The 56,739-nt window shown below is 38.0% G+C and carries 65 protein-coding genes, 3 tRNA genes, 1 pseudogene, 1 riboswitch and 1 other annotated feature (1 of these 71 only partly in view); of the genes and pseudogenes, 27 read left to right on the top strand and 42 right to left on the bottom strand.

All coding sequences use genetic code 11. The features are described 5' to 3' along the window. Window positions 1-837, top strand: partial view of a serine hydrolase domain-containing protein gene (locus ACX9YW_RS16675; RefSeq protein WP_460348479.1) — the 3' portion only. 255 nt of this gene lie to the left of the window's left edge; the window shows 837 of its 1,092 coding nt (coding positions 256-1,092); its start codon lies off the left edge, out of view; it ends in the stop codon at window positions 835-837. Between the two features lie 155 nt (window positions 838-992). On the opposite strand, the gene ACX9YW_RS16670 is transcribed toward ACX9YW_RS16675, so the two are convergent. Then, window positions 993-1,715 carry a hypothetical protein gene (locus tag ACX9YW_RS16670; protein WP_460348477.1) on the bottom strand — a complete coding sequence of 241 codons (723 nt, stop codon included), beginning with the start codon at window positions 1,713-1,715 and terminating at the stop codon, window positions 993-995. 138 nt (window positions 1,716-1,853) lie between these two features. Here ACX9YW_RS16670 and ACX9YW_RS16665 point away from each other — a divergent pair, with 138 nt between their 5' ends. From ACX9YW_RS16665 to ACX9YW_RS16650, 4 genes are all read left to right on the top strand, one after another. Beyond that, window positions 1,854-2,243 carry a DUF1259 domain-containing protein gene (locus tag ACX9YW_RS16665; RefSeq protein WP_460348475.1) on the top strand — a complete coding sequence of 130 codons (390 nt, stop codon included), beginning with the start codon at window positions 1,854-1,856 and terminating at the stop codon, window positions 2,241-2,243. Window positions 2,244-2,504: 261 nt separating this feature from the next. Beyond that, entirely contained in the window at window positions 2,505-4,823 is a 2,319-nt protein-coding gene (locus tag ACX9YW_RS16660; protein WP_460348473.1) for a xanthine dehydrogenase family protein molybdopterin-binding subunit, read from the top strand. Further along, window positions 4,824-5,660, top strand: a complete 837-nt coding sequence (locus ACX9YW_RS16655; RefSeq protein WP_460348471.1) for an FAD binding domain-containing protein — start codon at window positions 4,824-4,826, stop codon at window positions 5,658-5,660. It abuts the gene before it with no gap. Beyond that, complete coding sequence (locus tag ACX9YW_RS16650; protein ID WP_460348469.1) at window positions 5,660-6,148, top strand: (2Fe-2S)-binding protein; 489 nt, start codon at window positions 5,660-5,662, stop codon at window positions 6,146-6,148. Before ACX9YW_RS16655 ends, ACX9YW_RS16650 begins: the two co-directional genes overlap by 1 nt. 4 nt (window positions 6,149-6,152) lie before the next feature. Here ACX9YW_RS16650 and ACX9YW_RS16645 read toward each other — a convergent pair whose 3' ends face one another. The 3 genes from ACX9YW_RS16645 to ACX9YW_RS16635 form a co-directional block, all read right to left on the bottom strand. Continuing rightward, window positions 6,153-6,302, bottom strand: a complete 150-nt coding sequence (locus ACX9YW_RS16645; RefSeq protein WP_460348467.1) for a hypothetical protein — start codon at window positions 6,300-6,302, stop codon at window positions 6,153-6,155. Continuing rightward, on the bottom strand, window positions 6,295-6,732 hold the full coding sequence (locus tag ACX9YW_RS16640; protein ID WP_460348465.1) for a hypothetical protein: 438 nt from the start codon (window positions 6,730-6,732) through the stop codon (window positions 6,295-6,297). Before ACX9YW_RS16640 ends, ACX9YW_RS16645 begins: the two co-directional genes overlap by 8 nt. A 141-nt stretch (window positions 6,733-6,873) precedes the next feature. Next, window positions 6,874-7,200 (bottom strand): hypothetical protein, encoded by a 327-nt coding sequence (locus ACX9YW_RS16635; RefSeq protein WP_460348463.1) that lies wholly within the window; start codon window positions 7,198-7,200, stop codon window positions 6,874-6,876. A 170-nt stretch (window positions 7,201-7,370) separates the two neighbouring features. Here ACX9YW_RS16635 and ymaG point away from each other — a divergent pair, with 170 nt between their 5' ends. Then, window positions 7,371-7,706, top strand: a complete 336-nt coding sequence (ymaG, locus tag ACX9YW_RS16630; protein WP_460348461.1) for an inner spore coat protein YmaG — start codon at window positions 7,371-7,373, stop codon at window positions 7,704-7,706. Window positions 7,707-7,842: 136 nt separating this feature from the next. On the opposite strand, the gene ACX9YW_RS16625 is transcribed toward ymaG, so the two are convergent. From ACX9YW_RS16625 to ACX9YW_RS16575, 11 genes and pseudogenes are all read right to left on the bottom strand, one after another. Further along, window positions 7,843-8,550 (bottom strand): DNA alkylation repair protein, encoded by a 708-nt coding sequence (locus ACX9YW_RS16625; protein ID WP_460348460.1) that lies wholly within the window; start codon window positions 8,548-8,550, stop codon window positions 7,843-7,845. A gap of 169 nt (window positions 8,551-8,719) precedes the next feature. Next, window positions 8,720-9,895, bottom strand: a complete 1,176-nt coding sequence (locus ACX9YW_RS16620) for a GntP family permease (protein ID WP_460348566.1) — start codon at window positions 9,893-9,895, stop codon at window positions 8,720-8,722. Window positions 9,896-10,171: 276 nt separating this feature from the next. Continuing rightward, window positions 10,172-11,185 (bottom strand): 4-hydroxy-2-oxovalerate aldolase, encoded by a 1,014-nt coding sequence (dmpG, locus tag ACX9YW_RS16615; RefSeq protein WP_460348458.1) that lies wholly within the window; start codon window positions 11,183-11,185, stop codon window positions 10,172-10,174. 22 nt (window positions 11,186-11,207) lie between these two features. Then, window positions 11,208-12,095, bottom strand: coding sequence for an acetaldehyde dehydrogenase (acetylating) (locus ACX9YW_RS16610; RefSeq protein WP_460348456.1), 888 nt, complete (start codon window positions 12,093-12,095; stop codon window positions 11,208-11,210). A 39-nt stretch (window positions 12,096-12,134) separates the two neighbouring features. Continuing rightward, complete coding sequence (locus ACX9YW_RS16605; RefSeq protein WP_460348454.1) at window positions 12,135-12,899, bottom strand: IclR family transcriptional regulator; 765 nt, start codon at window positions 12,897-12,899, stop codon at window positions 12,135-12,137. Window positions 12,900-13,124: 225 nt separating this feature from the next. Next, entirely contained in the window at window positions 13,125-13,394 is a 270-nt protein-coding gene (locus ACX9YW_RS16600) for an iron-sulfur cluster biosynthesis family protein (RefSeq protein ID WP_460348453.1), read from the bottom strand. Between the two features lie 57 nt (window positions 13,395-13,451). Beyond that, entirely contained in the window at window positions 13,452-14,639 is a 1,188-nt protein-coding gene (gene norA, locus ACX9YW_RS16595) for a multidrug efflux MFS transporter NorA (RefSeq protein WP_460348451.1), read from the bottom strand. Between the two features lie 241 nt (window positions 14,640-14,880). Then, a complete protein-coding gene (gene ribH / locus ACX9YW_RS16590) occupies window positions 14,881-15,348 on the bottom strand; it encodes a 6,7-dimethyl-8-ribityllumazine synthase (RefSeq protein WP_460348448.1) in 468 nt (155 codons plus the stop codon). Between the two features lie 56 nt (window positions 15,349-15,404). Further along, a pseudogene (gene ribB / locus ACX9YW_RS16585) lies at window positions 15,405-16,010 on the bottom strand (3,4-dihydroxy-2-butanone-4-phosphate synthase); the annotation flags it as partial. Between the two features lie 58 nt (window positions 16,011-16,068). Beyond that, window positions 16,069-16,719: a riboflavin synthase gene (gene ribE, locus ACX9YW_RS16580; RefSeq protein WP_460348446.1), complete on the bottom strand. Its 651-nt coding sequence runs from the start codon at window positions 16,717-16,719 to the stop codon at window positions 16,069-16,071. Window positions 16,720-16,937: 218 nt separating this feature from the next. Then, window positions 16,938-17,081: riboswitch (FMN riboswitch) on the bottom strand. Between the two features lie 81 nt (window positions 17,082-17,162). Next, window positions 17,163-18,101: an HD-GYP domain-containing protein gene (locus ACX9YW_RS16575; protein ID WP_460348444.1), complete on the bottom strand. Its 939-nt coding sequence runs from the start codon at window positions 18,099-18,101 to the stop codon at window positions 17,163-17,165. A gap of 332 nt (window positions 18,102-18,433) precedes the next feature. On the opposite strand from ACX9YW_RS16575, the gene ACX9YW_RS16570 reads away from it, so the two are divergent. The 4 genes from ACX9YW_RS16570 to splB all read left to right on the top strand — a co-directional run bounded on the left by ACX9YW_RS16570 (window position 18,434) and on the right by splB (window position 21,462). Further along, window positions 18,434-19,015, top strand: a complete 582-nt coding sequence (locus ACX9YW_RS16570; RefSeq protein ID WP_460348564.1) for a YdcF family protein — start codon at window positions 18,434-18,436, stop codon at window positions 19,013-19,015. A gap of 98 nt (window positions 19,016-19,113) precedes the next feature. Continuing rightward, entirely contained in the window at window positions 19,114-20,067 is a 954-nt protein-coding gene (gene uvsE / locus ACX9YW_RS16565) for a UV DNA damage repair endonuclease UvsE (protein WP_460348442.1), read from the top strand. A 106-nt stretch (window positions 20,068-20,173) separates the two neighbouring features. Then, entirely contained in the window at window positions 20,174-20,437 is a 264-nt protein-coding gene (locus ACX9YW_RS16560) for a transcriptional regulator SplA domain-containing protein (protein ID WP_460348440.1), read from the top strand. Continuing rightward, the gene (gene splB / locus ACX9YW_RS16555) at window positions 20,434-21,462 is read left to right on the top strand and encodes a spore photoproduct lyase (RefSeq protein WP_460348438.1); all 1,029 of its coding nucleotides are present in this window, start codon (window positions 20,434-20,436) and stop codon (window positions 21,460-21,462) included. Before ACX9YW_RS16560 ends, splB begins: the two co-directional genes overlap by 4 nt. 159 nt (window positions 21,463-21,621) lie before the next feature. Here the strand turns inward: splB and ACX9YW_RS16550 are convergent, their stop codons facing one another. Then, a complete protein-coding gene (locus ACX9YW_RS16550) occupies window positions 21,622-22,311 on the bottom strand; it encodes a hypothetical protein (RefSeq protein ID WP_460348436.1) in 690 nt (229 codons plus the stop codon). A gap of 259 nt (window positions 22,312-22,570) precedes the next feature. Here ACX9YW_RS16550 and ACX9YW_RS16545 point away from each other — a divergent pair, with 259 nt between their 5' ends. The 4 genes from ACX9YW_RS16545 (at window position 22,571) to ACX9YW_RS16530 (ending at window position 24,477) form a co-directional block, all read left to right on the top strand. Further along, window positions 22,571-23,056: a DinB family protein gene (locus ACX9YW_RS16545; protein WP_460348434.1), complete on the top strand. Its 486-nt coding sequence runs from the start codon at window positions 22,571-22,573 to the stop codon at window positions 23,054-23,056. Window positions 23,057-23,315: 259 nt separating this feature from the next. Then, a complete protein-coding gene (locus tag ACX9YW_RS16540; protein ID WP_460348432.1) occupies window positions 23,316-23,744 on the top strand; it encodes a DUF2383 domain-containing protein in 429 nt (142 codons plus the stop codon). A gap of 123 nt (window positions 23,745-23,867) precedes the next feature. Then, window positions 23,868-24,224: a carboxymuconolactone decarboxylase family protein gene (locus tag ACX9YW_RS16535; RefSeq protein ID WP_460348430.1), complete on the top strand. Its 357-nt coding sequence runs from the start codon at window positions 23,868-23,870 to the stop codon at window positions 24,222-24,224. A gap of 13 nt (window positions 24,225-24,237) precedes the next feature. Then, window positions 24,238-24,477: a YusG family protein gene (locus ACX9YW_RS16530; protein ID WP_460348428.1), complete on the top strand. Its 240-nt coding sequence runs from the start codon at window positions 24,238-24,240 to the stop codon at window positions 24,475-24,477. 100 nt (window positions 24,478-24,577) lie between these two features. On the opposite strand, the gene ACX9YW_RS16525 is transcribed toward ACX9YW_RS16530, so the two are convergent. After that, complete coding sequence (locus ACX9YW_RS16525) at window positions 24,578-26,278, bottom strand: TRAP transporter substrate-binding protein (protein ID WP_460348426.1); 1,701 nt, start codon at window positions 26,276-26,278, stop codon at window positions 24,578-24,580. Between the two features lie 271 nt (window positions 26,279-26,549). Further along, window positions 26,550-27,986: a proline--tRNA ligase gene (proS, locus tag ACX9YW_RS16520; protein ID WP_460348424.1), complete on the bottom strand. Its 1,437-nt coding sequence runs from the start codon at window positions 27,984-27,986 to the stop codon at window positions 26,550-26,552. A gap of 56 nt (window positions 27,987-28,042) precedes the next feature. Next, window positions 28,043-28,260, bottom strand: a binding site (T-box leader). A gap of 291 nt (window positions 28,261-28,551) precedes the next feature. Here proS and ACX9YW_RS16515 point away from each other — a divergent pair. Beyond that, a complete protein-coding gene (locus ACX9YW_RS16515; RefSeq protein WP_460348422.1) occupies window positions 28,552-28,956 on the top strand; it encodes a hypothetical protein in 405 nt (134 codons plus the stop codon). 117 nt (window positions 28,957-29,073) lie between these two features. On the opposite strand, the gene ACX9YW_RS16510 is transcribed toward ACX9YW_RS16515, so the two are convergent. Then, window positions 29,074-30,054 (bottom strand): D-cysteine desulfhydrase family protein, encoded by a 981-nt coding sequence (locus ACX9YW_RS16510; RefSeq protein ID WP_460348420.1) that lies wholly within the window; start codon window positions 30,052-30,054, stop codon window positions 29,074-29,076. A 245-nt stretch (window positions 30,055-30,299) separates the two neighbouring features. Between ACX9YW_RS16510 and ACX9YW_RS16505 the strand changes: the two genes are divergently transcribed. Then, window positions 30,300-30,497 carry a hypothetical protein gene (locus tag ACX9YW_RS16505; RefSeq protein WP_460348418.1) on the top strand — a complete coding sequence of 66 codons (198 nt, stop codon included), beginning with the start codon at window positions 30,300-30,302 and terminating at the stop codon, window positions 30,495-30,497. A 173-nt stretch (window positions 30,498-30,670) separates the two neighbouring features. Next, window positions 30,671-31,057 (top strand): rhodanese-like domain-containing protein, encoded by a 387-nt coding sequence (locus ACX9YW_RS16500; protein WP_460348416.1) that lies wholly within the window; start codon window positions 30,671-30,673, stop codon window positions 31,055-31,057. On the opposite strand, the gene ACX9YW_RS16495 is transcribed toward ACX9YW_RS16500, so the two are convergent. Then, window positions 31,054-31,914 (bottom strand): CPBP family intramembrane glutamic endopeptidase, encoded by an 861-nt coding sequence (locus tag ACX9YW_RS16495; protein WP_460348414.1) that lies wholly within the window; start codon window positions 31,912-31,914, stop codon window positions 31,054-31,056. The genes ACX9YW_RS16500 and ACX9YW_RS16495 overlap by 4 nt on opposite strands. Before the next feature lie 252 nt (window positions 31,915-32,166). Further along, window positions 32,167-32,661: a CarD family transcriptional regulator gene (locus ACX9YW_RS16490; protein ID WP_460348412.1), complete on the bottom strand. Its 495-nt coding sequence runs from the start codon at window positions 32,659-32,661 to the stop codon at window positions 32,167-32,169. A 139-nt stretch (window positions 32,662-32,800) separates the two neighbouring features. Here ACX9YW_RS16490 and ACX9YW_RS16485 point away from each other — a divergent pair, with 139 nt between their 5' ends. Then, a complete protein-coding gene (locus ACX9YW_RS16485) occupies window positions 32,801-33,238 on the top strand; it encodes a MarR family winged helix-turn-helix transcriptional regulator (RefSeq protein ID WP_460348410.1) in 438 nt (145 codons plus the stop codon). 117 nt (window positions 33,239-33,355) lie between these two features. On the opposite strand, the gene ACX9YW_RS16480 is transcribed toward ACX9YW_RS16485, so the two are convergent. Together ACX9YW_RS16480 and ACX9YW_RS16475 are read right to left on the bottom strand one after the other, a co-directional pair. Further along, window positions 33,356-34,324: a ring-cleaving dioxygenase gene (locus ACX9YW_RS16480; RefSeq protein ID WP_460348408.1), complete on the bottom strand. Its 969-nt coding sequence runs from the start codon at window positions 34,322-34,324 to the stop codon at window positions 33,356-33,358. 193 nt (window positions 34,325-34,517) lie between these two features. Continuing rightward, window positions 34,518-35,441 carry a DsbA family protein gene (locus tag ACX9YW_RS16475; RefSeq protein WP_460348406.1) on the bottom strand — a complete coding sequence of 308 codons (924 nt, stop codon included), beginning with the start codon at window positions 35,439-35,441 and terminating at the stop codon, window positions 34,518-34,520. Window positions 35,442-35,599: 158 nt separating this feature from the next. Between ACX9YW_RS16475 and ACX9YW_RS16470 the strand changes: the two genes are divergently transcribed. After that, window positions 35,600-36,160, top strand: a complete 561-nt coding sequence (locus ACX9YW_RS16470) for a TetR family transcriptional regulator (protein WP_460348404.1) — start codon at window positions 35,600-35,602, stop codon at window positions 36,158-36,160. A gap of 108 nt (window positions 36,161-36,268) precedes the next feature. Here the strand turns inward: ACX9YW_RS16470 and ACX9YW_RS16465 are convergent, their stop codons facing one another. Further along, window positions 36,269-37,234, bottom strand: a complete 966-nt coding sequence (locus tag ACX9YW_RS16465; protein ID WP_460348402.1) for a phosphotransferase enzyme family protein — start codon at window positions 37,232-37,234, stop codon at window positions 36,269-36,271. A gap of 132 nt (window positions 37,235-37,366) precedes the next feature. On the opposite strand from ACX9YW_RS16465, the gene ACX9YW_RS16460 reads away from it, so the two are divergent. The 6 genes from ACX9YW_RS16460 to ACX9YW_RS16435 all read left to right on the top strand — a co-directional run bounded on the left by ACX9YW_RS16460 (window position 37,367) and on the right by ACX9YW_RS16435 (window position 42,049). After that, a complete protein-coding gene (locus ACX9YW_RS16460) occupies window positions 37,367-38,350 on the top strand; it encodes an NAD(P)-dependent alcohol dehydrogenase (RefSeq protein ID WP_460348400.1) in 984 nt (327 codons plus the stop codon). 275 nt (window positions 38,351-38,625) lie between these two features. Beyond that, window positions 38,626-39,315 (top strand): glycosyltransferase family 2 protein, encoded by a 690-nt coding sequence (locus tag ACX9YW_RS16455; protein ID WP_460348397.1) that lies wholly within the window; start codon window positions 38,626-38,628, stop codon window positions 39,313-39,315. Further along, on the top strand, window positions 39,285-39,707 hold the full coding sequence (locus ACX9YW_RS16450) for a DUF2304 domain-containing protein (RefSeq protein ID WP_460348395.1): 423 nt from the start codon (window positions 39,285-39,287) through the stop codon (window positions 39,705-39,707). Before ACX9YW_RS16455 ends, ACX9YW_RS16450 begins: the two co-directional genes overlap by 31 nt. Then, the gene (locus tag ACX9YW_RS16445; protein WP_460348393.1) at window positions 39,694-40,062 is read left to right on the top strand and encodes an EamA family transporter; all 369 of its coding nucleotides are present in this window, start codon (window positions 39,694-39,696) and stop codon (window positions 40,060-40,062) included. The genes ACX9YW_RS16450 and ACX9YW_RS16445 overlap by 14 nt, the downstream gene beginning before the upstream one ends. Window positions 40,063-40,076: 14 nt before the next feature. After that, window positions 40,077-41,402, top strand: coding sequence for an ArnT family glycosyltransferase (locus ACX9YW_RS16440; RefSeq protein WP_460348391.1), 1,326 nt, complete (start codon window positions 40,077-40,079; stop codon window positions 41,400-41,402). Between the two features lie 122 nt (window positions 41,403-41,524). Further along, window positions 41,525-42,049: a CBO0543 family protein gene (locus tag ACX9YW_RS16435; RefSeq protein WP_460348389.1), complete on the top strand. Its 525-nt coding sequence runs from the start codon at window positions 41,525-41,527 to the stop codon at window positions 42,047-42,049. 141 nt (window positions 42,050-42,190) lie between these two features. On the opposite strand, the gene ACX9YW_RS16430 is transcribed toward ACX9YW_RS16435, so the two are convergent. From ACX9YW_RS16430 to ACX9YW_RS16390, 9 genes are all read right to left on the bottom strand, one after another. Then, window positions 42,191-43,453, bottom strand: coding sequence for a mechanosensitive ion channel family protein (locus ACX9YW_RS16430; RefSeq protein ID WP_460348387.1), 1,263 nt, complete (start codon window positions 43,451-43,453; stop codon window positions 42,191-42,193). 231 nt (window positions 43,454-43,684) lie between these two features. Then, complete coding sequence (locus ACX9YW_RS16425) at window positions 43,685-44,347, bottom strand: urease accessory protein UreH domain-containing protein (protein ID WP_460348384.1); 663 nt, start codon at window positions 44,345-44,347, stop codon at window positions 43,685-43,687. 123 nt (window positions 44,348-44,470) lie between these two features. Continuing rightward, a complete protein-coding gene (locus ACX9YW_RS16420) occupies window positions 44,471-45,295 on the bottom strand; it encodes an urease accessory protein UreD (RefSeq protein WP_460348382.1) in 825 nt (274 codons plus the stop codon). A 2-nt stretch (window positions 45,296-45,297) separates the two neighbouring features. Continuing rightward, a complete protein-coding gene (ureG, locus tag ACX9YW_RS16415; RefSeq protein ID WP_460348380.1) occupies window positions 45,298-45,909 on the bottom strand; it encodes an urease accessory protein UreG in 612 nt (203 codons plus the stop codon). Between the two features lie 23 nt (window positions 45,910-45,932). Beyond that, window positions 45,933-46,619: an urease accessory protein UreF gene (locus ACX9YW_RS16410; protein ID WP_460348378.1), complete on the bottom strand. Its 687-nt coding sequence runs from the start codon at window positions 46,617-46,619 to the stop codon at window positions 45,933-45,935. Continuing rightward, entirely contained in the window at window positions 46,612-47,067 is a 456-nt protein-coding gene (ureE, locus tag ACX9YW_RS16405; protein WP_460348376.1) for an urease accessory protein UreE, read from the bottom strand. Before ureE ends, ACX9YW_RS16410 begins: the two co-directional genes overlap by 8 nt. 11 nt (window positions 47,068-47,078) lie before the next feature. Next, window positions 47,079-48,791 (bottom strand): urease subunit alpha, encoded by a 1,713-nt coding sequence (ureC, locus tag ACX9YW_RS16400; protein ID WP_460348374.1) that lies wholly within the window; start codon window positions 48,789-48,791, stop codon window positions 47,079-47,081. Beyond that, a complete protein-coding gene (gene ureB / locus ACX9YW_RS16395) occupies window positions 48,781-49,113 on the bottom strand; it encodes an urease subunit beta (RefSeq protein WP_460348372.1) in 333 nt (110 codons plus the stop codon). The genes ureC and ureB overlap by 11 nt, the downstream gene beginning before the upstream one ends. Before the next feature lie 65 nt (window positions 49,114-49,178). Continuing rightward, entirely contained in the window at window positions 49,179-49,481 is a 303-nt protein-coding gene (locus tag ACX9YW_RS16390; RefSeq protein ID WP_460348370.1) for an urease subunit gamma, read from the bottom strand. A 155-nt stretch (window positions 49,482-49,636) separates the two neighbouring features. On the opposite strand from ACX9YW_RS16390, the gene ACX9YW_RS16385 reads away from it, so the two are divergent. Further along, on the top strand, window positions 49,637-50,593 hold the full coding sequence (locus ACX9YW_RS16385) for an urea transporter (RefSeq protein WP_460348368.1): 957 nt from the start codon (window positions 49,637-49,639) through the stop codon (window positions 50,591-50,593). Window positions 50,594-50,627: 34 nt separating this feature from the next. Further along, window positions 50,628-50,837, top strand: coding sequence for a DUF5342 family protein (locus tag ACX9YW_RS16380; protein ID WP_460348366.1), 210 nt, complete (start codon window positions 50,628-50,630; stop codon window positions 50,835-50,837). Between the two features lie 79 nt (window positions 50,838-50,916). On the opposite strand, the gene phoU is transcribed toward ACX9YW_RS16380, so the two are convergent. The 9 genes from phoU to ACX9YW_RS16335 all read right to left on the bottom strand — a co-directional run bounded on the left by phoU (window position 50,917) and on the right by ACX9YW_RS16335 (window position 56,677). Continuing rightward, window positions 50,917-51,573 carry a phosphate signaling complex protein PhoU gene (gene phoU / locus ACX9YW_RS16375; protein WP_460348364.1) on the bottom strand — a complete coding sequence of 219 codons (657 nt, stop codon included), beginning with the start codon at window positions 51,571-51,573 and terminating at the stop codon, window positions 50,917-50,919. A 15-nt stretch (window positions 51,574-51,588) separates the two neighbouring features. Further along, window positions 51,589-52,359 (bottom strand): phosphate ABC transporter ATP-binding protein PstB, encoded by a 771-nt coding sequence (gene pstB / locus ACX9YW_RS16370; RefSeq protein WP_460348562.1) that lies wholly within the window; start codon window positions 52,357-52,359, stop codon window positions 51,589-51,591. 69 nt (window positions 52,360-52,428) lie between these two features. Continuing rightward, entirely contained in the window at window positions 52,429-53,253 is an 825-nt protein-coding gene (gene pstA / locus ACX9YW_RS16365) for a phosphate ABC transporter permease PstA (RefSeq protein ID WP_460348362.1), read from the bottom strand. A 1-nt stretch (window position 53,254) separates the two neighbouring features. Beyond that, on the bottom strand, window positions 53,255-54,157 hold the full coding sequence (gene pstC / locus ACX9YW_RS16360; protein WP_460348360.1) for a phosphate ABC transporter permease subunit PstC: 903 nt from the start codon (window positions 54,155-54,157) through the stop codon (window positions 53,255-53,257). An 80-nt stretch (window positions 54,158-54,237) separates the two neighbouring features. Then, window positions 54,238-55,071 (bottom strand): phosphate ABC transporter substrate-binding protein, encoded by an 834-nt coding sequence (locus ACX9YW_RS16355; RefSeq protein ID WP_460348358.1) that lies wholly within the window; start codon window positions 55,069-55,071, stop codon window positions 54,238-54,240. Between the two features lie 313 nt (window positions 55,072-55,384). After that, window positions 55,385-56,017 carry an FMN-dependent NADH-azoreductase gene (locus ACX9YW_RS16350; RefSeq protein ID WP_460348355.1) on the bottom strand — a complete coding sequence of 211 codons (633 nt, stop codon included), beginning with the start codon at window positions 56,015-56,017 and terminating at the stop codon, window positions 55,385-55,387. Window positions 56,018-56,374: 357 nt separating this feature from the next. Continuing rightward, window positions 56,375-56,455 (bottom strand) — tRNA-Leu (locus ACX9YW_RS16345). A gap of 25 nt (window positions 56,456-56,480) precedes the next feature. Next, window positions 56,481-56,566 (bottom strand) — tRNA-Leu (locus ACX9YW_RS16340). A gap of 37 nt (window positions 56,567-56,603) precedes the next feature. Further along, window positions 56,604-56,677 (bottom strand) — tRNA-Cys (locus tag ACX9YW_RS16335). Window positions 56,678-56,739: the final 62 nt, after the last annotated feature.

Here is a 56,739-nt window from a genome sequence, read left to right as displayed (position 1 = left end):
TTAGATGAAGATTTACTAAAAAACCTCCATATTTTCAAAGAGAAGGATTATTCAAACGAGATTAAAATCAAACATTTATTAAATAACACTTCAGGGTTAAATGATTTCGTCGAAGATAAGCCGTTAAAGGGAAAAGCAATGCCTGATCTCCTCGTTGATGAGCCAAATCGGACATGGACTCCTAGGACAGTGATTGAGTGGGCAAAGGAGAATATGAAAAACCATTTCCCTCCAGGAGAAGGATTTCATTATTCTGATACGGGATACCATTTATTAGGGTTTATTATTGAGAAAATGACAGGGCTACCTTTACATGAAGTTCTTAGAAAAAATATCTTTGAACCACTGGATATGAAACACTCGCATTTCTCACGGACTAAACCAATAGAACACAGCCCATATGAAGTGGCAAAGTTATATATGCGTGATACAGATATTACAAATAACCAGAGTTTGAGTATCTTGTACGCGGGTGGTGGTGTTGTATCAACTACTGCTGACTTATTAAAATTTATGAAAGCATTAGTCAATGGTCGAGTACTACAGAAAGAAACAATTGAGACGATGAAGGGAGACTGGGGTAAGTTCTTTTTAGGAATTGATTATGGCTATGGTTTAATGAACATCAAAACGGTTCCGGTCTTAATGCCTGCCAAATTTAACTCTTGGGGAAATGCTGGATCCACTGGTTCGTTTATGTTTTACCATCCTGCTACCGATGCTTATATCATCGGAACTCTAAATCAATTCGGGTATGGTCAAAAGGGAATTCGATTAATGCTACAAATTGCTGATAAGCTCTTAAAGGCTACAAAAAAAGCTGCGGTTGTTTCGTAAAGCATAGATCTAGCTCGATTCATTTTGGATCTATGGTGTCAAATCGGGAGACAACACTCGATCTTTGCACCCACAATTTCCTATTAACCAAAAACGGTCACCAAGACATGACCTTGGTGACCGCTTTTTAGTTATCTGTCAATTTATTCCATTTATTATACCTGCTCTGTTTCGACCGATAATATCTTTAATTCTTCACCGTCAAATTTAAAAGTAAACACACTTCGATTTTTTTGGATTATCTCTTCAGTTGTAGAAAGGTTTTCCCTAACAGATAATTCATAAGTATCTTCCATTAGTTTAAACTTCGGGTTAATGAGATTTAGTTCAATATCATTACTATCTAAATTTTCAGGGGTCCCTGAATAAGAAATATCCTTATCTGTGTCTGGGTGAATTAATTTTTCCAAATTATTTATATCCTTTTCCAAACTTAAAAAGATATATTCCTCCACTAAGTCCATCGCCTGTTCTTCAATCAGATCAAAAGGTACTTCAGACTTAGCCGTGATTTTAAATTGCATCTCTCCACTTGTGTAGGTTGGCTTTTGATCGTTATAAGCATCTTTGTAATGTACCTTAATAGTATCACCGATATTAAAATTCACACTTGCCAACTTATATTCGGTAAAAGACTCATTTTCGATTAGATCCGTTACCTTATCTTTATAAACAAAGTCTTTATTATTTACTTTAAAAATAACTTTTGCTTCATTCGTCTCTTTATTTACAACCACCTGTTGTTCTGTCACAACCCCGCTAACTTCTGCAACATGAGTGAAAACATAAATGCTATAGGCTAGCCCTAAAATCGCTAAAAATGAAAAGACGATTTTCATTTTTTTGCTCACTTTTATATCTTGTATATCGTATCTCATCTTTGGCCCTCCTAATATGAATTTCCTAGTTTGTGAAGGTATTATTCTTATATAATACCACATTTACAAAAATAAAAAAATAAGGCACATACTGCCTAAAATAGCCATATTTTGTATTAAAAAAAGAGGATGCTTATTATGCAAAACTTTCAATCCATTTGTTATCAATTTGCTGAAATTCTAAACGGTAAACCAAAAGTAAAGTCTGGAGTTTGTTCGGTTGAACTAGATCGTCATCTAAATGTTACCATTCAAGGGAGACCGATTCGCGGTGAGCTTGGTTCGGAAATCATGTTCGAAGCAATGGATTCCTATGGTAATACACTTAATCGGGGCGAGAGTGTTATTCTTGCTGAAGAGATTCTACCATTTACAAAAATTTTAGTTAGACATGGTATTCATATTGGTGCCATTCATAATCACTGGTTGTTTGCAGAACCAAACATTCTATATATTCACTTCCAATCGGTGGAACCTCCATTAGTTTTTGCCCAAAAAATTGCAGAAGCTCTAAGAGTTCTAAAATAATTAGGGAACCCTCCACACGGGTTTCCTTTTTTTCATTAACCTATCCGGGCGTTTATACATACATTTAAGAAGCGGTCGCATCACCTGTTATTACATAATACAGATGTAAAAATAAAAGTTGAGCATCCTCCTCTTATCCTAAACTACCTGCATTTTTTTCGTCATAGACTCATAAAATTAAACGATTAATCAATTAACTAAGGATACCATTATCATGTTTCCTATATTTTCACTAACCTTAGAAAGGAGGATTAAGTACCTATGCATATTATCGGGAAAGGAATTCCCCGAAAAGATTCCCATGAAAAAGTCACCGGTCGTGCCAAATATACAGCTGATTTTCAGTTCACCGAAATGCTGCATGCACGATTAGTCACAAGCCCTTATGCACACGCCCTCATAAAAAGTGTCGATAAAATCGCAGCGCAAAAAATCCCAGGTGTTCGGGCAGTTATTACCGGTGAAAAATATCCTCTTACAGGGGAGGAGCTACGAGATCGTCCACCTATCGCAACGGAACGCGTTCGGTTTCAAGGAGAGGTCGTCGCGATTGTGGTAGCAGATACTCCATATATAGCAGAGCAAGGCACACAAGCTGTTATGGTTCAATATGAATTACTTCCTGTTGTTAATTCACCTTCCGAAGCCCTAAGGTCGGATGCCCCCCTTCTTCACCCTAATCTAGACAAGTATAAGAAAATCCAACAAGTTTATCCCGAACCCGGAACCAATATTGCGACTCGAACAAAAATTCGAAAAGGTGATTGGAAAAAAGGTTGGACTGAAAGTGAAGTCATGGTAGAAGAACATTTTGCCTTTCGACCATCCGACCATGCAGCAATGGAAACTAGAAGTTCATTTGCGCAAATCCATCCAAATGGTATGATCGAAATCACGTCTTCCTCACAAGCGCCATTTATGATAAAAAAATTGATTGGTCAGTATTTTGGCATTACCAATGGTCAAATTAGAGTAAATACGCCATTAGTCGGTGGAGCATATGGAGGCAAAGCATCGACTCAGCTGGAGATTTTGGCGTATATCGCCACCAAGGAAGTAAACGGTCGGTTAGTTAAAATCGTCAATACACGTGAAGAAGATATGCTGACTTCGCCGGTACATATTGGGTTAGAGGCGAAGGTAAAGCTCGGAAGTACAAAAGACGGAATTCTAAAGGTTGCTGAACTTACTTACCTTTGGGATGGCGGTGCATACTCAGATAAATCAATTGATTTAAGTCGTGCGGGAGCTGTCGATTGTACAGGTCCTTATCATATTGAGAATATTTGGTGTGATTCCTTATGCATGTACACTAACCATCCGTACGCTGCTCCCTTTAGAGGGTTTAGCCATTCAGAGGTTCATTTTGCCTTTGAACGAGCCATGGATGTTCTCGCGAAAAAATTAAATATTGACCCACTTGAATTAAGGAATAAGAATGCCATTTTGCCAGGTCACACCACCCCTACCCAAGTACTGTTAAATTCTAGTACCGTTGGGAATCTGCCAAAATGCATTAGCAAATTAAAAGAATTAATAAATTGGCAAGAAGGGCCGATTAAGGATCTTGGAAATCATCGTGTACGTGCAAAAGGAATTAGTTGCATTTGGAAGACTTCCACGATTGATCCCAATGCAAGTTCTGCAGTAGTATTAATTTTTAATCCCGATGGAAGTATTAACCTTATTTCAGGTGTAATCGAAATCGGAACAGCCACAAAAACAATACTTGCACAAATTTTAGCAGAAAAATTAAAGATGGATGTTAATGATATCCATGTACAGTTCGAAGTCGATACATTAAATACGCCGGAACATTGGAAAACAGTTGCTAGTCGAGGAACTTATATGGCTGGAAGAGCGGTATTAGCAGCTGCAGAGGATATTATAAGTCAATTAAAAAATATAGCATCATTCATTTTAAGGGCACGGGAAGATGATTTAGAAGTCGGTTATGGAAAAGTGTATGTACGAGATGAGCCTAAAATGAGTATTCCTATTAAAGAGATTGCTTATGGATATACCTTTCCTAATGGCAATACAATCGGGGGTCAGATTATTGGGAGAGGTCACTTTGTGATAAGAGGAATGACTTATCTAGACAAAGAAACCGGGGCAGGTAGACCAGGCCCTGAGTGGACTGTAGGAGCTGAGGGTGTAGAAATCGAACTAGATTTAAAAACCTTTAGGTATAAGATTTTGAAAGCAATAGCGGTCATTGATATTGGAAAGGTGTTAAACGAAAAAACAGCTGTAGGTCAAGTAAAGGGTGCGATGAGTATGGGACTATCATTCGCTGCCAGAGAATCGTTTTGGTTTGACTCTCACGGGAGGGTTCTAAACCCACAATTACGAACATACCGACCAATTCGTTTTGGTGAACATCCCAAGTACGAAGTTGCTTTTATTGAAACACCAGAATTGGACGCTCCTTATGGAGGAAGAGGAGTTGGGGAGCATGGTTTAATCGGGATGCCTGCTGCCCTAGCCAATAGCCTTTCGACCGCATTATCCGTCAACATCAACTATTTGCCCCTCATTCCTGAATTATTATGGAAAATCAAGCGGGGTGAAAAATAGATGCTTGCTGCCAATATCGAATACTATAAACCGATGACCATTGAAGAGGCTGTGGAACAATTTTCTAGATTAATTAAAGAAAATAAATATCCTATGTATTATGGCGGAGGGACGGAAATATTAACACTTGGCCGCCTCAACCTTATCCAACCAGGAGCAGTTATCGATATCAAAGCGATTAAAGAAACTCTTGCACACGAATTTCATCATGAGAATTTTATTTTTGGAGCGAACCTTCCCCTTACTTATATTGAAGAAAAAAATACCTTCCCTTTACTAACTCAAACATCCATAGGGATTGCTGATCATACAGCAAGAAATAAAATCACGCTCGGCGGCAATCTGCTTGGGAAAATATTCTATCGGGAAGCAATCCTACCATTCCTGATTTGCGATAGTAAAGCAGTCATTGCCGGATATAATGGCCAAAAAACATTTCCCATCCTGCAAATTTTTAATGAAACAATCCAATTAGAAGAAGGGCAGTTCTTGGTTCAGCTATTCATAGAAAAAAAATATCTTACTTTACCATTTGTCGTCCTCAAAATTCGTCAACAATGGGAGACCGGTTACCCTCTATTAACTGTAGCCAGTATGAAAGTAGAGAATCAGTTGCGATTTGCCTTTAGTGGGCTTTGCCCCTTCCCCTTCCGATCCCAGGAGGTAGAGGCCGAATTGAATAAGACATTTTTACCAATAGAGAAACGAATCGAAAACGCCATAGAGCATCTCCCATCTCCTGTACTAGATGATTTGGAAGGTTCAAAAGAGTACCGATTATTTGTGCTAAGGAATACATTGATAGAGATAATCAACGAATTGGAGGGGAAAGAATAATGGTCAATCCTCCTACAAAAAAAATAAATGTTACGCTAGATGTCAATGGTGAAAAGCGACAGGTCGATATTCGTCCAATCGACACTCTTCTATACGTTCTTCGTAATCAACTAGCACTAACAGGAGCAAAACCCGGATGTCTAAATGGGGATTGCGGCGCTTGTTCAGTGATGGTCAATGATACCGTCTATAAATCATGCATTTTCCTCGCCATTGAGACAGAGGGAAAAAAGATTACAACAATTGAAGGGCTGAAGGATTCCCCCATTCAAGAGGCATTTATTAAACATTTTGCTTTTCAGTGCGGTTATTGTACGCCAGGATTTATCATGAATATTTCTTCACTTCTTCTTAAACATCCACGTCCTACCTATGAAGTGATAAAAGAATGGTTAGCTTCTAATATTTGTAGATGCACTAGCTATCAAGAAATAGAAGAAGCGGTAAATTCGGTATTAGAAGGTCATTTTGACGGCACATCTGAATAATCTGTTAACCCATCTGAGTTGTATCACTTTCTTTTCGTTCGGTAAAGAAGAAAATAAAAACGCCAATGGCTAACGCCATAAGAAAAATCTGTGAGTCAGAAGGTTTAATTGTCGGTAAATCGGTTAAGAACATGAACACCATTCCCTTATTCATACTTAAAAACCATCGGAGCAAAATCGAAGTGCTTTGATACTATTTTTCTATAAAAATGATAATTTCTTTTGAGAGACGGCAATGTCGGCTGGTAGAGCGGCGCCCCAAAAATCGGTCCGCTCACATTAATGGAAAACCTACTTGGACCAAGAACAGAACTAATTACACGAATTTTATCGACAATTAACAAAATAGCGATGATAATATCTATTACATCAATCAACCCTGTTGCAACCCTATTTTTCCCTTCTAAACGAGCTCTACCGAATAGAGGACCGCTTAAGGAAAGGCTAAATTCTGGAGGCGTTATAAAAACACCAATGATTGTAATTTGCCCCGTTAACAATAATCCAGCTGTAACGATATTTAGATCTCTTTGCAGGGAAGCAATCAATCGAAGCTCCTCTTGAGTTTGGCAATCATTTTGCATGTAGTATCACTCCCCTAAGCCCATATTATTCCGGGAAAAGAAGGAGTGTGAATAAATACCATTTTATCTGTTAAAATTTATTCCAAAGAGACCGGACAATTTTGCCCGGTCTCCCTTTATTATTCTGGCTATTTGTATTCGTTAGCAACAAAATGGCATTGAAGGCATTGGCCAACAACATGACATTGGCATCGGTGGTGGACAACATGGCATCGGCATCGGTGGTGGACAACATGGATTAAACATCGGGAAACAACATGGTTCCATTATTGGGAAACAGCATTCATTAAAAGCTGGCATCGGTAAAGGCGGACAACCTAAATAACTCTGTGGGGCAACATACTGTGGTGCAACATACTGCGGTGTAACATACTGCGGTGTAACCACAGGAGCACTCGGAAAAACTTGCGGTGCAACAACCGCTGGAGCTGGGGCAACATACGGACTAACTAAGGGCTTTTTTTCCATCTTTTCTACACTCCTCTTAAAAGTAATGACTTCGAGAGCAGTTTATGTGTCTACCCAGCAAAAGGCATAGACGTTCACCTAATTAAATATTTATTTTTTCCTAGGACAACTGCCCAAGAATAGTTCATTTACCCACATATACTGCTCTTGAAAAACAGAGGAGGGATAAAATGAACCTAGAGATACAAAATCAACATTTACTAGGCAATCAGATGGTGGATCCGAATGATACCAGAATCATTGGCAGATTTGGATTTGGACGACCGTTTGGATTTGGTGGATTTGGATTTGGTCGACCATTCGGCTTCGGGAGATTTGGCTGGGGGCGTCCATGGGGATGGGGCGGATTTGGATTTCCATTTTTAGGAGGGTTGGCAGGAGGATTACTACTTGGTAGCGCTCTCGCGGGTCCTTGGGGATACGGAGGCTACGGATATGGATATCCTTATTATGGATACGGCTTCGGTTATCCTTATGGATATGGATTTGGTTATCCGTATATTTAGTCTGCACTTTTGCCAATAAAAAGAAGGTCACTCCTTGCCTGGTGACCAATTATCATTAAAATAGTGGATTGAAAGGTCAATAAAACCCTAAGTCGGGATCATTGACCTTTTTTAATAGGAAGATACCTTTAATTCATCAACACCTTACATATTTCCGTTTAAATCCGAGCTTCCCTCGATTGATTTCCTTTTCGATATTTTCGGTGGCAAGAAGAATGCTACTTTTTTTCTTTTCGCGTTTAATCTCGACAGGACCGACTTTTTTGGCGGTTTCCACTGCCATCTCGTGGCATGGTAAAAAGGAAATCGCAACAGTGTAGATAAAATTATTCATCGCCGACTTGGCGCGGTCTGCGGAATCGTGAATCGTATTTTCCACTTCCTCCAACATACTAGCAATCTTACTTGGACTAAATTCACTGTCCTTTCGATTCCCCAAAAGCCAGCAGTAACAACTCCAGCCAGCAGACATTTTAAGTTCTTCCCCACTTGCGATCCATTTATCGGCAACCTCTTGGGCAATATCGGTTTCAGACAAAGTTACCGCAACAACATAATCCGACAACATGTAAAAATACGCTTCATCTATCCATCGTTCAAAATCCGCCGCAGTCATCGCATTTGGATCGGCAATGATTCCAGCGAAATACATCGCATCGTAATTACCCGTGGCATATAGCTGTTCGGCTAAAGGTTGGTTTTTCTTAATAATCTTTGAAAGAGGCTTCATGGCACCTGTGGCCACACCAAAAAGGGGTTCATGTGCACCATTACCTATGTAGGTCTTTTTCAATCGTTCCTTTCCCAGTGCCTCCAATTCCTGCATAACCGTTTCAAAATCCATCAATTTCACTTCTTTCTTTTAATATCGATTCTACCTACATTATAACCGAATGTTGATTTGGCGGGAAAAAGTGTAGTGCCCCTAGGCGGAAAGTAAAAAACGGCCCTAAAGTTAACTTTATGGCCGTTTTTTTTGTCGTTAACATGTCTCGATTGATAGTCCTAGAACTTTAAATAATACCAGTTAATAAGTACACAGCAATGATAAAGAAGGCTGCGATCGTTTTAATAATCGTAATGGCAAAAATGTCACGATAAGATTGTTTATGGGTTAAACCGGTAATTGCAAGTAGGGTAATTACAGCTCCGTTATGCGGAAGTGTATCCATCCCACCTGAAGCCATGGAAATGACACGGTGCATAACCTCGAGCGGAATACCGAATTGATTCGCTAATTCGATATATTTCTCCGCCATAATCCCTAATGAAATCGCAATACCGGCAGATGCGGACCCCGAAATGGCCGATAGAACATTTGTCGTTACGGCTCCGTTTAATAATGGATTCACAAACACCTTGGAAATTCCATCTCTGGCAATTGTGAAACCAGGTAAATTGGAAATAACGGCACCGAAACCATATTCAGTCGCGGAGTTCATGATCGCTAATAGCGCACCTGCAATTCCGACATTCATGCCTGTTTTAAAATTGAGAATAACAGGTTTACGATTATAGATAATCGTTGTAATAATACCGACAATAAGGGCAATTTCTACTGACCAAATACCAACGACTTTTGCTGTTTCAATACTTGGAAAATCTAAGCCAATAGCTGAAAAATCGAAACCATTAGGGTACCATTTCGGAATTAATGTCGTAAATACTTTATTCAACACACCGACAAGGACAACTGGTACGAAGGCAAAAATTCGGCGCCCGACACTTTCGGTTTGGTTGAAGTCAATTTCAACTTGTTGTTCTTTAATCGTTCCAAAGCTATCGTAACCTTCTCCGGCTTTTTCTGCTTTTTTACGACGTGATTCTAGATACCACATACCTAAAATAAAGATGAAGATTGCTCCGATTATCCCAAGAGTTGGAGCTGCATAAAGATTCGTTTTAAAGAAGGTTGTCGGGATAACGTTTTGCACTTGGGGAGAACCCGGTAGCGCATCCATTGTAAATGTAAAGGAGCCTAACGCAATCGTCCCCGGAATTAACCGCTTCGGAATATTGGATTGTCTGAATAGGTTTGCTGCAAATGGATAGACAGCAAAAGCTACTACTACTAAACTTACACCACTATAAGTAAGGATGGCACATAGTAAGACAATAACTAACATCGCCCGTTTGCGTCCTACTAATTGTATGAGAGTGGTCGCAATCGAACGAGCTAAACCTGACATTTCTACTACTTTCCCAAAAATAGCTCCTAAAAGGAAAATAGGAAAATATAGTTTAATATATTCGACCATTTTTCCCATAAAAACGTTCGAGAAAAATGGAAAGACCCAATCTGGATTTGTTAAAAATACCGCAAACAAGGCACAAATAGGGGCAAAAATGATAACTGAAAATCCTCGGTATGCGATAAACATTAACATCCCAAGTGCTAATAGAATAATAAGTAATTCCATAAATTATCTCCTTGTAATCAGGTTAGTGACTTTTCTTCCAAACGATTAATGTTTGTTTTTGGCAATTTCAGCAGCGACTTCGACGATCATGTCTTCTTGTCCGCCAACCACTTTCCGTTTTCCTAATTCTATTAAAATATCACGAGAGTCCACACCAAACTTTTCCGCAGCACGTTTTGCATGTAAGGCAAAGCTTGAGTAAACACCTGCATAACCAAGTGTTAAGCTATCCTTTGTGATTTCTTGCACTACTGGCAAAATCGGTGCAATAATATCTTCCGCTAAATCCATCATCTTGTATAAATCTACTCCAGTTTGGATTCCCATCCGTTCTAAAACCGCTACGAGTACCTCCGTTTGTGTATTACCAGCACCCGCTCCAAGACAACGTACACTTCCATCAATCCGAGTGGCACCTTCTTCAATAGCGACAAGGGTATTGGCCATCGCTAGAGATAGATTGTTATGACCATGGAAACCAATATTCACACCAACAGATTGTTTTAACGCACGAATCCGCTCACGAACTTGATTTGGTAATAAATAACCTGCAGAGTCAACAACGTATACAGAATCAGCACCATAGCTTTCCATTAACTTTGCTTGTTCAACTAGTTTATCAACAGGAGCCATATGATTCATCATTAGAAATCCTACTGTTTCCATTCCTAGTTCTTTTGCATAAGCAATATGTTGAGGAGCCACATCTGCCTCAGTCACATGGGTAGCAATACGAGCCATTTTGGCTCCAAGGTTCGCTGCTTGTTTTAATTCATGTAAAGTGCCGATACCTGGTAAAAGAAGTACAGCAATCTTTGACTTATCCGCAACCGAAACAGCTGCTTCAATTAATTCCATTTCATTTGTATGGGAAAGACCATATTGTAAGGAAGACCCAGCCAAACCATCTCCATGGGATACTTCAATAAAAGGAACATTAGCGTCATTTAAAGCTTTCGTAATTTGTAATACTTGCTCTACTGTGTACTGATGATTTAAGGCATGGCTTCCATCTCGCAATGCCACCTCTGTAATGAGGATATCTCTCGCAGTTGTCATAATATATACCCCTCCCTACAGCTTAAACTGTTTCTTTCGTTAAAATTTTCTTGGCAAACGCTTCAGCAATTTTCACACCAGCTGATGTCATAATATCTAGATTTCCTGAATATTTCGGAAGGTAATCACCAGCCCCTTCAACTTCTAGGAAAATCGTTACTTTATTTCCTTCAAAAATAGGTTCTGTACGAAGACGATAGCCTGGCACATAGGATTGAACGACTTCAACCATCTCGTCAATCGACTTCCGAATGGCCTCTTCATTCATCGTTCCATCTTCCACAAGCGTATATACGGTATCACGCATCATAATTGGAGGTTCCGCAGGATTTAAAATCATAATCGCTTTTCCCTTTTTCGCACCCCCAACTACCTCTATAGCCCGCGAAGTAGTTTCTGTGAATTCATCAATGTTAGCCCGTGTTCCAGGACCAGCACTCTTACTTGCAATCGTAGCAACAATTTCTGCATATTCGACTGGTGAAACGCGATTTACAGCATGAACCATAGGGATTGTTGCTTGTCCACCACAAGTAATTAAGTTGATATTATCCTTATCTAAATGGTCATTAAGATTTACTGCAGCACAAACGAGTGGCCCTACTGCAGCAGGAGTCATATCGATCACTTTAATGCCAGCCTCTTTTAACACCTTTGCATTATATACATGCGCTTTGGCGGATGTGGCATCAAATACAATGTCAGCCTCTAATTCAGGGTCTGCCAGAAAACCATCGATTCCCGTATGAACCCCTGCATATCCTAATTCTCTTGCACGACGTAACCCATCTGATTGTGGATCAATTCCAATGACAGCTGTTAGTTCTAAAAGTTCTGAGCGTCCCAGCTTAATCATTAAATCTGTTCCAATATTACCTGAGCCGAGAATAGCTACTTTTACTTTTGCCAAAATCATTCTCCTCCTAAAATAAATGTCTTTCTCTATTGCTTATTCTTTATAACCTAAGTCTTTAGATATCTCTATGGCTGCCCTTTTGATCCCTGTAATCACGTTTGGTAACTTTTCTTCATCCAGTCTGACTTTTGGTGCAGCACAGCTAATTGAAGCGATTACATTTCTCTGATGATTAAAAATTGGAGCAGCTACACATTTTAGCCCGAGTTCAATCTCCTCATCATCAATGGCAAATCCTTGTTCACGAACTGTGATTAAATGCTTCTTGATTTCATCCATATTTGTCATCGTAAACTCTGTAAACGATTTCAAAACCACCGATGATAAAATTCGTTGAACCTCATTTTCACTTAAGAAAGCAAGGACAGACTTTCCAACTCCTGTACAATGAAATGGTGCCCGTTTGCCAATATGCGAGTAAATCGAAAGGGCATTCGGTCCTTCGACCTTTTCAACATAAACCAGTTCATCCCGCTGTAAGATAACTAAGTGAACGGTTTCATTTAATTCCGCCACAAGCTCAGTAATGACTGGCATGGCAATTTTTCTAATATCAAGATGTTTCCCAACAAAATTCCCCAGTTCAAATAGCTTGATTCCAGGCTTATACTTCAAATCATCGGGATTTTGTTGAAGAAATCCTCTATGCTCTAAAGTTTTCAGGATGCCATGAATTGTACTTTTCGATAAATTTAAATGCTGACTGATCTCTTTAACACTTAGTTCAGGATTAGTTTCTAAAAATAATTCAAGAACATCTGCAGCCCTTTCAATCGATTGAATGAATCGCTCGGCCATTATCATCCTTCTTCCTTTCGTTCGTCATTATCGAACGACGTTCGTAAATTTGAAAATTTATAATGTAATACTAATGCCCATTCTTTATTATGTCAATATACTTTGAATTCGAACTATATTTTTTTTGTTATTCTGACATTAGTAATTTTTTTACAGAATAAAAAAAACTGTTTCCTTCATTTAGGAGAACAGCCGTGTAAATGATTTATCCTATTCTTGGATGGATTAACCAATAATCTCGAATTGCTTAAATCCAGTATGATCAGGTAGAAAATCTACTATTTTTTTTCTAAAATAATGACACTCACCCTTATCAATAATCACGTGAAAGCCATCGATTTCAAGCTCTACATCGTTTGTTTGAACCGATTCCTCAATGGTTATTTTAATTTTCATAAAACAACTTTTCCTCATTTGTAACCGGACCAGTTGCAAGCCTGTTGTCTTTAATCTGTTCTGCAATTCTTCATGTGCTGCTTCCGTAATCGTAAACATAATAACTTCTCCTTTTTTGCTGTATGATTAGATTCGCTCTACACTCTATATCAAATATTAGCCAGCTCTCTTCTCAGGAGAAAGTGAACCTGCCCCATGCTTCGCCCACAACATTGTTAAAACTATCCCAAAAACTAGAACTACTGTCGCAAAATAGTATGGGTAGTTAATATCAATATCAAATAATATCCCCCCTAGAATGGGACCACTAATGTTGGCCAAACTAGTAAACATAGAGTTCATTCCACCAACGAAACCTTGTTCATTCCCAGCGATATTAGAAAGATATGAAGTAACCGCAGGTCGAAATAAATCGAATCCGACAAAAACCAGAAAGGTAACCAATAAAATCATCATATAGGAATGAACAACGGTCATGAAAAAGACAAGTAAGGCTGATAAAATTAAGCTGTAGCGAATCAATTTTATTTCACCCCAGACTCGAGTAAGCCGATCAAATAGCAAAACCTGTGCCACAGCCCCAAAAATTCCGCCACCTGTGATAATAATGGCGATATCGGATGGTTGAAATTGAAACTTGTGATCAACAAACAGACTAAAAAATGATTCGAAAGCTGCTAAACCAAATGAGACAATAAAAATTAAAAGAAAGGCGATAAAGTATTTTGGCACAAAAATCAATTTGAATCCTCTCTTACCCTCAGAATCCTGTTTTTTATTTTCTTCTGAACGCTCCGGCTCGGATAATAAAAGAGCTGATAGAACTGCAGCCATCGTACCAAGTCCACCTGCAAAGAAGAATGGCACACGTGTCCCAAATTCCGCCAAAAATCCACCGATACCGGGACCAATTATAAATCCAGTACTTATAGCCGCTGACATATACCCAAGTGCTTTAGGTCGAGTATCCATATTGGTAATATCAACAATAAATGCTGTAACCGCAGGCATAATAAATGCCGCACTTATTCCGCCTAAAATTCTAGAAAAAAATAACATATCGATTTCTTTTCCAATCCCGAATAAAAATTCAGAGATACCGAAAATAAATAAGCCAATTACAATCATCATTTTTCTACCAAATTTATCTACTGCTCTCCCTGCAATGGGCGAAACAATCAATTGAGCAATGGCGAACGCCGCTGTTAAATAGCCGACAGTTGTACCGGTTATTCCTAATTCATTCATTAACGTCGGTAAGACTGGAATGATGAGGCCAATTCCTAAAAACGCTATGAACAAATTCATTAATACTAATCCTAAAGCAACTTTATTGGACTTCATTTTTTACATTCTCCTTAACAAAATAAATCCCCGCAAAAAAATCTGTATGTTCAATTACATCTTAAGGTATATAGTCACTATAGAGTCAAGGAAGGTGCTTACAAAAATGAGGAGAAGTTGCGAAGCTTGAAAATGAAAAAGTGAAAACGAAACTAAAACTAGCTACAAGTCCTTTGTCTCAAAGACAAAGGACTTGGTTTATTTTTCTGAAAATAGTCAATAATCTGAAGGGAATTGAGATTTAGTTGAAGTTTTTATAAAGATTCCCCATCTCAATTGCACCAACTGCTGCTTCATAGCCTTTATTTCCGGCTTTTGTACCAGCTCGTTCAATCGCTTGTTCAATGGAGTCTGTTGTTAGGACGCCAAAGATAATCGGAACGCCACTTTGCATCCCTATGTTTGCCACACCTTTGGCCACTTCACTGCTTACATATTCAAAATGAGGCGTAGATCCTCTTATCACCGTTCCTAGGGTAATAACGGCATCAAAATCTCCTTTGTCTGCTAATTTTTTTGCTGCAAGAGGAATTTCAAATGCCCCAGGAACCCACATCAAAGTAATATCTTCATCATTAACCCCATGTCTTTTCAGTGCATCCTCTGCTCCATCCAGTAACTTACTTGTAATAAACTCATTAAAACGAGCAACCACAATGCCAATTTTCAATCCTGTACCAACTAAATTACCTTCAAATACCTTTTTCATGATCGCATCACTCCTTAAAATGTTTGTTTTTAGATCGTGTGTATTTTCTTTTTAGGTGCTTCCTTCTCCAATCGATACTGGATTAAATCTTTGATGGTGATCATTTTTAGATTGAATTCTCTAGCCACTTCTTTGAGGTCATCTACCCGTGCCATTGTTCCATCATCTTTCATAATTTCACAAATGACACCTGCTAACTTAGAATTTGCTAATCTTGCCAAATCAATGGCCGCTTCAGTGTGTCCAGCACGACTGAGGACGCCACCTTCTTTTGCTACAAGCGGAAAAATATGTCCAGGTCTTCGAAAATCACTTGGAACAGATTCTTCATCCAGTAATTTTTGAACAGTCAAGGCTCTCTCAAATGCGCTAATTCCTGTCGTTGTCTCAATATGGTCAACACTAACAGTAAAGGCTGTTTCATGATTGTCTGTGTTAACCGCCACCATTGGGTTTAGTTCAAGTTTCTCGGCAATAGATTCGGCAATGGGAACACAAATGAGACCTCTACCTTCTTTAGCCATGAAATTAATCATTTCCGCTGTTACAAAGTCCCCCAGGCCAACAAAATCCCCTTCGTTTTCACGATCCTCATCATCACAAACAATAATGACCTTTCCCGCCTTTAAGTCCTCTAAAGCATCCTCGATATTATGGAACATGAGTTATTACTCCTTTCATGATAAAATTCAAGCATCATTTGGCCATCAGAATGAACTACTACATAAACCCGTGTTCCTTTAAAAAATCTACAGAAATCCTGTTTTCTTGCTTATGTTGTTCATTTTTTCCCATAAAGGAGTAGAGGTACTTTCCGATCATATCGAATTCAATATTCACCTTGTCTCCGATTTTTTTATTACCTAGGACACTTTCCTTCACAGTGTGAGGAATGATGGAGACGGTAACAGTGTGATTATGAATCCCAAATATGGTTAAGGATGTACCATCAATGGCAATTGATCCTTTATATAAAGTTAGGTGTAAAAATTCCTTAGGGAAAATAATGTCAATATAAATAGCATTCGCTTTTGGTTCTCGTTTAACAATTTGCCCGATAGCATCAACATGTCCAGTCACAAAATGTCCACCAAACCGACCGTTTGCGCTCATCGCTCGTTCTAAATTCACAAGCGAGCCTTGCTGTAGATCGGAAAGGGATGTACTTTGAAAGGTTTCAGGCATGACATCCGCAAGGAAGGAATCCTTGTTAAACCCAGTTACGGTCAAACAGACACCATTCACTGCAACACTGTCTCCAAGGTTTAAGTCGTCAAGAACCTTCCTTCCTTTTATCGCTAAAACTAACGTATTCCCGTGGGCTTGTATCTTTTGAATGGTCCCTAATTCCTCAATGATTCCGGTAAACATAATGGTTTCCCTCCTTTTTTAGAGGCTTGAAGTTAGTTTAATACAGATTTAATGTAAATAGGATTTTTTCCTCCTTAGGGTCTTTTGGTGATTAAAAAGAGGGCATGTACGATTTTTCTTTATAAGTTCTCCGTATAAAAAATCCCTTACCATTATTGGCAAGGGAGAAAAAAGCAACACAAATAAACGTCAAAAATAGTTTTTTTTGAACAATTTATCTATTCCTTCTCCCATCCAGACTTTCACTGTCGGCTTTGGAATTTCACCAAATCCACCGTGCTCATTTATGAACCCGGGTCACGGACTAAGAGGTCACCCTCATCACCGCCGGTTGGGACTTACACCCGACCCCGAAGGAAATTCTATTCAATTAGAAAAAATCATATCAGAATAACTAAATTTCTACAAGCTATCGCTTGATAAGGGTACACCCATGCTTGAAACTAAATTTCATTTTCACCTTCTGTGTAAGGTATTAGTATTTTCCCGTTTTGGACTAATTCAAGAAAAACATCTGCGATTTGAGGGTCGAATTGTGTTCCTCTTCCTTTCTTAATTTCATCAAATGCGTACTCAATGTCCATTCTTGTCCGATACGCTCTTTTGGATGTCATGGCATCAAATGCATCTGAAATGGCAATTATTCTACCTACCAATGGAATCTCCTCCTTTTGCTTTTGATGAGGATATCCTGTTCCATCATATTTTTCATGGTGAAATAACACCATGTCCAATATGCCATTTTTATTAAAGTAAGGGATATTCTTTAAAATCTCATAACCGATTCTGGGATGTTGCTTGATCTGATTATACTCCGTATCTGTTAACCTGGAAGGCTTATTTAGAATTGATTCAGGAACTCCAATTTTCCCTATATCATGCAAAAGCCCACCTATATAAAGATTATCGCAGATTCTTTTACTTAATTTCATAGCTCTTGCGATTTCCTGTGAATAATAAGCGACGTTTTTCGAATGGGAGGCAGTGTAACGATCTCTAGCATCCAAAGACACCGCCAAAGTTATTATCAAATTTACCAGTGTATCTTGTTCATTTCGTACTTTGTCCATTAGAACCTTTACGGTAAATGCAAGTAGAAAATAACAAAACCATGCAAAAATAAATAATTCAATCGTCCATCTATGGACCGAATTATAATATAATACCCAGGCTGTCAATAGAGAGAGGAGGATAATGATTATATAAGAACGAAAAACCAGGCCAACTATAATCATGAATGGGACATAAGTTAAGATTAATGTACTATTTTTAAAAATCGTACTATCGATGAGAATTCCAAGAGGAAATAATATCATTCCAAGAAATATGAAAATTGGACTCTTTCGGGGATTAAAGCCAGATATACGAATTTTTGTTTTCAAGAAAAAGATCCTTTCATGTTTATTTCATTAGCTCTTTTACCCTATCGTAGGATATTTCCCACTCACTAAAAATAACATATCCAATTTCTCCAAAAACGAGTCATTTCTCAATGTATAGGACTGTTTTGACAATATTTCTATACACCCTTTTCCTGTTCATTCTCCAGACATCTGGCCCATCTGGCTTTGAGAACACTTTTATGTATTTATAGTAAGAGATGACATTAGATGATAATATAAGGGAAAATGCATTCGTTTTGCTGTGGTTGACGGAATTCCCTTTTTTCAACCAAGTTGCATCAGAATATTTTATTAAAGGAATTGAGGAAATGATTAAAAGAAGAAAATGGATGTTGTTTTCCTTCCTGCTTCTATTTACGTTTACAGCGTATTTTGGATATCTTCATATAAAAATAAGGGAACACGGGAAACTAAAAGTTTCTGACCAGGCAGAGTATATCATTATCCTTGGAGCAAGAGTGAATGGCACAACACCGTCATTGTCACTGCAATATCGAATTGATGCTGCAGCTACCTATTTAAAGCACAACCCACAAACCATTGCCGTGGCATCAGGGGGTCAAGGTCCAGAGGAGAAAATGACCGAAGCTGAAGCCATTAAACAAGGCTTAATGTATCAAGGTATCGATGAATCAAGAATAATTTTAGAAGATAGGTCGACTAGTACTGTTGAAAACATCAAATTTTCCAAGAAACTTATTCCCCATAACCTCGAAAAGGGGATTATTGTTTCGAATGATTTTCATCTTTTTCGGGCTAAAATGATTGCCAAAGATCATGGCTTAGAATTAGAAGGCCTTCCAGCCAGAACCCCAACTGTAGCTATATTCAAGTCGTATACTAGAGAATATTTAGCGATTTCAAAGTATTGGTTATATAAATCTATTAAATAACAAACACAGTGACGAATAACCTTACACCAGTATAATAAAAAGTAGATTAGTTAAAAATATGAGGAGCATTATTTACTGAAATTCAAGGGGATAAGTAGATGAAGATTCGATTTGGGTATGTAGCCAATGCACTTGGATTATGGGAAGCAAGTCCTTCAAAAACATTAACTTTTTCCAGATATTCCGCCCTTCCCATACACGAGAGAATGGAAAAGCTTAAAGCCGTAACCGCACAAAATTTAGCCAACACGAGAAGAATTTTATATTATAATATCGCCCATGAAATCGAATTGTATCGGTTTTCTAGTTCACTCGTCCCCCTTGCAACTCATCCAGAAGTACTGTGGGATTTCATCACTCCATTTAAATACGAATGGAATGAATTGGGAAGACTGGTCCAAAACTTTAAGCTCCGCGTGAGCTTTCATCCCAGTCAATTTACCCTTTTCACAAGTCCCCGTGAAGAAGTAACAAGGAATGCGGTGAAGGATATGGAATATCATTATAATATGCTCCGAGCAATGAATGCTCTCGATACCGGAATCATTAATATTCATATCGGCGGCGCCTATGGAGATAAGAATCAAACATTATCCCGCTTTCATAAAAACCTAACCCAATTGCCATTTGAAATAAAAAAACAGATGACACTAGAAAATGATGATAAGACCTATAATGTTGGTGAAACACTTGCTACATGCGAAAAGGAAAACATTCCGATGATCCTTGATTATCATCACTATATGGCGAATAAAGGGGAGCTTGACCTCGCCAATTATTTAGAACGCATTTTTCATACATGGAATGCTACTAACAACATACCGAAAGTTCACCTTTCTTCCCCAAAGTCAGAGCAAGCTTATCGAGCACACGCCGATTTTGTCTCGGTAGATTTTATCTTACCTTTTTTAAAAATGGCTAAGGCACTTAATCAGGATTTTGACATAATGATTGAAGCAAAACAAAAGAATATTGCCATGCAAAAACTGATCGAAGAGCTTTCGACAATTAGGGGAATAAAACGAATTTCGAGTTCAGTGTTGGAATGGTAACAATCGACCAGTGCCTAGCATTAGTCGATTTTTTATATTCACCTACATAATTTCAGGAACGAAAGGCAAAATCTTAATAATAAATCTTTTTACGTAGGTGAATCGAATGGACATATATCATCAGAACCAAACTTACCAAGCTGGAGATATCGTTTACGTATTTTATCGAAATCCCCATACTCAGGATGTAGCGAATATCCAGGCAGCAGCGGTTGTTAACAATCCCGAGAAAGAAAATGAATTGGCTTTATTTTTATATGAGACGTATTATCCATTATCAAGCGATATGGCTGTTTATTCGACAGAGGAAGAGGCAAATCAAGCCTACAATTACTATTATGGTAATGCCTCAGAAGGGATACTGGAATGAATAAACCATTTACGCCAAAGCTTATTTATTTCGAACCTCAAGCACTAGACTATCCATTAGGAAAACAGCTACTCGAGAAATTTGAAAAGCTGGATGTTGAAATACGATATACAACCTCCCATAATCAGGTAAGGAACTTGCCAGGGGAAAATGACTTCCAAAAGTATCGGGTAGCAAAGTCCACACTAGTAGTGGGTGTCCGCAAAACACTTAAATTTGACACGTCAAAGCCTTCAGCAGAATATGCGATTCCATTTGCAACAGGTTGCATGGGGCATTGCCATTACTGTTATTTACAAACGACAATGGGGAGTAAACCTTATATTCGCACCTACGTAAATGTTGAGGAAATTCTTGATGCTGCGGATCAATATATGAAAGAAAGGGCCCCGGAGATGACAAGGTTTGAAGCATCTTGTACCTCAGATATTGTCGGCATTGATCATTTAACTCATACTCTTAAAAGGGCAATTGAACATTTTGGCACATCGGAATATGGGAAATTGAGATTTGTAACCAAATTTCATCATGTCGACCACCTTTTGGACGCCAAACATAATGGAAAAACGAGATTTCGATTTAGTGTAAACGCTGATTATATCATCAAAAACTTCGAACCTGGGACCTCCCCATTAGAGAAGCGAATTGAAGCTGCGGGAAAAGTTGCAAGAGCCGGTTATCCACTTGGTTTTATCGTTGCTCCTATTTACCTCCATGATGGATGGGAAGATGGTTATTTTCGCATGTTTGAACGATTGGAAGCAGAATTACCTCCTGATGCAAAGAAAGATTTAACATTTGAATTTATCCAACATCGTTTTACAAAACCAGCAAAGAAAGTTATTGAAAAAAACTATCCAATGACAAAATTAGAATTAGACGAAGAAAAAAGAAGGTATAAGTGGGGAAAATACGGGATTGGCAAATACATTTATCAAAAAGAAGAGGAAGAAGATATTAAAACTCATCTTTATTCCTACATGGAAAAATTCTTCCCAAATGCAAAACTAGAGTATTTTACCTAAACAATGACAGTAATTTGATGGACCTACTAACCCCAAAATAAAGGGAGACGGATCACCTCCGTCCCCTTCACCTATTGTGCAGCGTTAATATTTTCAATTTCCAATTACCCAAAATCGACTAGCTACAATTCGGATCTCTTAATCATTATGCATTCCACATCATGTGACTAGCTTGATACGTTTCAATAGATAACTCTGGCTAGCTTTTTTCAATTGAGCAGATGTTACTTTAGGCGGTATGGTAGATTTAGAAGCCCGTGGATACATAATATTATTTTTATTGTTATTATGGGCATGATCATATTTTAGATTCCCTTGTTTGTCTCTAATTGGCTCTCCCCTGGCGTTTACTAGTAAATATGGATTAGGATCTTTTTTATCATGATACCTATTTGAATAATATAAAACGTGACCTATTTCATGTGCAACCACCCACGGGTAATCGCCTGCACTTTCGGAGACGACAATTAAGTATGGAGGTTTTTTGGTATCATACGCAAGAGCAAGACCACCGGTTATCCCCTTAAATCCCACCCCAGGTAGATAGATAATGATGACATCAGGTCTTACTTTTCTTATTAAAAAATATTCTATAACCTGATCATATAGTGCTTTTAATTTTACATTTTTATATAGCGATTCTTGACCAATGTTAGTAGATTTAATACTTGTCTTCAGCCGCATCCACCCTATATGCTCAAACGAAATTCCTTTCCATATTCTTTGTGCATTTTGATATGGCTTAAAATAGTCCATTCCTTTTAATTGAGCAGAGACAATGGAAACAATCGTTATTCTTGGCTTTAATTTAATACCTAACAGCTCTTCATAATCTTTAAACTGTTCCATAAATCTCCCTCTTTTTTTAGTAATTACTAGTAATGTATGAACTATGTAGATTTATGGTTTGGGTACTTGTCTATTCCTTTATTTTTTTGGACAACCGAGAATATTCCTAACTTCCTTATTCATATTAGGTTTATTTTTAGAGTAAACATAAAAAGGTACACGAAGAAGGAATTTAAGCTGGGATAGTTGAATAAGTAATTCTAGTTTTTAATTTTGTTGAAATTCCAAAATCATTTGTCAAAAATACGGAGGGAAGCTTTTGAAAACATTTTTTCAATATAACTGGATGGTAAGAGAAGAATGGTATCGATGGTGTGAAGAGTTAAATGAAGAGGAACTGCTTCAAACAAGGACTGGCGGTGTAGGCAGTATCCTACAAACCCTCTTCCATATAGTCGATGTGGAATGGAGCTGGATACGCATTATCCAAGGCAATCCAGATTTCCAGGAGAATTTTGATGATTTTAAAAGCTTGGACCTCGTTCGAAAATTGGATTCTGAATTCCGAGTGGAAGTGGAGAATTTTGTAAACAACTGGGATGATAGTATGGAGAATCAATTATTTTACGATACCCTACCTGATGGAAGAATCGTAACGGATACTTGGGGTGAGGTAATACGTCATATCATTGCCCATGAAATTCACCATATAGGACAATTATCAATCTGGGCAAGGGAACTTGGGAAAAAGCCTGTATCGGCCAATTTAATTGGACGTGGGTTAATCACTGCTTCTAATAAATAAGTGTATTGCTATTGCTTTGACAATGCTACGTCCCAGCAATTCCAACGATTGTTTTTTATAGGGATGTTTTGGATAACTTTGGTATAGAGACCCTCTCTCTATACCATTTTTTTATGGCTTGTTTTGGTATTCGTGTTTATAGAATATTATTTCTGATTTTTGGTGAAATTATCGTGGAATGATACATCAGGAAGCACTACGGTAAACATTGGTAGGACCAATTCTTACCGCATTTTAGTATACATGGATGTGATTTTACATGAAAAATGAGACGGTCGTTGAGGAATTAAATACATTACTTAGGGGTACGTATATGGGAATTCGAGCCCTAGAGCATTATATACAAAAAGTAAACAATGATGATTTAAAAAAACAATTTCAAACTATGCAGCAAGAAGTAAAACTAGATGCCCTAACGTTAGCAGAACGAATTCAAAATTTAGACGGTGTTCCAGCAGATGATGAAGGTTTTTCCGGTTCGATGCATTCTTTTATACATAAATTAACTCTCTCAGACGATACGAGGGAAATTATTGAGGATGCATTACAAGGAAATGAAACCTATGGTGTCCATTACGCAGAGGAACTCGTTAAGGGAGATTTAGATCCTGAAACTAAGCGTATCGTTGAAGAAGTGATTGATACTAACCGTAAACATGTTTCTCAGTTGAGAAATTTACTTCATTAAATAAGGTTGATTTTCCTATTTGGAAATTCCCCCCTAGTATCTAATCAATTAAATAGATAAAAATATAATGAACATTCTTGTTCATTTATCGAATAAGAAAACCCTTAAAAGGAGTGAATTAAATTGGAAGCGCAAAATCAGTCGCAAGCATCACTGTTAAATTATAAACAAGGTCTGGGTACATTCACTCAAAAAATGCCGGAGCTAGCGAGAGCTTATAATGAATTTACTGAGATTTGCTTTCAGGAAGGCAAGCTAAGCAAAAAGGAAAAGCAACTAATTGCGTTAGGCATCAGTATTCATGCACAGGATGAATATTGCATGATTTATCACCTAAAGGGATGCATTGATCAAGGGTGTACCGAGGATGAAATATTTGAGGCGATAGGTGTTAGTGCTGCATTTGGTGGTGGTGCGGTAATGAGTCAGGCGGTAACTTTAGTCCAACAGGTCATAAAGGACTTCCAACCAGTAAATTAAAAAAGGTGATTATATGTCATTGAGACAAGATAAAATTGATGTGACAGACAGGGTAACAGCGAAATTAAATGATGGAGAAATTCAATTATTTTTGGAGGGAGCCCCGATAGGGAAAATAAGACTTCCTGAAAATATTCAATACGAATTAGATCACCATTTCGAAGAGGATACTCAAAAGATTTATCAACATGTAACAACTACCCATCACCCTGATGCTAAATATACTGATTGTGATGATGGGGGATGGTGTTAGTTTAGTTGCAAAGGAACTTGAACGGTTGAAAAAATAAAAATTGGAGACCGGCTCTATACCATTTTCAAATTAGTAGTATAGAGACCGGCACACTCCAATCTTAACTGGTTCTTTTTAATTCCTTTATTGTTTCTAACAAATTCTCCATTTCAATATTCTTTGCAATCTTTTGCTGGATAGGCTCGACAAATTGTTTAAAAGGATAGAGATCAACAGGATGTATTTCCGCACCTTCTTGTAGTGCAATTTCTTTATATACAGCTTCCTGTTCAAATAATACTCGTCTTTCTTCGAAGACCGCTGCTTTTGCTGCTTCCAGAATGACTTTTTTTTGTGTTCTTGATAATGCGCTATAAACATTTCCATTCATTAATAATAAGCGAGTGGTGTACTCGTGACCTGTCTCTGTGATGTATTTTCCATTGACTGTTTTATGATGATGCTGTTGAACAAAGTAAGGATACGAATTCTCTGCAAAATCAATCTTTCTTTGCTGAAGTCCCTGATATATTTCTCCCCAAACGATAGATGTTGTAATTGCTCCTATTTTTGTTAAGTATTCAGCTATAACACCAGACGTCTGTGTTCGAATAGTCATCCCTTTTAAATCATCTAATCCACCAATGCGCATCTTCCCATAATAGTGCCTAACCCCGGCAGTGAAGTAACCTAGGACTTGCATACTATCGTTGGATCTTCTTTTAACAAGGTTTGAAATGGTTACTCCAACCTTTCCGTCCACTACTTTTTCCCAATGATTATAGTTCTCAAAAAGATAAGGTATTGTTAAAAGATCGAGTTCTGGAATCCCCATCCTAGAAATAACGTTTGGTGAAACAATAACTAAATCGATGGTTCCCTTTTGAAGCTTGTTTAGTAATTCAATCTCATCCGTTCCTAATGTACCAGGATGAATTTCAACTTGAATGGTATTACTCGATAATTTTTCTACTTCCTCTTTAAACTTTTGCAATCCTAGTTGATAAGGATTATCCGTAGAAGTTTGATTATGGGCAGCAATGATCTTCATTTTCATTCCTGCAGATTTACCTACTCTAGATAAAAGTTTATCGTGCAATTTTATTTGTTTCTGTTGTTGATTAATCGCTGGATTGATCATCCAAAGATTCTTATCTTTGGTGATTGTTGTAAAGTAATGTCCAATTGCTTTTTGATATTCATCAAAATTATCGATGGAACGATTGATATTTAGCCATGCCTGTGCAAACTTTACTTTCATTTCTTCCTTAAACATATCAAGACTATGACATTCAATGTATCGATTTTTATCAAGGATAAAATTATTAAAATGATCCATTTCCTCGAAACATTGTAGTACTTCTACATAAATACGACCGTCTAGCTTGGCTGCCTCTGGCAAAAGTTTGTTACTATACGAATTTTTTAAATTCTTAAGTGGCTCATATTTAGTTTCTATTTCTTCCGGATGTTCCATAAAAGGACTAATCATGGATTTAAATTCAGAAAGAAAGTATTCACTTTCTATTTTTACGTTATTTATCGCCTCTATTTTTTGAGGAAAAGACTGAATAAATTCTCTTTCTAGTTCCTTTTGATAGGCCTTCTTATAGGAATTATCAGAATGTCTTATAGTTAAGGACACCCCTATAAGGGTTAATATTCCTCCTAATATTGACCCAAAATAGGCTAATGTATCCGGTTCCGCTATTCTTAGATTAAGCGATCTAATAAAGGCCATGGGAATGATTGGAGAAACAATTAGAGCAAGGGTCACTAGGAGATTAGTAGGTCTCAGTATTTCTTTCAGCTTATTTAACATTATAGCCTCCAACTTTCAATAAACTATCATAAACTAGTATATATTAAGATCACTGTTCTCTGTACATCATTTGTTATTTTCCTGAAATAGTTTTAGAGAAATGCTAATAATTGAAACCTTATAAGCATAAAGGCAGTCAAAAAATAGGCTGTGTTAAGTAGTTTGTTGATTTCCGCTGCAGGTGCAAAAATACAACTTTGTCCACATTAACACAGCCAAAAATAAAAACCTTCCACAGGGGGAAGGTCTTAAAAATCATTTGTTTATGTGCTTAATAAGCACGAGCAAACCAAACGGTATGCTGGGCTTCTTTTCCACAATTCAGGCAAGTGTGCTTTGTTGTTGGTGGATTAAATGGAATGTTACGGGTTGTGAATTTTGTTTTTTCTTTCACGCTTTCTTCACAGGCATCGTCCCCACACCAGCCAGCTAAAATCCAACCAGGGATGTTTCCGTTTTCGTCAGAATCCGCCAAATGCTGTTCCAACTGTTCCATCGTATCGATATGCGTATGTGAATGCTCAGCACGGAAAGCTTTAGCTTTTTCGAATAGGCGAGTTTGCATCGTCGCAAGCTCACCTTCAATGCTTTCTACAATGGATTCTAAAGATACGGTCACTTTATCCGCTTCGTCACGGGCCTTCATGATAGCTTGATTATTCTCTAAATCACGAGGTCCAAGTTCAATGCGAACAGGAACACCCTTTAACTCCCATTCATTAAACTTAAAGCCTGGTGATTGGTCAGAATCATCCAAACGAACACGAATTCCTTTTGCTTTTAAAGCGGCAAAGATTTCATCTAACTTCTCGATAATGGCAGGGTTCTTTTTCCAAGGACCAACTGGAATCAGGACAACCTGAGTTGGTGCGATTCTTGGTGGTAAAACAAGTCCTTGCTCGTCACCATGAACCATAATCACCGATCCGATCAAACGTGTCGATGAACCCCAAGATGTTGTATGGACATATTCGTGTTTATTTTCTTTATTCAAATATTTAATTTCAAAAGCTTCCGCAAACTTTGTACCTAAGTAGTGAGAAGTACCTGCTTGCACCGCTTTCCCATCCTTCATCATCGCTTCAATCGAGTAGGTATCGACCGCACCGGCAAAGCGCTCAGATGGAGTTTTTTGGCCATCATAAACTGGGATTGCCAATAATCCTTCCACAACTTCCTTGTAAATGTTTAACATTTGCATTGTTTCTTTACGTGCATCTTCTTCATCAACGTGAGCTGTATGACCTTCTTGCCATAAAAACTCAGAAGTACGGATGAATGGGAGAGTTTTCTTTTCCCAACGGAATACGTTAGCCCATTGATTAATTAAAACAGGAAGATCACGGTAGCTCTTAATCCAACTTGAATACAAATGACCGATCATTGTTTCAGAAGTTGGGCGCAGTGCTAAACGCTCTTCTAATTGCTCGCCAGCAGCTTCTGTAACCCAAGGTAATTCTGGAGAGAACCCTTCAATATGATCCTTTTCCTTTTGGAAGAACGATTCTGGAATTAACATTGGGAAATAAGCATTGCGGTGGCCCGTTTCTTTAAAGCGCTTATCCATTTCTGCCTGAATATGTTCCCATAACTCATAGCCGTCCGGTTTAAAAGCGATACAACCGCGAACTGGCGTGTAATCCATCAAATCAGCTTTTTGAATGGTATCAATATACCATTTTGTAAAATCATTTGTGTTTTGTGACATTGACTTTTCCTCCTAGAAGTTTTTTGAAAAATAAAAAAAGCATAAAGAAGTCCTCCAAAAAGGACGTCCTTATGCTTAATAGACGTGGTACCACCTTAGTTCGACCTTAATAACCTTTATTAAAGTCCTCTAACGTTTTTAACGAAACGACTCGGTTAGCTTTTCCTAACATCTCCGTGGTAGGTTTCAATAAGAAGAGGTGATATAGCTTTCAGCCATGGCTATATTTTCTGTTTCACAATCCTTATTTACTTGATCACTTCATTGATTGATATTTTTATTCAATATTATGGTAACACATATATTAGACGACTTTCAATGAAGTGTCAACTGGATTAAAAGATTGTGCCTGATTTTATTAACGCCTATCCTTCCGCCAGCAATATTAACAGATGCAACTGTTTTATATAACAAGATAAGTTATCCCTGTATAAAAATGTCAACTAAATTGACATTTGTTATCGAATTCAGTTAAAATATATTTAGTCAACCAGGTTGTCAAACAAATCAGGGAACAATGTTATGTATAAAAGGTCCTGCTAATTATAAGAATGGAGAATGATGTATGTTTGAAAAAATATATTTTATCTACAATCCGTTAAATAACTTACAAGATTGGATAGCTGAAAGAGAATTGAAAATGGGCTCTGAAAAGTTAAAAAATGTGTTCGGGGTCCTTTACCTGAGGGATCTTACAATCATGCTTCAATATAACATCCCATTCAAGGATTCCATTATGAAGAAATTCATACTCCAATCAGATAATAATATCTCGTTATCTCATGTTTGCCGGTTGATCAATAAGATTGAGCTAGATGAATTTTTAATGAAAGAGGTTAATGACGCGGGATGGAACGTAAAGTCTATTCATTCCACCTACCCTGCCTCGATTGAAATAAAGGACGGCTATTATGATTGGGATGCGGAAAAGAGTTGTTATGTTGAGGCAACTAAGATTCTAAAAGCATAGCATATGAGAGATTACTAGTTTTGCATTCTTTTTAATAAATTGATTTTGGTATAGAGAGTGAATCTCTATACCATTTTTCGATGATTGATTGGGTATATCGAAGTAGAGATTGGCTCTTTATGACAAGGTCGTATTCAATGCATTATCTCTCTGTTCTTGCGTCCATCCTAGCAGACCACCAGTATGAATGAAAAGAATGTTTTTAGCATCTATGAAACGACCATCTTGTATTTCAGAAACCAATCCATAGAACGCCTTACCCGTATAAACTGGGTCAAGAAGGAATCCGTGCTCGCGACTTGTTTTCATGATGAAGGCCAGCTCCTTTGGTGCGCTTTTGGCATAACCGTTGCCAATATATTGGTCATTTATCAAGATATCGTTATACTCTACTGGTGCTTCCAATCCTTCGTTATGATACATTTCCTTAAGGATATTTTTAATCGAAATGACAAAGGCATTAGAACTTTGGTCAACCGCGTAGCCAACTATTTTTCTTGGAGTTCCTAGTTTTTGATTGGCGTACCAAAGCCCGGCATATGTTCCACCTGAACCTACTGCAATAACAACCACATCAAACTGAATCCCCATATCGTTTTCCTGGGCTACAATTTCCTCGATTGCTGCAGAATATCCCAAGGAACCTACCGCATTTGATGCGCCTACTGGCATGACATATGGTTTATAACCTTGTAATTTTAAGTCTTCTACAACTTCAACTATTTTGTCTTCTCTAGATTCCTCGGGTGTAATCAGGTGGACACGGGCACCAAAAGCTTGATTCAAAAATAAATTTCCTTCATGATGGCCCGGAATTTCACCTCTCACGACAAGGTCACAACCTAATCCTAACCTTGCAGCAACAGCCGCTGTCGCCCGACAATGATTGGATTGGATTCCCCCCGCCGTTACCAATGTGTCACACCCCTGCCGAAGTGCATCTGCCACTGAAAACTCAAGCTTCCGTACCTTATTTCCACTAATCTCTGTACCTGTGTAATCATCCCGTTTTAAATATAGATTAACTCCCAATTCTGCACTAAGTCGATCTAATTTATGAATTGGAGTCGGTAGATTTGCGATATGTAGGCGTTCCATTTTTATACCCCCTTGGTTTCCTCGCGTTTTTTCTTCTGCTAGACTTTTTAAATTCGAATAATAGACAGACTCTTGAAACGAACTGAAAGTCACTTCTACTTGTTTGCAAATTAATATTAACATATTCCCGACCCTGTTCTGATTACTTTTCTTAAGACTTGCAAAGTAGCTTAGCAATTTCTAATTTTCGGATTCTTAATAATGTCACTAGATGATACAATAAAACCAAAGGGGGTAGCTTTGTAGTGATTCAATCAAATATGACACCTGAAGCAATTGTTGAAATTTGGAGAATTACGGCTGAAGTTTTTAAAAAATATAAAGTACCATTAAAAAGGCAATCTTTAGAAATATTGGTTGAAGACGAAATATTACCATTACTACTTCAAGAACTGAATTCGGCTATTGGCAGTTCTCCTAAAACTTGTATAGAAGGTGGTTGACTTGTACCAGCGATAAAGGAGTAGGTTACTCCTGACGAAGGTATGGAAGTACACCTCGCCTTAATGTATTGTTCTAAAAAAGTTCAATTTCATTTTAATATGATGGATTGACGATAGGACGCGATTAGGTAATATTGAAAATGGGTCATATCATTTTAAGGTGGTTTTTAATAATGACAAAAATAGTTAACCTTTTATTTTTAGGAGTATTGGTTTTCCTTACTGCGTGTGGTAATGCAGGTTATAAGAATGTATCTACCGAAGATTCGAAACGGTTAATCGATAACAAAGAAGTGGCTGTGTTAGATGTGAGATCCCCTGATGAATTTCAAGAAGGCCACATTCCTAATTCCACCCTTATTCCATTACAAGAATTAGAAAATAGATTAAGTGAACTAAATAAAGAAACTACTTATTTAGTCGTGTGTAGAAGTGGAAATCGCTCAGAGCAAGCCAGTGACATTTTAGTAAAAAACGGATTCTCAAAAATCTATAACATGACTGGCGGTATGAACAACTGGACATATGAAATTGAAATTGAGCCAGAGCCCTCACATTAAGAATGGCTCTTTTTCCTTTTATTAGGAGATCGGTGACAGGCACCGTTTAATAATAGGATTGTTATTACACTTATATATCCCAAAATTGCAATGATGGAAACTTCCACGCCGAAGCTTCCGCCGGTTAGTAAAGCGGATTTGGACAGTAATGTATAGGACATAATGGCACCATCATGATTGGACTTTCCAATTTTCAAAATATTGCCTATGATGATGATATTCCAAATACCATGTACCATTGCGCTACTCCAAATAGATCCACTTACATAGACGATGAGCGAGAACATGATCCCAACACTGGTTCCTCCGATGAACAAAAGAAGCAAATCAACCATCTGGAGGTTTGCGCCAATTGCATGAAGTAAGCCAAAAAAGACAGAAGGCACGACAATAGCCACGACCTTTCCCCATCTTTTTTCAAAAGAGTGCATCATTAGCCCCCTAAAGATGATCTCTTCTGCGATACCAACACCTATCCCAGTTACAAAAATGGCTGTTATCAATGTTTCGATTACCTGAATAGCAGGAATTTCATTGACGACAAACTTTCCCGGAGTACACAGCAGTATGGCACTAACGATAAGCGGTAATAGAAGCGAAACAACCACCCATTTCCAGCTTAGGCCAAATCTAGTTATTCGGCTCTCATTCAAACATAGCTTTAGAATCTTTTCGCTGATAATTTTAGCACCCACATACGATAACATGACATATAATACCGCAAAAATAATGGGTGATACCATTCTTGAGATTGGAGCCAAGTAAATAAGACTTGAAAGACCTTGGGCTAAGAATAATAGTACTATAGACAAAACGATCCCTACGATTGCCTTTCCTGTAGTGAGTGTTTTTGGCATTTTCCCCCCTCCTTCAGTAAGGATACTACTATATTATTAGATCTTATTCTGAATTCTGTCACGATTAGCTAACAAATCAATACAATTTCATACTTAAAGATGCGTAAATACGAAAAGTTGCCCAGAGGATTTTTCCTGTTTAGTTCCGATCGGCCTGTTTAAAACTATATAAATTGGATTTTAAAAATATGCTTCACAAATCAAAAGAGCGTATTTTTGACCAAAGAAACGGCCAAAAATACGCTCTTTTATTTATCCAATTAGGAGTTGATCAATCCGCCCATCTATTTCTTCAACAGTCGTTCCCAACGATAATGCTAATTCATGAAACAAGATGTTTTGGATGGTCTGTAAAAGCTTGCGATCCTGATCGTATAGTTTCTTACTATTCGCCTTCATTTCGAGATTTTTACGCATTAAGGTACTGGCAATCCTAGCTATCTTACTTCGGTCTCCCGAATGGATAAGTTCATTATATTTTCGACTGCGTAGCTTAGGGTCGTCAATCCACTCTATGCCCGGTTGTTGAAAAGTGGCAATAATTTCTAAAGCACTTTCACGATCCAACGTCTTTAGCATTAACACTTTTTTGCTATCGATGGGTACGCTGATGATTAAATTTTCTTGATCTAAAGGATGCAATTCGTAATAAGTTTTCGTCTCATCGGAAATCGTTTTTTCACGAATATCATCCACTCGACATAAACCATGTTCTGAATAAACAATAACCTCACCAATTGTAAACATTATCATGGCTCCTTTTTCACTTATCATCAACTAGGTTGATAAAATTAGTTTACCACGATTTGATGTTTTCGTCAATTTAGTTGACAACATAATAACCTTTTTGTATAGTAACGGTAAAAAACAGAAAGCAGTGAGTCGTTTGAATCATGAATTTCAACATTTGGACTTGTTAGATCTTTTAAGTGAGCGTCATTTCCAACTTCGTAATCGAATTGAAAAGAGATGGAACGAAACGCATGATCTATATATTTCAAACTCGGAATGGTTTATTATGGCTAGAATTTATCAAAAACAACCTACGATTGCCTATGTCTCCAAAAATGTAAATATTTCTCGACAGGCTACTCATAAATTTATTAAAAGTCTGGAGTCAAAAGGATTGGTTGAAATCCGTGATGCGGAAGGCAACAAGAAAGAGAAATCTGTCCGCCTAAGTAAATTCGGTGAAGCCTGCTATGAGGAAAATCAGGCACTAAAGGCAAAACTTGAGGAAAAAATAGCCAAACAAATTGGATCCGAAAAAGTCTTACTTTTAAAAGAAATCCTCAAAATAGACTGGGGTCTATCGCAGGACTAAGTTAATAAAAACTCCTCTACAACAGATAACCACTTCATTGTCATTTTGTCATAGAGGAGATTGGTGACAAGTACCGCTTCACTTCCATTTATTAGGAGTTCGGTGACAGGCACCCGATTAATTTAAGTTTAACGGACGTAATTTGGCTTCGATTTCGTTTCGTTTCGGTTCTAAAAATGGTGGGAGGGCTAGTTTTTCTCCCATTGTTTCCATGGGTTCATCGGTCGCAAATCCTGGTGTGTCAGTTGATAATTCGAATAATATGCCATTCGGTTCTCTGAAATATAAGGCCTTAAAGTAATAGCGTTCCACTTCCCCTGAATTTGGTAAATGGTATTCCTTTAAACGATTAGCCCAACGGTCGTATTCTTCTTCATTCGGAACACGGAATGCCACATGGTGAACACCACCGCGCCCTAAGCGAACTCTTGGCAAATCCGTTCTTGTTTCAATATGAACTTCCGCACCGCTGCCGCCTTCAGCGGTTGCATAAATCAAGATATCGGGAAAATTTCCTTCAAGTGACGGATAGGAACCGACGAAGCGAAAGCCCATCACCTCTGTTAAAACGCCAATGGTTGGTTCTGACATTGAAACTGTGAGCGTTACAGGTCCTAAACCAATAATGGCATGTTCGAGTGGTATATCATCCTTTTGCCATGGGATCCCTGCTCTTACACCTTTTTCACTATTATCGGCTACTAGAATTAAGCGAGTCCCTTCATAATCTCTGAATGCCAATGTATCGCGGTTAGCTCTTTTTTGAATCTCATCATGTTCGACCCCATATTGTCGAAAACGCTCTTTCCAAAATAACAATGAATCAGAATTTTTAACCCGTAAAGATACGGTAGAAATATCTGAGGTTCCTTTGTAAGTTTTACCAAGGTGAGGAATGTCAAAGAACGTCACTTCAGTCCCCGGTGTACCTTCTGCATCGGCATAAAAAAGATGATAGGACTCAGTGTTATCTTGATTAACTGTCTTTTTGACTAATCTCATTCCTAATATTTGTGTAAAGAAGTCATAATTTTTTTCAGCTTTTCCTGTCAATATAGATACATGATGTAAGCCCAATAGTTCCATTTCCATCACTCCTCTAACGTTATTTTTACATTTAATCCTAAATATATTGTAAGTTTCTTCGGAAGATCAGATTAATTACAAAATAAAATCTCGAATTCAATTATTTTGAATTCGAGATAATAATATTACAAATTTATTTCATTGTCAATAACAAGTTTCCTTATATTAGGAGATTGGTGACAGGCACCGTCAATTATTTACTCACAAAATAATCTTCTCCTAGAAGTTGTTTAGTTTCATAGGTGCCTAATTTTAATTCGCTTTTAACGTATGTGTTGATTTCGGTTTGGTTTAGGTCGTATAGGATTTCGATTTCTTTTGAAAATAGTAGTTTTTCTTTTTCGATAATCTGTGAAAGGGATGGTAGCGGTCTCGGTTGTGGATCTGACTCATTTAAGACTCTTCTTAGTCCATCAATGTAATATTCCAGTGGACGACTGCCAACAATTTTCACCCCTTTATTTTCTTCATTAACAAGTACAATTGTTGGAAAACCTCGTACTCCAAGACTTCTGGTAAGCGCAAAATCTTCGTTTAATAATTGTTTACCGATGTCACCTTCCGCTTCATCAACGATTGCCGCCCCATCAAGCCCCAACCTATTGACGATATCAATCATAACCGATTTCTCTCCAATATTTCGATTAAACGCAAATAGCTCTTCTCTTGCTCTGCGTAAAAATTCATAGGCTATTTCATGATGATGATTTTTTTGAATAATCTTAAACACGCGTGAAGGAGGATACGATGATTGTACCGGATTGTCCAGCATCAGTGAACCGTCAATGGGCATGCGTGAATACTCCCCTACTTCTCTCCAATGACCAGCGACGTCTTTTGGTGCAGCGATACCGTTCGCAGGGTCTACAGGATCGTTACCCCATTTTTCGAGCAACCCTCCCATTACTGGTCGGAAATTGAAGTAATGCCCATATTCCTCTTTAAAGCGTCGAAGCGTAGGTTCCAATGCCCAGCAATGTGAACAAATTGGATCCGTCACATAGTAAAGATCAATCGTTTTTTGCGGTTGATTAAAATCAATTACCTCTATTTCCCCCTCATCAGCTACCCCACAAACACCCGTTTCCAAATCACAAATCATATTATTTTTACTCATGTTATCTAACTCTCCTTCTTGGTAATATTTAGAATCTGATTATTTGCTTACATTTTTATACTAGTACATAATGAAAATCATACACACCAATAGAAAGCTAGATCTATCGTATATACAACACTTATGAAAAATTGTCTAAAAAGTAGGAGGGAAATCAAATGGACCAGACAAAATTAGACCCCCGAATCCTTCGTACTCGTAAATTAATTATGGAGTCTTTTATAGAACTATCGGGAAAAAAGGAATTTAAGGATATTACCATTAAGGATATTACAACCGAAGCCATGGTAAATCGAGCTACTTTTTATTATCACTTTCAAGATAAATATGACCTGTTGGAAAAAGCATTGTCTGAAGTGCTGTTGATTAGTTTAAATGGAGACATTTTTGAAAAAGAAGAAAGGCTAGAAGAATCACTTGTGAGTATTTTCTTAGCCATTACTAGTTTTCAAAAATCCTTATCCACTCGATGTCATCGGGGGTACGAAGACACGATTGCTCGAATCATTAGAGAACAATTAGAAGTCATATTTTATAAAATGTTGCTAAAGAGACATTCAAAAAAAGAGGACCATTCTCTTAAAATTGCAGCTGTCATGCTAAGCTGGGGAATTTACGGAGCTTCCGTAGAATGGCGAAATAACAGCAACCAGCCGCCAGAAGAATTTATTAAATCGGCCATTCCATATCTTATCGACGGGATTAATATGAAAAGATAGCTACGGTAATAAATAGTTGCAGGTCAATAAGTTTGTGGCTTGTCCATTACAAATTAATCCTGCTCCTTCGACTTGTCCCATCGGTTTGCTAGATGGGACAACTAGTCTTTAATTGTTCTCTCCATCCCGCTCTAGTTGAGAGATAAAATGATTAAAGTTATTCTGATTGACCCAAACAGTTCCCCAAACATCATCATTTTTTAGTAAGATACCCAAAAACCAAATCCGCCTCAATGTGACAAACCTCATGACATCTTTGATGCTATCATCACTCATATTCCTATTGCTTAGATATCCGTTCATAAAAGCATCCCAACAAGGTTGTTCTAAGCTAGAATAATTTTGTTTTAAATTCCACAAAAATACAGCAACATCATAGGCTCGGTAGCCAACACCACAACAATCAAAATCGAAAACTTCAAGACTTTGGTCAGCTAGATGCATATTAAAATTATGAAAATCACCATGGCAAAAACTATACTCAAGATGACTGCTCACAGCGAATTGGCTCTTTAATTTTGTAGTAACTTTTTTGAATGCTTCTTCTTTATTACTTCCAAGTTTACGTAGGAAAGATATTATTAAGTCTGAGGGCTCATCTAATAAATGGTTAATGTTCAATTCAAAGTTTCTATTATGTGACGAATGAAAGGAATCTGTTGCCGTGTGCAAAGCGGCTAAAGTTTTTCCAATAATATAACAATTATCCGTATTAATTTCTGGCCTTTCCCCTTTTGAAAAATAAAACAATACTCCATATCGAGTACCTTCAGATGCATGAATCTCAGTGATCCACTGGCCATCTTTTCTCATTAACGGCTTTGATACAGCCACACCATTTTCTGCTGCGTGATTAATAGCATCCATTTCAAACAAAATATCCGATTGATTTCTCCAATCTTTGCGATAAATTCGAAAAATGTATTGGTTAGTTTCCGTTTCCACTAAATATGTATCATTTAATCCTCTTGTTAAGAACGAACACCTAACATTTTTCCCTATATCGTATGATTTCAATAGAAGCTCAATTGTATGATTGGTGAAAAGCGAATGTTTTACCTCTAAATTCCACATAATATCCTCCATTCTTTTTATGAATCTTTTCTTATCATTTTACCATTCTCCCTGTATAGATGAATCTATCCCGAATACATTCGTATTAAAAGAATAGTTATTATTGTATGGTTTTACCAAAAATCACAGGAATTGTGGGGGATTTTTATTAAAGCAATCGTCTGTCAGAAATATGGATCGCCGGAATTACTAGAATTAAGAGATGTTGAAAAACCGATTCCGAAGGAAAATCAAGTTTTGGTCAAAATCCATGCCGCATCACTCAATTATGGTAATTTAGTCCTTTTAAAAGGTGAGCCATTTTTAGCACGGTTCGCCTTTGGTCTTCTAAAACCGAAATATGCCATTCCGGGAGGGGATATCTCAGGACGTGTTGAGGATGTTGGAAATAAGGTTACTCATTTTAAGCCAGGTGATGAGGTGTTTGCCGAACTTTCCGGGTGTGGCTGGGGTGGTTTTGCCGAATATGTTGCCGTACCCGAAAATGCATTAGTACACAAGCCAGCTAACATTTCCTTAGAAGAAGCCGCTGCTGTTCCGATGGCAGCCGTCACTGCTCTGCAGAGTCTTCGAGATAAAGGAAAGATACAACCAGGAAAAAAGGTATTGATTTACGGAGCGTCAGGTGGTGTCGGCACTTTTGCTGTCCAGATTGCTAAAGCTTTCGAGGCTCAGGTGTCGGCCGTTTGCAGTACTAGAAATGTAGATTCCGCTCGGTTGATTGGCGCTGACCATGTTATTGATTATAAAACAGAAGATTTTTCAAAGAAAAATGAACAATATGATTTAATTCTCGGAACAAACGGGTATCAGCCGCTTTCGGTTTATAAGCGGGCACTTAAACCAGGTGGAACATTTGTACACGTTGGTGGCTCTGGGGTTCAACTAGCCGAATCCATGTTTCTCGGACCATGGCATTCAATGACCGGGGATAAAAAAATCAGTAGCTTTCTCCAAAGGGCAAATCAACAGGACTTAATTTTTGTAAAAGAACTGATTGAAACGGGTAAAGTAAAACCAGTAATTGATCGATACTATAATCTGGATGAGATACCAGAAGCATTTCGATATTTTGGTGAGGGGCATGCCCAAGGTAAGGTTGTAATAACTGTTTAAATAATACGGGGATGTTTGGCAGAATTCGGACATAAGTTCAGGAACTGAACATCGATTGACGGAACCAGACATCGGTTCCTTTTTTTGTTTTCAATGTCAATTTCTTCCCTAACCTCCACATTAAAACAATACTAATCTGGCCATATTTCCCTATTTTCACTACTTTCACTTATAAAAAAGAGTAAGTAGGAAAAACTTGTAAAGAGAGGTCCTTATTTGGAAGCTGAAAATAGAAATCTCTTCCTATCGAGTTGAAATATATAGGGGGTTTTAGTATGAACAATCGTATCTTAATTATTATTCCCGCTTACAACGAGGAGACTAACATATTATCTACGGTAAATAAAATTAAACGCACGACTACTTTTGATTTTGTCGTCATTAATGATGGTTCAGTCGATCAAACATTAGAAATTTTGCAGGAAAACAACATCAATCATATCCATTTACCAGTTAACTTAGGAATAGGTGGAGCGATGCAGACTGGTTATAAATATGCTTGGCGCAAAGGATATGATTATGCGATTCAGTTAGACGCAGACGGCCAGCATAATCCCGCAGATTTAGATAACCTCGTTCGGGAAATTACGGAAAATAACCTAGACATGGTGATTGGTTCCCGTTTTGTAGAGAGAACGGGCTACAGGGGCAGTTACATCCGAAGGTTTGGTATTTCCTACTTTTATTATATGATTCGGCTCCTTACGAAAAAAAAGGTAACCGATCCAACATCGGGCTATCGGATTATTAATCGGAACGTTCTGAAGGAATTTGTTAACTATTATCCAACAGATTATCCAGAGGTCGAAGTGCTGGTTCATCTAGTTAGGAAAAATTATAAAATTAAGGAAATCAAAGTGGAAATGAATCAGAGACAAGGCGGAAAATCATCCATTACGCCTCTTCGATCGGTCTACTATATGATCAAGGTTTCGTGTCTTTCTGTAATTCGGTCCATCTTCTAAGGAAAGGAGATTCGAGAGAAATCGTTCAGATTATTGTGTTGTTCATCGCGTTTCTTTTTTTTATTCAGGTCCTTTATTTTACAAAAACAAATAAATTACAAGATCAGCAAGCATTCCTTTGGCTGATGTTAGCCATCGTTAGTCTTTTGATTTCTATGCTGCTACCCTTTATCAATTCGCTGGCGAGCCGGCTTGGTATCTCTTATATGCCCTCGCTTGTGTTCACAATTGCGTTTTTAGTCGTTTTGAACTTACTCATTTATCAAACGATCAACACATCCAAACAGCAATCAAAGATTAAGCAATTAACTCAAGAGCTTTCGTTTCTTTCAAAAGAGCTAGAAGAAATGAAACAAAAAATGGAGAAGGGAAGTAAGAATGAGTCTTTTTAACTTTTTTCTAATTTTACTAAACACATTGGTATTAGTATCCGGCCAATTTTTATGGAAATTTGGCCTGATGCAGAAACCCGACGGTTTTAAAGGGCTTTCTGAATTATGGCCGATATTTTTCTCGCCTTTCATCTTTTCAGGAATTGTCATATATGGATTGGCTACGGTCTTATGGCTTTTCATTTTAACGAGGGTACCACTTAGCATTGCCTATCCGATTCAAAGCCTCGCATATGTGTTTGCTGTGTTCGGTGCCTATTTTATTTTTCAAGAATCCTTATCTGTCTTGAAGGTGACTGGTGTTCTGTTCATCATGATAGGGGTTTCATTTGTAGGAATATCTCCAAAATTTTAGATGGGATGTTAGATATGTTTTTAAACAGATTAATTAGAGTGCTTGAAAAAAGAGAAAATAGCTTAATCGGTGCTATTTTAGTGCTGGCTTTCGTTTTGCGTATTGGAATATTCCTTTATTATGGCTGGGATCTCAGCATTAATAGCGATGATGCAGGGTATGTTCGCAGTGCAATAGCTTTAATGGAAAAGGGAATGTTGACCTACCATGTCCCAAATGATACCCCAACTGTTCACATTATGCCTGGACAGCCCTTTTTGCTTGCAGGAATATTTCTCGTGTTTGGTACCGGGATGACCGGAGTAGTGGCAGGAAAACTTATTTTTATCATCCTCGGAGTCGCCAATGTCTATTTAGTTTATTTAATTTCCAAATATATAGGAAACTCATTTATTGGATTGCTTACATCGATCATGCTTGCTGGTTTTTTGCCGCAAATATTAACAGATAATCTTTTTTTAACAGAAACGCCGTTTATGTTTTGTTTGTTAGTCATGATTTATTATTCCATTCGTTTGGCAAATGAGCATAAGTGGAGTCATTTTTATTTGCTAATGGCGTCCTATCTTGGTGCATTATTTTTTAAAGCGACGATTGCCTTGTTTCCGATTTTGCTGTTAATCTACTTCATTCGTAAAAAATACCCATTCCATTTGGCAGTGAAGCAGTTTGGCGTTGCCCTTATTTTACTTCTAATGGTGTTAGGACCATGGTGGATACGAAATTATCTTCACTACAACGAATTTATTCCGCTTACCGGCGGTGCCGGAGATCCATTATTGATGGGAACCTATCAAGGTGATGGTGCTTATATAGGTGATCCCTATGCAGAAACGGTTAATCGGATCAAACGTCAGCATCCTGAAGTTTCCAATGCCTACGAAAAGCTTAAAGTTGAAGCTGAAATTGCTAAAGATAGAATGCGAATGTGGTGGGTAAAAGATAAAGAATCGTTTTTGCGCACCTACTTGATTACAAAGCCAAAACTACAATGGGATGGCCAATTTTATCGGGTTGAAATATACAGTGTCACGAAGATTTTTATGGATAAAATACATAATCGTATTGTCGACATTGCCATTTTATCACTCTTGGCAGTCCTATTTATGAGGAAAATTGGGAAGGAATTTGAATTCTTACTAGGTTTCATTGTCTACAATACCATATTAAATTCTATCTATTATGCCTTCGATCGCTATAATCAACCATTCATGTTTATCTTATTTCTGGTGATTTCTTCGGCTGTTTATCTCATTTTGCAGTTGATATTAGACATTCTTCTTCCTTTATTATTAAAAAAATTTCAAAGAGAGAAGATTTCTGCTTATTTAAAAGAATAAATAATACAGCAAGCTGTCGAGAAAGTAGGTAATAGTAATAGCTAATACAATAAACGTAAGCAATTCAGTAGATGAAGCAGAGTGGAATTGAGATCTATCAAAAAATAGAGTAATCAAGGCGGATGTCAAAGGGGATTTATATGCACCTAGTATTAACAATATCTCTACTTTGTTGTGTATATTGGAAAGGTGATTGGAGAAATTGGCAAAAGTATGCCCTCACCATTGCTTATGTAATGATTTGTAATTTTCTTTATAACCTTTTATGTCAAGACTATTTATTATGGGAGCATAATCCAGATTTTTTGCCAAAGAAACATTATATCGTTGAATTATTTTACTCATTTATTATCCTCCCATCTGTCACTCTACTATTTCTTACTAATTATCCATTCTTAAAGAAAAGAACCCATCAGATACGATATATAGCCTATTGGGTCATAGGTTCAGTAGTGATTGAGATTCCTTTTGTCCTGTTTGATCGTTTATTTTTGAAACACGGATATAAATTTTGGATGGAACCTTTATTTTATAGTACCATGTATTATATGATTCGCCTTCATTTTACAAGACCTCTACTTACATATGCTCTTTCGGCTTTATGTGTTGTATTTATGGTTTGGTATTTTAAAGTACCTCTGAAATAATCGTGATTGAATGTTCTTTAGTTAAAAGTAGCCTGAAGTCACCAATCACTTTTTCCCTTGGAAAATCGTGATTCTTTCCATTAAAATAAAGCCTTCACCAGAATAAATGTAAATGGCGAAAGGCTTTATTTTACCAAGTAATTACATCTCCCTAACCAATTCCCTGCTTTCCGTTTCATCCGTCATTCTTTTGAAATCATACCCAGATGGATTCTGGAATAAACGTAAGTCAAACTCTGATGCGACAGCAAATAGATGGTCAAAGATGTCTGATTGAACCGTTTCGTACACAGCCCATCGAATGTCGTTAGTAAAGGCATAGATTTCTAGTGGCAACCCGTGTTCAGTCGGTGCCAGCTGGCGAACCATTAAGGTCATTTCCTGATTAATCCCAGGATGATTTTGCAAATAATTGCTAATATAGGCCCGAAAAACACCGATATTGGTAAGCGCACGTCCGTTGACAGGATTGCTCCTGTTAACATTATTTTCGTTGTTAAATTCGGCGATTTCTCTTTCCCTTCTGGTGATGTAGTCCGATAGGTAGTGGATACTTTTAAACTTTGAAATCATTTCCTCGGTACAGAACGAAATGCTATTCGTATCGATAAATAAGGGACGCTTAATCCGGCGACCACCAGAGGTTTGCATTCCACGCCAGTTTTTAAACGAGTCAGAAATCAAGGCATAACTTGGAATCATGGTAATGGTCTTATCCCAATTTTGTACTTTTACTGTATTTAAGGAGATGTCGATGATGTCTCCATCCGCTTCATATTTTGGCATTTCAATCCAATCACCAACGCGAACCATATCATTGGCCGTCAACTGAATCCCGGCGACAAGTCCTAATAACGAATCTTTAAAAACTAACAAAAAGACAGCGGAGAGCGCCCCAATCCCACTAAGTAGTAGGAGCGGATTTTTCCCCATCATGTTTGCAATTACTAAAATAATCCCCAGCGTGATGGCAATAATTTTAGCAACTTGGATATACCCTTTAATCGGCTTAAGCTTCGATATTTCATAGGTTTGATAAATATCGTTTAGCGCATTTAATATACTATTGATTACGGCTAGTCCAACAATTATGATATAGGCAATCGCCGCTTTTTCAATCAGGTGCTTGTTGCCTGGGAACGTTGATGCAAAGTAATAAATGATAAGTGCCGGTACGATATGAGAAAGTTTGCGGAAAACCTGACGCTCCATCAGCATATTATCCCACTGAAATTTCGTCCTGTTCACAATCCGGGTGATAATCCGGATGAATACCTTTTTCGTGATAAAATTAGCCACAAAACAGAGCAGGGCTATAAAAAGTAGCATAATTATAGTTGAGAGATAATTAACTAAGGTAAGATCCATTTCAAATTCTAAAAGTTGTTTTTTAATAAGCTCCATGTTTCCCCTCCATCGTAGGTATTAATTAAACAAGTTTCTATCCATTATAACAAAATCATAATGGGCAGGGGTGGCTCGGGGTCTCCACCATAATCCATTCTATTATTTCCTAGACTAACAAAAAACACCCAAAAACATTGGCATAACAACATTTTAGGGTGTTCTATTTCATTTTATGTTAGCTCACTTCCGAACATGGTGAGTTTTGAGAATTACGTCTGAATGATCTCATTACAACCAGAGCCAAAATAACCCCTCTGTCACACCAAGGTTATACATATAATAAACACCAAAACCCGTGCTAATAACTCCGGCAACTAATTTGAGCGATTGATTCATTTTTGCTTTTTTTGTACTCAAGACAAACGGTAAGCCAATTATGGTCGTAAAAAGGAGCATACCCGTTACAGTCCCTAAGCCGAAGATAAGAATATACAAGGCCCCCTCCCAAATAGTAGAAACTGTGCTCATAGTTAACAATACCATGGCAGCACTTCCTGCCAATCCATGGATGAAACCGATTAGTAATGATTTTAGAAAGGTTTGTTTTATAACTCCTCGGTGATGATCTTGATGCTCTTCTTCTGTGTGATGTTTTCTATACGAACGAATACTGACTATTCCTAAATAAACCAACATAATCCCTACTAGAAATTCCAAAGACATTGACCATGTACTAGTTATTTCATTCTTAAGGAAAATTAAAATAAGGCCAATAATAAAAAGAGTTAGTGTATGACCTATCCCCCAAAATATTCCGGCAAGAGAGGCGTTCCAAAGCTTTTTACTTTGACTAGCAATTGTTGACACAGCAATCACATGATCTGGTTCGATGGCATGCTTTATTCCTAAAATAAAGCCCAATGCCAATACTGAAATAATCGTAAGTTCCATAAAGTCCTCCCCATAATCTTTCGTTTTATATGATAATATGTTCAAGCTTAAGAAAATAATCTTCCTTTTTAATTTCTTTTTGGGACAAAAAAACCCCTCGAGCCTGTCGAGGGTACTTACTTATTAATATTTTCTAAGAAAGCTTGGCTTTTTCTGAAACCACTCTTCATTAATGAGTTGATGGCATTTCAAAATAATACTTTCTATTAATTGGGTGGAATTGGCTAGGATTCTTATCGTAAAGCCCGGAACAGGCAATTGCGAAAGACCGATTTTATAATCCTGTTTCGTTGTCGGTAACGAGTCATATATTCGATCTAGTAATTCTGGGCTAGTTTTTTCACCAATGACTATCAACGAACCAATGTGAGAAAATCCTTCGAGCAATCCAATTGAATTCATTTTTCGGTTCGCTGGCTGCAAATTAATGTGATCGAAAGCGACTAATTCATCATCCAGGTAAATTTCATTAAGTAATTGGAGCTGACTATAGCTAAAACGCTCCCCGTCCGGAGACCATCCTGGAGTGATAATATCTGTATAAAGTAGGACTGCTCCTTTCTCCATATTGATCACATTTTTTTGCTTATATCTCGCATCCCGATAAGCAATAAGCGGGTCCGGAAGATATTCGAGATAACTGCCCGCTCCTAAATAAATTTCCATTTCTTGATAGGCATATCCAGTTGGTGTTTTATATACCTTTGTTGCTGATTGGGTAGTTAAGGTCATTTGCGCCTCTTTATCTAGGGTAATTTTCAAGCGATAGCGATCACCATCTAAGTAGCCTCCGCCCGGATTCAAGATATAATAACAAGGCTGCCCGCTTTGATCATGGTAAATCGGACGCATTACTTTAAACGCGCCATGAAAATAGACATTTTTGGCTATTGTTTTTCCCTTTCGTTTCTCAGCCTCTAAATATAAAACACCTGTCCAGTCTTCCATCGTTAGGCCAACCCTTTTAAAAGGGCATTTTGTTTGAGCCAATCAATCACATCATTAAGGCCATCATTATTTTTTAAATTAGTAAACACAAACGGTTTGTCTCTGCGGAATACCTTTGTATCTGCTTCCATTACATCTAAGCTTGCACCGACATAAGGAGCGAGATCTGTTTTATTAATAATAAATAAGTCTGACTTAATCATCCCTTGACCACCTTTACGCGGGATTTTTTCCCCTTGAGCAACATCAATGATATAAATAGAAAAATCAACAAGCTCAGGGCTGAAGGTTGCGGCTAGGTTATCACCGCCACTTTCCACGAAAATAAGTTCAACATCCGGATGGGATGACTTTAATTCATCAATGGCTGCAAAATTCATTGATGCATCTTCACGGATGGCTGTATGTGGGCAGCCGCCCGTTTCTACCCCAATGATACGATCAGCAGGAAGAACTCCATTTTGAATTAAAAATTTTGCATCTTCCTTTGTATAAATATCGTTTGTTACAACAGCCATACTGACTTCTCCGTCTAAATGGCGTGTTAATTTTTCGACTAACATTGTTTTTCCAGCACCAACAGGGCCACCTACCCCGATTTTAATTGGCTCCATACATACACTTCCTTTGCTTGAGATTACGACATGAAGATTCGAATATTAACCCGTTCATGCTGCATTTGGGATAATTCCAATCCAGGTGATACAATCCCGAAATACTCTTCATCCAATCGGCCAATTTTTTCAACAGCTGCTATTAACTCAGTTTGAAAATCATGTAGAATTCTTTGCCCTGCCGTCTGCCCTAATGGTATAGCCCGCACTCCATTCTGGACAAGGGTGGATATTGCAGAATATAAATAATACAGGATTGTGTTGGAGACCGGGAGACCTAAATGATGTCCGATGAACGTAAATACAAGTGCCGGGTGCCCGAATGATTGTTTAGCTTCTATTCGTTTCTTGTATTCATGAACAATAGGAGTCTCAAATAGCGTAGACACTAACTTTACCATCCGCTCCCCCACTCTTTGCGTTCCCTCACGAGTTTCGCGCGGCAAATTTTGCATTGTCAACAATCGGTCAATTCTCCAAACCTTCATAAATTCATTTTTTTCAAGTGCCTCGTAGGCCAGCCGAGAGGCTAATCCGTCTGAATAAATAAGTTGTTCATGAAGATAAATGTTCAGCCATTGAGTAAAAGTTTTTTCATCTCGGACTTTCTCCTCCTGGATATATGTCTCAAGTCCGTACGAATGGCTAAATGCTCCGGTAGGAAAGTTGGAATCGCATAATTGGATTAGCGATAACATCGCTTTATCCATGGCTATGTCCAATATGCCGAAAAGCATGTTTAACTTTCCGTTCTTCTCGATTAAAAGGGATTCGTAATTCTTGCAATAATTCTTCAACCAAATAATCGTATTGAACAAGCATTTCATCTCCTTCAAACTGAGCAGGTAGATGACGATTTCCTAATTGATGAGCGATATTTCCCATCTCATTGATATTTCTCGGTTTAATTACGAGTAAATCATCGGAAAGAACTTCGATAACAATCATATTTTTCTCATCCATGTATAAAACGTCACCGGCCATTAGGTCCCGTGGGTTCGTTAATCGGATCCCCAATTCCTTGCCATGATCAGTAGTCACTCTTTGGATTCGTTTGACTAATTCAGAACTCTCGAGATAGACCTTTTCAATATGGCGTTTGATGATTTCTTCTCTTTCTAATTCTTCAAGATTCGTTATTATTTGTTCTACAATCAACACTTCTCACCTCAAAATAAAAAATATCGCTGTGCCATTGGTAATTGGGATACAGGTTCACATTCAATTAATGTTCCATTCACTCTTACTTGATAGGTTTGAGGATCAACGGTTATTTCAGGTGTTTCTGCATTGAGTTTCATATCCTTTTTCGTTAATTTCCGTATCCCGCGAACTGGAAGTATCATTTTTTCTAAGCCAAGCTTTTCATGAACTTTATCATTAAAGGCTGCCTGAGAAATAAAGGTAATCGATGATTTGGATAGAGCTTTCCCGAGAGTACCATACATTGGTCGATAAATGACCGGTTGTGGTGTCGGAATCGAAGCATTGGAATCCCCCATTAAGCTTTCCACCACGAAGCCATTTTTTAGAACCATCTCCGGTTTAACCCCAAAGAAGGCTGGACTCCAGATAACCAAATCCGCGATTTTCCCTACCTCAATGGAACCAACATATTCTGAGATACCATGTGTGATGGCAGGATTAATCGTATATTTAGCGACATAACGCTTTGCACGATTATTATCCGAAAATTCACGATCTCCCTCCATGATGCCTCTTTGTTTTTTCATTTTATCGGCGACTTGCCATGTGCGTAAAATAACCTCACCCACTCGGCCCATCGCTTGTGAATCAGAGCTGACCATGCTAAAAACACCCATATCCTGCAGAATATCTTCGGCCGCAATCGTTTCTTTTCTGATTCGAGAGTCAGCAAAAGCTAAATCTTCTGGTATCGATGCGTTTAAATGATGGCAGACCATTAACATATCTAAATGCTCATCAATCGTATTCACGGTAAACGGCAGTGTGGGATTAGTTGACGAAGGCAATACATTCATATAACTTGCTGATTTGATTAGATCGGGGGCATGCCCGCCACCCGCTCCTTCAGTGTGGTACATATGAATTACACGATCTTTAATCGCAGCCATTGTGTTCTCCACAAATCCGCCTTCATTCAATGTGTCTGCATGAAGTGCTACTTGGACATCGAACTTGTCCGCTACTCGTAAAGCATAATCAAGTGCGGATGGGGTTGCACCCCAATCTTCATGGACCTTTAAACCTATCACACCCGCACGGACCTGTTCCGCAAGCGGTTCTTCCCTTGCCGCTTGTCCTTTGCCGGTAAAGCCGACATTAATCGGCATTCCTTCTGCCGCCTCAAGCATCCTATGGATATGCCATTCCCCAGGTGTCACAGTCGTTGCTTTTGACCCTTGGGCTGGACCTGTTCCGCCACCAATCAAAGTTGTAACACCTGAGGTTAAGGCCGTTCTGATTTGTTCCGGATTAATGAAGTGAACGTGTGTATCGATGCCTCCAGCGGTTATGATCATCCCTTCACCTGCAATAATTTCGGTACTAGCCCCGATAATGATATCGACTTTATCCATGATTAAAGGATTGCCAGCCTTACCAATCGTTGCGATTTTTCCATCACGGATTCCAAGATCAGCTTTATAAATGCCGGTGTAATCCAAAATGGTTGCATTGGTAATCACTAAATCCGCGGCACCGTCAGCTCGTGTGGCTAGCGGGTGTTGACCCATTCCATCACGAATGACCTTTCCACCGCCGAATACAACTTCATCGCCATAAACCGTATAATCCTTCTCAATTTGAATAATAATATCAGTATCCGCTAAACGAATGGAATCCCCTGTTGTTGGACCAAACATTTGCGCATATTGTTTTCTTGGCATCCTAAATGTCATCGGTGTGTGTCCCCCTATCAACTGATCCGTCGACTAAATTGTTAAAGCCATAAACCCGACGTTCCCCAGCGTAGGCGACTAATTCCACTTCCTTTTCATCCCCCGGTTCAAACCGAACCGCAGCTCCGGAGGGAATATTTAACCTTTTACCGAAGGCGCCTTTTCGATTAAACTTTAGTGCTTCATTCACCTCAAAGAAATGAAAGTGCGAACCTACTTGAACCGGACGATCGCCTGTATTTGTGACCTTTAGAACAGCTGTTTCTCTACCCTCATTACAAACAATCTCTTCTTCTTTTAAAAATAATTGTCCAGGTTGCATAAAGCTTCCTCCTAAATATCTTTTCAATGTGAATAGTTTCTTAACACACCTATTTATACTTCCTTTTATTTAATCGGGCTATGAACTGTTACTAGTTTCGTTCCATCAGGAAAGGTAGCCTCCACTTGCACATCATCAATCATTTCCGGAATACCGTCCATGACATCGTCACTTGTTAGAATGTTGGTCCCGTACTCCATTAATTCAGCTACTGATTTTCCATCCCGTGCCCCTTCTAATACTTCATAAGTAATAAGGGCGACGGCTTCAGGATAATTTAACTTTAACCCTCTTTCTCTGCGTCTTTTGGCTAGATCGGCAGTCACTACAATTAGAAGCTTATCTATTTCTCGTGGTGAAAGCAGCATTCTTATATCCTCCTTAAGCACTTTTCATTTTCAGGTATTATTTACCACTAAAATTTTTTCCAAATTTGTTCTTATTTAAACAGATAATAATTTTATTTCTTGTCTACACTAAGAGCATAAAGGGATTAATATAATAAAAAAGGAAGAATATAAATATGAATACATATGATCATCACCTATGGGGGAGGGAAACAATTCTACTGTTTTTTAGATCCACTCTAACAGGAATTTCCCAAGTTATGTTGATTGAAAATGTCTTTTCCGGTCTCATCATACTAGTTGCCATCACAACTTTCTCTTTTTCATTAGGAATCATCGCCCTCTTTTCTTCATTCATTGGCGCATTTATTGGATATGTTGGCAAAGCCAACCGGCAAAGTGTCAGTCAAGGGCTATTGGGTTATAATTCTGTTTTAACGGGGATTGCGTTAAGTCTGTTTTTAACCGGACCTTTCAAATGGGGGATTGCCTTAGCGGGAGCTGCTATCGCGGCAATCCTTACAGCAGGGATGATGAAAATGATGAAGAGATCAGAACTACCTGTGCTAACCTTTCCTTTTATTGTTCTAACTTGGTTTTTGCTACTTGCTTCATATCGATTAAAATCTTTTGAGTTATCATCAGATTTGTTTCCTCAAAATTTATCAAGTTTAGCATTAAATGTAGGTGGTAAGGTGAATTGGACAGAAGGAGTATTAAACGGAATCGGGCAAATATTTTTTGTTCACGGCCTACTATCCGGAGTTCTTCTTTTCATAGCAGTATTTTTGGCAGGTTTAAGGCATGGCATATATGCGATTATAGGGAATGCGACTGCATTGTTAACCGCGCATATCCTTGGCGCCGAACATACTTTAATCTATAAGGGGTTATACGGCTACAATGCAATATTGGCCGTATTGGCTGTTTCAGTTGTATTCAACCGTGAAAAGCGAGGATATCCAGCGATTATGGGTATTATTGCCGCATGTCTTACAGTTCCTTTTTCAGCAAGCATTTCCACCTGGCTCACTCCCTATGGTTTACCAGCGTTAACCATGCCATTTGTTCTATCTTCATGGCTAGTAATAGCCGCCCAAAAATCATTACCTGGACAAAAGGGCAGTTTATAAAAGCCCTTGTTATAACCAATTAGGAGGAGTCGATATGTTTAAAGATTTTGAGGTTTCACAAATGTTTGAGGATCAAACACATGAACGCCACAGATTCAAGCTAAATGTGGAAGGAACAGATTATCACGGCATTTATCATGACGGGGAAATACACTGGTTTAACCCCCATCCAGAAAAAACCCTGCAAGAAGAACATATACAGGCACTAGAATCACACGTCCACGAAAAAATGGCTGACCAATAAAAAAAGGTGACAGGCACCATTCTCCTAATTACATCCATTTAAGGAATGATATAGGATATCGGTGCCTGTCACCAATTTTCTAATTCAAGTCATACATTTGACCTTTAATTAAATAGGCTGCACTTTCAGCGATGTTGGTGATGTGGTCGGCTGTTCGCTCTAGGTAGCGATTGATGAATAGTAGTTGAGCTAACTGGTTGGTTTCAGTTGGGTGCTGACTGAGATGGCTTGTTATGATTTTGTAGGTTTCACGACTTAATTCATCAACTTTGTCATCTAAATCGGCCACTTCTTTGGCGAGAACCATATCTCCATCTAGGAAAGCTTTTAACCCTTTTTGTAGCATGGTAATCGAAATATCTTTCATCTTTTCGAGACTTGGCAAATTTAAGGAAGTTTGTTCATTCCCAATTTTTATTGTCGCTTTTGCAATATTTACGCCAAAATCCGCAATTCGTTCAATTTCAGATGAAATCTTTAAGATACCAATGATTTTCCGCAAGTCCCGAGCAACAGGTTGTTCTTTTACCATCAGCCATACAATAAATTGGTTCATTTCAATTTCAAGATTATCGACATCATTGTCTTCTTCAATGACCTTTAATGATAATTCAATATTTTGGCTCTTATATGCTTCAAAAGCCTTCTCGATAGAGGAAATCGCAAGTTCGCCCATCATTGTCATTTTTGCTTGTAATTCAGTTAAATTATTCTCAAAGCTTTCACGAACAACCATGAAATCCCCTCCAAATTATCCAAATCTCCCAGTAATATAATCTTCCGTTCTCTGGTCAGTTGGCATCGAAAAGATTTTACTCGTTTCGTCATACTCAACGATTTCACCATTAAGGAAAAAAGCGGTCTTGTCAGAAATACGAGCTGCCTGCTGCATATTATGGGTCACAATGACAATCGTAAAATCCTTCTTCATGTGATCAATCAATTCTTCAACCTTTAATGTAGAGATTGGATCGAGAGCAGAAGTAGGCTCATCCATCAATATGATTTCTGGTTTCATGGCAATCGCACGGGCAATACATACACGTTGCTGCTGACCACCAGATAAGCCTAGCGCAGATGTCTTCAAACGGTCCTTAACTTCATCCCATATCGCCGCTCCACGTAAGCTTTCTTCTACAATCTTATCTAACTCTTTTTTATTTTTTAGCCCCTGCATTCTTGGGCCATACGCCACATTATCATAAATGCTCATCGGGAAAAGATTCGCCTTTTGAAACACCATGCCAACTTTTGTTCTTAATTTTATGACATCATCTGATTGGTAAATATTCTCACTATCTATTACAATATCACCATTAATTTTTACATCATCAATTAAGTCATTCATCCGATTTAAAGTACGTAAAAACGTTGATTTACCACACCCTGAAGGACCGATCAAGGCTGTCACTTCTTTTTCCTTAATATCCATTGAGACCGAGTAAAGTGCCTGTTTTTCCCCGTAAAATAAATTGAGATCCTTTACACTAATGATATTTCTACCTTCAGATTGCTGATTCATTGGTGCTACATTTCCCCTCTGCAATTTATTGTATTCCTTCTCAGTTGAAATCATCATCATTAACACCTCTTAATAGTCAGCTTTATTTAATTTTTTCGAGATAAACATGGCCGTAAGGTTTAAGACTAAAATGATTACAATGAGCACAATTCCAACAGCCGAGGCAAGTTCAATATCGCCAGCCTCCTGTGTCACTAAGAATGAATGAACCGTTAATGTTCGAGCTGACGAGAAAATGCTTTCTGGCATCGCTGCGACCGTTCCTGCTGTTAAAAAAATCGCAGCCGATTCACCGACAATTCTCCCCATTGAAAGAATAATTCCCGATAAAATACCCGGCATCGCACTAGGTAAAATGACTTTATATAAAGTTTGCAGCTTAGTTGTTCCCAATGCCAACGAGCCCTCGCGATAAGTATTTGGGACTGTTTTTAACGATTCCTCTGTTGTTCGAATGATGACAGGTAATACGATAATCGTTAACGTTAAGGAAGCAGCTATAATTGACATGCCTAATTTTAAAGTCGTCACAAAGAATACGGCACCAAATAATCCGTAAATAATGGATGGAATCCCGGTCAAGCTCTCTGTTGCAAATCGAATTATTCGTACCAACCGTCCTTGTTTCGCATACTCCTGCAAATACACGGCGGCAAAAATACCAATTGGTGTTGCGATTAACAATGAAATGACAATCGTATAAAGCGTGGTCACGATCATCGGTAATATTCCTCCACCACCACTAGGGGAATAATCTCCAAAGATAAAATCAAAGTTGATCAGGCGAAACCCTTTGATAAAAATAAATCCAACAATGATTACAAGGACAGCAATCGTTAAGAAAGCCGATAACCAAAGAAGTCCACGGAGCAAATGATCTTTAAGCTTTCTCAACTTACTTACCACCCTTCGAGCTTATTTTTGCTAAAACAAAATTTAATAGAAGAATAAACGAGAATAATACAATCCCAGTTGCAAACAGCATTTCTTGATGTGTTCCAAATGCATAGCCCATTTCTAATGCAATATTGGTCGTTAATGGACGCACACTATCAAATAGACTAGTCGGTGTAATGAGGCTGTTTCCTGCTACTAAAATAACGGCCATCGTTTCACCGATTGCTCTTCCTAAACCAAGTACGATGGCTGCCATAATTCCCGACTTGGCCGCCGGGACAACAACCTTAAAGATGGTTCCAATTTGCGAAGCTCCTAGTGCCAATGAACCTTCACGATACGTTTTCGGTACAGCACGAATTGCTGTTTCAGCTACTGTTACAATCGTCGGTAGCATCATAATCGCTAGCACAAGGATTACGGCTAATAAACTTTGTCCCTTTGCTAAATTTAAATTATTTTGTAAAAATGGGACTATAATCGCTAAACCAAATACCCCATATAATACGGAAGGGATTCCCGCTAACAGCTGTACAGCTGGAGAAATTAGTTTTGCAACATTTTTTGGAGCAATCTCCGCTAAGAAAATCGCTGTAAATAACCCAACGGGCACTCCGATAACTAGCGCGCCAATCGTAGCATAAATCGATGCAACAATCATTGGGAAAATTCCAAACTGATCTTCACTAGGTACCCAATCTACGCCAAAGATAAAATCAATAAAGCTATAGCCCTCTACGAGAAATGGTAGTGTACCTTTGTAAAATACGAATCCAACGATTAGCAATAAACTAATAACTGAAAGAAGAGCGCAAAACTGAAATAATCTCGATGATACCTTCTCTAATAAATACTTCTTTTTATTAGATGTTTCTATTTTTCTAGGAAGTGGTTGCTGCATAATCTTATCCTCCAGGCCAGTATTTCCACATGTTTTCTGCCACTCATGTTAGAACATGTACATGTATTTCTAAAAGGTAATTATTTAACTGGAATTGCACCTGTTTCTGCCACAATGGCCTGTCCGTCTTGACCTAAGATGTAATCAATAAAGCGCTGCCCCGCCTCAGATAAATGACCTTCTTTATGCACAAACAAAAATGGACGTGATAGGCTATATTTTTGTTGCAGAACATTATCTGCTGTAGCCTCCACTCCATTGATATTGATAGTTGAAATAGAGGAATCAATATATTCAAATGAAATAAAACCTACAGCATGCTTATTCGTAGCGACAGTTGTTTTGATATTACCGTTTCCACTAGCAATAATGGAACTTCTAACTAGTTCTCCAGATGAGTACCCGACAATTTCTTGGAAAGCATCTCGTGAACCAGAGCCATCCTCCCTAGAAACAACAACAATTTCCATGTCATCTCCACCAAGCTCTTTCCAGTTCGTAACTTTCCCCGTAAAAACATCCTTCACTTGATTCATCGTAAGATTCTTAACCTTATTACTTGGATGAGTCACGACAACAATTCCATCATAAGCTATAATTGTCTCCAGCAAGCCATTTGCCTTTTCTTCATCTTTTAGATCACGGGAGGACATCCCAATCTCCGACACACCAGTGGTTGTGTTGGTTATCCCTGCTGATGACCCGATTTGATTTATCTCAATTTTCACATCGTTTTTCTCCATATATTTGTGCGCAATTTTCTCAGCTAAAGGACCAACAGATGTGGATCCCGAAACCGAGATGAGACTAGATCCTTGATTCGCCGATTCTTGCTTATCACTATTAGCACATGCCGATAACACGGACACTATGAATAGCACCAATAATCCTATTGTCGTCATTCTTTTTAACATGATTTATAACCTCCAAGATGATTAATTGGCTATTCCCCATGTAAAGAATATACGCTATATGTAAATTCTCTTTAAAACATTTGTAAAGGTTATGTAAATTTTTTAAAGCCAATATAAAATATGTAAATATTGGAATCGTAATTAGCAATTCAAACAATTTGTTGGGATCAATATGTCTTTCATCGACCCTATATAGGACAATCGTTTCCGGTTTGAAATGTCCTTTATCTATCTATTAAAATACATCTCCAATAAATACAAAAAAGAGTAAAGTCTAAATTTGGACTTTACTCCTACAGCTTAAATATAGTCATTAAACCGTTACTGCTGATAAACTTTTTGCCACAACTTCTACTTTTGCTAAACCTTCCGCTATAATCGTTTCTGCTTGATCTGGCATGGCAGCATGACCTTCAATAATAACTTCTTGAATGATTTCCATTCCGAATACGCCACCAAAAACATTTTTAATGTAGGTAGCGGCCATTTCCATCGGTGCTGCTTCAGGGGTTGAGTAAACGCCACCACGTGCACTTAAAATTATCGCTTTTTTGTTAGTCATTAACTGAACTGCTTGACCATTTTCGTCATATTTAAATGAATACCCAGCTTGATACACATAGTCAACAAAAGTTTGTAATTTAGCTGGAATAGTTAGATTCCATAATGGGAAAACCACCACTACAACATCTGCTGCTGTTAATGCATCCATTGCTTTTTGTTTTGCCGTTAAAATACGTTGTTCTACTTCTGTGAGTTCTTCACCCGATGCTACTTTACCAAATGCAGTGAATAAATCTTGACCTAAATAAGGCATATCTTCTGCAAAAACATCGAATGTTGTGATATTTACACCTTCTAGATTCTTCATGAAAGTTTCATACATTTTAGAAGACACTGAATCTGACGCTGGACGGTTATTTGCTTTTATTACTAATATATTCATAAATTTGTAATCTCCTTTTGATGTCTATTAATTATTCATCTCGAATTAATAATATATCAATATATTATTTTCATCAACCGAAAAGTTTAAATTGGAATTATTTCGCAATCAGAAACAGGTATCAATTCTTGTTGTTAATCTTTAGATGATTTCTATTAGATTGGGTTAGTTGTTTTGAACTGCTAATCCTTGGATGAGAAGGGGGTTCTGAGCTTGAAGACATACGTTCCGTTGATCTACTGAAAAGAGGGTAACTTTTATTTAAATATTGAAATATCGGTACATAAGTCCTAATAAAATAAAACAAAAAAAAGTAAGAACAATATGTCCTTACTTCCAAAATTCGATCAATGTTAATACCGGTGGTCGGGGTCGAACCGACACTCCAGAGGAACACGATTTTGAGTCGTGCGCGTCTGCCAATTCCGCCACACCGGCGTAATAAGATATAATTTTGTTAAAGTGCCGAGGACCGGAATCGAACCGGTACGGTAGTCACCTACCGCAGGATTTTAAGTCCTGTGCGTCTGCCAGTTCCGCCACCCCGGCAAAATAAAACTTTTGCCAATTTGTATTCTATTAAAAATGGAGGCGGCAACCGGATTTGAACCGGTGATCAGGGTTTTGCAGACCCATGCCTTACCACTTGGCTATGCCGCCTTAAAATTAATTGGAGCGGAAGACGGGATTCGAACCCGCGACCCCCACCTTGGCAAGGTGGT

This window comes from Pseudoneobacillus rhizolycopersici, from assembly GCF_054786815.1.
Note: the sequence above shows the minus strand (reverse complement) of the source record. Positions and strands in the feature narration are given on the sequence as shown.

Coding starts and splice junctions, on each gene's coding strand:
- ACX9YW_RS16670 (WP_460348477.1), bottom strand. CDS start 1,715: ATGAGATACGATATACAAGATATAAAAGTGAGCAAAAAAATGAAAATC.
- ACX9YW_RS16665 (WP_460348475.1), top strand. CDS start 1,854: ATGCAAAACTTTCAATCCATTTGTTATCAATTTGCTGAAATTCTAAAC.
- ACX9YW_RS16660 (WP_460348473.1), top strand. CDS start 2,505: ATGCATATTATCGGGAAAGGAATTCCCCGAAAAGATTCCCATGAAAAA.
- ACX9YW_RS16655 (WP_460348471.1), top strand. CDS start 4,824: ATGCTTGCTGCCAATATCGAATACTATAAACCGATGACCATTGAAGAG.
- ACX9YW_RS16650 (WP_460348469.1), top strand. CDS start 5,660: ATGGTCAATCCTCCTACAAAAAAAATAAATGTTACGCTAGATGTCAAT.
- ACX9YW_RS16645 (WP_460348467.1), bottom strand. CDS start 6,302: ATGAATAAGGGAATGGTGTTCATGTTCTTAACCGATTTACCGACAATT.
- ACX9YW_RS16640 (WP_460348465.1), bottom strand. CDS start 6,732: ATGCAAAATGATTGCCAAACTCAAGAGGAGCTTCGATTGATTGCTTCC.
- ACX9YW_RS16635 (WP_460348463.1), bottom strand. CDS start 7,200: ATGGAAAAAAAGCCCTTAGTTAGTCCGTATGTTGCCCCAGCTCCAGCG.
- ymaG (WP_460348461.1), top strand. CDS start 7,371: ATGAACCTAGAGATACAAAATCAACATTTACTAGGCAATCAGATGGTG.
- ACX9YW_RS16625 (WP_460348460.1), bottom strand. CDS start 8,550: ATGGATTTTGAAACGGTTATGCAGGAATTGGAGGCACTGGGAAAGGAA.
- ACX9YW_RS16620 (WP_460348566.1), bottom strand. CDS start 9,895: ATGTCAGGTTTAGCTCGTTCGATTGCGACCACTCTCATACAATTAGTA.
- dmpG (WP_460348458.1), bottom strand. CDS start 11,185: ATGACAACTGCGAGAGATATCCTCATTACAGAGGTGGCATTGCGAGAT.
- ACX9YW_RS16605 (WP_460348454.1), bottom strand. CDS start 12,899: ATGGCCGAGCGATTCATTCAATCGATTGAAAGGGCTGCAGATGTTCTT.
- ACX9YW_RS16600 (WP_460348453.1), bottom strand. CDS start 13,394: ATGTTTACGATTACGGAAGCAGCACATGAAGAATTGCAGAACAGATTA.
- norA (WP_460348451.1), bottom strand. CDS start 14,639: ATGAAGTCCAATAAAGTTGCTTTAGGATTAGTATTAATGAATTTGTTC.
- ribH (WP_460348448.1), bottom strand. CDS start 15,348: ATGAAAAAGGTATTTGAAGGTAATTTAGTTGGTACAGGATTGAAAATT.
- ribE (WP_460348446.1), bottom strand. CDS start 16,719: ATGTTTACCGGAATCATTGAGGAATTAGGGACCATTCAAAAGATACAA.
- uvsE (WP_460348442.1), top strand. CDS start 19,114: ATGAAGATTCGATTTGGGTATGTAGCCAATGCACTTGGATTATGGGAA.
- ACX9YW_RS16560 (WP_460348440.1), top strand. CDS start 20,174: ATGGACATATATCATCAGAACCAAACTTACCAAGCTGGAGATATCGTT.
- splB (WP_460348438.1), top strand. CDS start 20,434: ATGAATAAACCATTTACGCCAAAGCTTATTTATTTCGAACCTCAAGCA.
- ACX9YW_RS16550 (WP_460348436.1), bottom strand. CDS start 22,311: ATGGAACAGTTTAAAGATTATGAAGAGCTGTTAGGTATTAAATTAAAG.
- ACX9YW_RS16540 (WP_460348432.1), top strand. CDS start 23,316: ATGAAAAATGAGACGGTCGTTGAGGAATTAAATACATTACTTAGGGGT.
- ACX9YW_RS16530 (WP_460348428.1), top strand. CDS start 24,238: ATGTCATTGAGACAAGATAAAATTGATGTGACAGACAGGGTAACAGCG.
- ACX9YW_RS16525 (WP_460348426.1), bottom strand. CDS start 26,278: ATGTTAAATAAGCTGAAAGAAATACTGAGACCTACTAATCTCCTAGTG.
- proS (WP_460348424.1), bottom strand. CDS start 27,986: ATGTCACAAAACACAAATGATTTTACAAAATGGTATATTGATACCATT.
- ACX9YW_RS16515 (WP_460348422.1), top strand. CDS start 28,552: ATGTTTGAAAAAATATATTTTATCTACAATCCGTTAAATAACTTACAA.
- ACX9YW_RS16510 (WP_460348420.1), bottom strand. CDS start 30,054: ATGGAACGCCTACATATCGCAAATCTACCGACTCCAATTCATAAATTA.
- ACX9YW_RS16500 (WP_460348416.1), top strand. CDS start 30,671: ATGACAAAAATAGTTAACCTTTTATTTTTAGGAGTATTGGTTTTCCTT.
- ACX9YW_RS16495 (WP_460348414.1), bottom strand. CDS start 31,914: ATGCCAAAAACACTCACTACAGGAAAGGCAATCGTAGGGATCGTTTTG.
- ACX9YW_RS16490 (WP_460348412.1), bottom strand. CDS start 32,661: ATGTTTACAATTGGTGAGGTTATTGTTTATTCAGAACATGGTTTATGT.
- ACX9YW_RS16480 (WP_460348408.1), bottom strand. CDS start 34,324: ATGGAACTATTGGGCTTACATCATGTATCTATATTGACAGGAAAAGCT.
- ACX9YW_RS16475 (WP_460348406.1), bottom strand. CDS start 35,441: ATGAGTAAAAATAATATGATTTGTGATTTGGAAACGGGTGTTTGTGGG.
- ACX9YW_RS16470 (WP_460348404.1), top strand. CDS start 35,600: ATGGACCAGACAAAATTAGACCCCCGAATCCTTCGTACTCGTAAATTA.
- ACX9YW_RS16465 (WP_460348402.1), bottom strand. CDS start 37,234: ATGTGGAATTTAGAGGTAAAACATTCGCTTTTCACCAATCATACAATT.
- ACX9YW_RS16455 (WP_460348397.1), top strand. CDS start 38,626: ATGAACAATCGTATCTTAATTATTATTCCCGCTTACAACGAGGAGACT.
- ACX9YW_RS16445 (WP_460348393.1), top strand. CDS start 39,694: ATGAGTCTTTTTAACTTTTTTCTAATTTTACTAAACACATTGGTATTA.
- ACX9YW_RS16440 (WP_460348391.1), top strand. CDS start 40,077: ATGTTTTTAAACAGATTAATTAGAGTGCTTGAAAAAAGAGAAAATAGC.
- ACX9YW_RS16435 (WP_460348389.1), top strand. CDS start 41,525: ATGTCAAAGGGGATTTATATGCACCTAGTATTAACAATATCTCTACTT.
- ACX9YW_RS16430 (WP_460348387.1), bottom strand. CDS start 43,453: ATGGAGCTTATTAAAAAACAACTTTTAGAATTTGAAATGGATCTTACC.
- ACX9YW_RS16425 (WP_460348384.1), bottom strand. CDS start 44,347: ATGGAACTTACGATTATTTCAGTATTGGCATTGGGCTTTATTTTAGGA.
- ACX9YW_RS16420 (WP_460348382.1), bottom strand. CDS start 45,295: ATGGAAGACTGGACAGGTGTTTTATATTTAGAGGCTGAGAAACGAAAG.
- ureG (WP_460348380.1), bottom strand. CDS start 45,909: ATGGAGCCAATTAAAATCGGGGTAGGTGGCCCTGTTGGTGCTGGAAAA.
- ACX9YW_RS16410 (WP_460348378.1), bottom strand. CDS start 46,619: ATGGATAAAGCGATGTTATCGCTAATCCAATTATGCGATTCCAACTTT.
- ureC (WP_460348374.1), bottom strand. CDS start 48,791: ATGACATTTAGGATGCCAAGAAAACAATATGCGCAAATGTTTGGTCCA.
- ureB (WP_460348372.1), bottom strand. CDS start 49,113: ATGCAACCTGGACAATTATTTTTAAAAGAAGAAGAGATTGTTTGTAAT.
- ACX9YW_RS16390 (WP_460348370.1), bottom strand. CDS start 49,481: ATGCTGCTTTCACCACGAGAAATAGATAAGCTTCTAATTGTAGTGACT.
- ACX9YW_RS16385 (WP_460348368.1), top strand. CDS start 49,637: ATGAATACATATGATCATCACCTATGGGGGAGGGAAACAATTCTACTG.
- ACX9YW_RS16380 (WP_460348366.1), top strand. CDS start 50,628: ATGTTTAAAGATTTTGAGGTTTCACAAATGTTTGAGGATCAAACACAT.
- phoU (WP_460348364.1), bottom strand. CDS start 51,573: ATGGTTGTTCGTGAAAGCTTTGAGAATAATTTAACTGAATTACAAGCA.
- pstB (WP_460348562.1), bottom strand. CDS start 52,359: ATGAATCAGCAATCTGAAGGTAGAAATATCATTAGTGTAAAGGATCTC.
- pstC (WP_460348360.1), bottom strand. CDS start 54,157: ATGCAGCAACCACTTCCTAGAAAAATAGAAACATCTAATAAAAAGAAG.
- ACX9YW_RS16355 (WP_460348358.1), bottom strand. CDS start 55,071: ATGTTAAAAAGAATGACGACAATAGGATTATTGGTGCTATTCATAGTG.
- ACX9YW_RS16350 (WP_460348355.1), bottom strand. CDS start 56,017: ATGAATATATTAGTAATAAAAGCAAATAACCGTCCAGCGTCAGATTCA.